This window comes from Streptomyces sp. NPDC001709, from assembly GCF_053596375.1.
Genome location: NZ_JBSFGB010000017.1, coordinates 111212 through 165352, shown reverse-complemented (window position 1 = coordinate 165352; position 54141 = coordinate 111212). Strand labels below are relative to the sequence as shown.

General features: G+C 70.9%; 56 protein-coding genes and 1 pseudogene (2 of these 57 only partly in view). 37 read left to right on the top strand and 20 right to left on the bottom strand.

The window, feature by feature from the left end:
* The 4 genes in view from opcA to tkt are tightly spaced (at most 33 nt apart) and all read right to left on the bottom strand, a layout consistent with a single transcriptional unit that may run on beyond the window.
* On the bottom strand, positions 1-514 hold the 5' portion of the coding sequence (opcA, locus tag ACWC0C_RS25050) for a glucose-6-phosphate dehydrogenase assembly protein OpcA (RefSeq protein ID WP_450865996.1). The gene continues 545 nt to the left of window position 1, outside the view; 514 of the gene's 1059 nt are visible here — the first part of the coding sequence; it begins with the start codon at positions 512-514; the stop codon falls past the left edge of the window.
* Entirely contained in the window at positions 511-2049 is a 1539-nt protein-coding gene (gene zwf, locus ACWC0C_RS25045) for a glucose-6-phosphate dehydrogenase (protein ID WP_449198517.1), read from the bottom strand. The genes opcA and zwf overlap by 4 nt, the downstream gene beginning before the upstream one ends.
* 1 nt (position 2050) lies before the next feature.
* Positions 2051-3169, bottom strand: coding sequence for a transaldolase (gene tal, locus ACWC0C_RS25040; protein WP_449198516.1), 1119 nt, complete (start codon positions 3167-3169; stop codon positions 2051-2053).
* Between the two features lie 33 nt (positions 3170-3202).
* The gene (gene tkt / locus ACWC0C_RS25035) at positions 3203-5290 is read right to left on the bottom strand and encodes a transketolase (RefSeq protein WP_449198515.1); all 2088 of its coding nucleotides are present in this window, start codon (positions 5288-5290) and stop codon (positions 3203-3205) included.
* 378 nt (positions 5291-5668) lie between these two features.
* On the opposite strand from tkt, the gene ACWC0C_RS25030 reads away from it, so the two are divergent.
* The 3 genes from ACWC0C_RS25030 to ACWC0C_RS25020 all read left to right on the top strand — a co-directional run bounded on the left by ACWC0C_RS25030 (position 5669) and on the right by ACWC0C_RS25020 (position 8276).
* Positions 5669-6625: a heme o synthase gene (locus ACWC0C_RS25030; RefSeq protein ID WP_449198522.1), complete on the top strand. Its 957-nt coding sequence runs from the start codon at positions 5669-5671 to the stop codon at positions 6623-6625.
* 69 nt (positions 6626-6694) lie between these two features.
* Positions 6695-7015 carry a hypothetical protein gene (locus tag ACWC0C_RS25025; protein WP_449198514.1) on the top strand — a complete coding sequence of 107 codons (321 nt, stop codon included), beginning with the start codon at positions 6695-6697 and terminating at the stop codon, positions 7013-7015.
* Between the two features lie 151 nt (positions 7016-7166).
* On the top strand, positions 7167-8276 hold the full coding sequence (locus tag ACWC0C_RS25020; RefSeq protein WP_450865993.1) for an amidohydrolase family protein: 1110 nt from the start codon (positions 7167-7169) through the stop codon (positions 8274-8276).
* Between the two features lie 6 nt (positions 8277-8282).
* Here ACWC0C_RS25020 and ACWC0C_RS25015 read toward each other — a convergent pair whose 3' ends face one another.
* Genes ACWC0C_RS25015 through ACWC0C_RS25005 form a run of 3 tightly spaced genes read right to left on the bottom strand, consistent with a single transcriptional unit; the run spans position 8283 to position 11036 of the window.
* Positions 8283-9293 carry a COX15/CtaA family protein gene (locus ACWC0C_RS25015; RefSeq protein ID WP_450865992.1) on the bottom strand — a complete coding sequence of 337 codons (1011 nt, stop codon included), beginning with the start codon at positions 9291-9293 and terminating at the stop codon, positions 8283-8285.
* Between the two features lie 49 nt (positions 9294-9342).
* Positions 9343-10116: an ABC transporter permease gene (locus ACWC0C_RS25010; protein ID WP_450865990.1), complete on the bottom strand. Its 774-nt coding sequence runs from the start codon at positions 10114-10116 to the stop codon at positions 9343-9345.
* Positions 10113-11036: an ABC transporter ATP-binding protein gene (locus ACWC0C_RS25005; RefSeq protein WP_450865988.1), complete on the bottom strand. Its 924-nt coding sequence runs from the start codon at positions 11034-11036 to the stop codon at positions 10113-10115. The genes ACWC0C_RS25010 and ACWC0C_RS25005 overlap by 4 nt, the downstream gene beginning before the upstream one ends.
* Before the next feature lie 512 nt (positions 11037-11548).
* Between ACWC0C_RS25005 and ACWC0C_RS25000 the strand changes: the two genes are divergently transcribed.
* The 8 genes from ACWC0C_RS25000 to ACWC0C_RS24965 all read left to right on the top strand — a co-directional run bounded on the left by ACWC0C_RS25000 (position 11549) and on the right by ACWC0C_RS24965 (position 18105).
* Positions 11549-12283 (top strand): helix-turn-helix transcriptional regulator, encoded by a 735-nt coding sequence (locus ACWC0C_RS25000; protein ID WP_449198509.1) that lies wholly within the window; start codon positions 11549-11551, stop codon positions 12281-12283.
* Positions 12280-13701 carry a Fe-S cluster assembly protein SufB gene (gene sufB, locus ACWC0C_RS24995; RefSeq protein ID WP_449198508.1) on the top strand — a complete coding sequence of 474 codons (1422 nt, stop codon included), beginning with the start codon at positions 12280-12282 and terminating at the stop codon, positions 13699-13701. The genes ACWC0C_RS25000 and sufB overlap by 4 nt, the downstream gene beginning before the upstream one ends.
* Before the next feature lie 65 nt (positions 13702-13766).
* Positions 13767-14951: a Fe-S cluster assembly protein SufD gene (gene sufD, locus ACWC0C_RS24990; RefSeq protein WP_450865985.1), complete on the top strand. Its 1185-nt coding sequence runs from the start codon at positions 13767-13769 to the stop codon at positions 14949-14951.
* Positions 14948-15265 carry a non-heme iron oxygenase ferredoxin subunit gene (locus ACWC0C_RS24985; protein ID WP_449198506.1) on the top strand — a complete coding sequence of 106 codons (318 nt, stop codon included), beginning with the start codon at positions 14948-14950 and terminating at the stop codon, positions 15263-15265. Before sufD ends, ACWC0C_RS24985 begins: the two co-directional genes overlap by 4 nt.
* A 7-nt stretch (positions 15266-15272) precedes the next feature.
* Positions 15273-16037: a Fe-S cluster assembly ATPase SufC gene (sufC, locus tag ACWC0C_RS24980; protein WP_449198505.1), complete on the top strand. Its 765-nt coding sequence runs from the start codon at positions 15273-15275 to the stop codon at positions 16035-16037.
* Positions 16034-17290, top strand: a complete 1257-nt coding sequence (locus tag ACWC0C_RS24975) for a cysteine desulfurase (protein WP_449198504.1) — start codon at positions 16034-16036, stop codon at positions 17288-17290. Before sufC ends, ACWC0C_RS24975 begins: the two co-directional genes overlap by 4 nt.
* 18 nt (positions 17291-17308) lie before the next feature.
* A complete protein-coding gene (sufU, locus tag ACWC0C_RS24970; RefSeq protein WP_450865983.1) occupies positions 17309-17776 on the top strand; it encodes a Fe-S cluster assembly sulfur transfer protein SufU in 468 nt (155 codons plus the stop codon).
* Positions 17773-18105 (top strand): metal-sulfur cluster assembly factor, encoded by a 333-nt coding sequence (locus ACWC0C_RS24965; protein ID WP_151783435.1) that lies wholly within the window; start codon positions 17773-17775, stop codon positions 18103-18105. The genes sufU and ACWC0C_RS24965 overlap by 4 nt, the downstream gene beginning before the upstream one ends.
* A 54-nt stretch (positions 18106-18159) precedes the next feature.
* On the opposite strand, the gene ACWC0C_RS24960 is transcribed toward ACWC0C_RS24965, so the two are convergent.
* The gene (locus tag ACWC0C_RS24960) at positions 18160-18966 is read right to left on the bottom strand and encodes an AbfB domain-containing protein (protein ID WP_450865982.1); all 807 of its coding nucleotides are present in this window, start codon (positions 18964-18966) and stop codon (positions 18160-18162) included.
* A 106-nt stretch (positions 18967-19072) separates the two neighbouring features.
* Here ACWC0C_RS24960 and ACWC0C_RS24955 point away from each other — a divergent pair, with 106 nt between their 5' ends.
* The 3 genes from ACWC0C_RS24955 (at position 19073) to dapD (ending at position 20983) form a co-directional block, all read left to right on the top strand.
* Positions 19073-19396: a DMT family transporter gene (locus ACWC0C_RS24955; RefSeq protein ID WP_449198501.1), complete on the top strand. Its 324-nt coding sequence runs from the start codon at positions 19073-19075 to the stop codon at positions 19394-19396.
* Positions 19396-19932, top strand: coding sequence for a TetR/AcrR family transcriptional regulator (locus ACWC0C_RS24950; RefSeq protein WP_449198500.1), 537 nt, complete (start codon positions 19396-19398; stop codon positions 19930-19932). The genes ACWC0C_RS24955 and ACWC0C_RS24950 overlap by 1 nt, the downstream gene beginning before the upstream one ends.
* A gap of 64 nt (positions 19933-19996) precedes the next feature.
* Entirely contained in the window at positions 19997-20983 is a 987-nt protein-coding gene (dapD, locus tag ACWC0C_RS24945; protein ID WP_449198499.1) for a 2,3,4,5-tetrahydropyridine-2,6-dicarboxylate N-succinyltransferase, read from the top strand.
* 72 nt (positions 20984-21055) lie between these two features.
* Here dapD and ACWC0C_RS24940 read toward each other — a convergent pair whose 3' ends face one another.
* The gene (locus tag ACWC0C_RS24940; RefSeq protein WP_449198498.1) at positions 21056-21559 is read right to left on the bottom strand and encodes a hypothetical protein; all 504 of its coding nucleotides are present in this window, start codon (positions 21557-21559) and stop codon (positions 21056-21058) included.
* Positions 21560-21698: 139 nt separating this feature from the next.
* On the opposite strand from ACWC0C_RS24940, the gene ACWC0C_RS24935 reads away from it, so the two are divergent.
* Both ACWC0C_RS24935 and ACWC0C_RS24930 read left to right on the top strand, forming a co-directional pair.
* Positions 21699-22256 carry a SigE family RNA polymerase sigma factor gene (locus tag ACWC0C_RS24935; protein WP_450865980.1) on the top strand — a complete coding sequence of 186 codons (558 nt, stop codon included), beginning with the start codon at positions 21699-21701 and terminating at the stop codon, positions 22254-22256.
* Positions 22253-23473, top strand: a complete 1221-nt coding sequence (locus ACWC0C_RS24930; RefSeq protein WP_450865978.1) for a WD40 repeat domain-containing protein — start codon at positions 22253-22255, stop codon at positions 23471-23473. The genes ACWC0C_RS24935 and ACWC0C_RS24930 overlap by 4 nt, the downstream gene beginning before the upstream one ends.
* Here ACWC0C_RS24930 and dapA read toward each other — a convergent pair whose 3' ends face one another.
* Entirely contained in the window at positions 23474-24376 is a 903-nt protein-coding gene (gene dapA / locus ACWC0C_RS24925) for a 4-hydroxy-tetrahydrodipicolinate synthase (RefSeq protein WP_450865976.1), read from the bottom strand.
* Positions 24377-24543: 167 nt separating this feature from the next.
* On the opposite strand from dapA, the gene ACWC0C_RS24920 reads away from it, so the two are divergent.
* From ACWC0C_RS24920 to ACWC0C_RS24900, 5 genes are all read left to right on the top strand, one after another.
* Positions 24544-24693 carry a hypothetical protein gene (locus ACWC0C_RS24920; protein WP_450865974.1) on the top strand — a complete coding sequence of 50 codons (150 nt, stop codon included), beginning with the start codon at positions 24544-24546 and terminating at the stop codon, positions 24691-24693.
* On the top strand, positions 24690-25385 hold the full coding sequence (locus ACWC0C_RS24915) for a hypothetical protein (protein ID WP_450865972.1): 696 nt from the start codon (positions 24690-24692) through the stop codon (positions 25383-25385). The genes ACWC0C_RS24920 and ACWC0C_RS24915 overlap by 4 nt, the downstream gene beginning before the upstream one ends.
* Before the next feature lie 104 nt (positions 25386-25489).
* Entirely contained in the window at positions 25490-25825 is a 336-nt protein-coding gene (locus ACWC0C_RS24910; RefSeq protein ID WP_450865971.1) for a DUF3618 domain-containing protein, read from the top strand.
* A gap of 101 nt (positions 25826-25926) precedes the next feature.
* On the top strand, positions 25927-26538 hold the full coding sequence (locus tag ACWC0C_RS24905) for a helix-turn-helix domain-containing protein (RefSeq protein WP_450865970.1): 612 nt from the start codon (positions 25927-25929) through the stop codon (positions 26536-26538).
* A 14-nt stretch (positions 26539-26552) separates the two neighbouring features.
* Positions 26553-27290 (top strand): SRPBCC family protein, encoded by a 738-nt coding sequence (locus tag ACWC0C_RS24900; protein ID WP_450865968.1) that lies wholly within the window; start codon positions 26553-26555, stop codon positions 27288-27290.
* Positions 27291-27299: 9 nt separating this feature from the next.
* Here ACWC0C_RS24900 and ACWC0C_RS24895 read toward each other — a convergent pair whose 3' ends face one another.
* The gene (locus ACWC0C_RS24895) at positions 27300-29126 is read right to left on the bottom strand and encodes an endonuclease/exonuclease/phosphatase family protein (RefSeq protein WP_450865966.1); all 1827 of its coding nucleotides are present in this window, start codon (positions 29124-29126) and stop codon (positions 27300-27302) included.
* Positions 29127-29393: 267 nt separating this feature from the next.
* Here ACWC0C_RS24895 and ACWC0C_RS24890 point away from each other — a divergent pair, with 267 nt between their 5' ends.
* From ACWC0C_RS24890 to ACWC0C_RS24865, 6 genes are all read left to right on the top strand, one after another.
* On the top strand, positions 29394-30821 hold the full coding sequence (locus tag ACWC0C_RS24890) for a hypothetical protein (RefSeq protein WP_450865964.1): 1428 nt from the start codon (positions 29394-29396) through the stop codon (positions 30819-30821).
* 182 nt (positions 30822-31003) lie between these two features.
* Positions 31004-32461, top strand: coding sequence for an alkaline phosphatase PhoX (locus ACWC0C_RS24885; protein WP_450865962.1), 1458 nt, complete (start codon positions 31004-31006; stop codon positions 32459-32461).
* 358 nt (positions 32462-32819) lie between these two features.
* The gene (locus ACWC0C_RS24880; protein ID WP_450865961.1) at positions 32820-34403 is read left to right on the top strand and encodes a TROVE domain-containing protein; all 1584 of its coding nucleotides are present in this window, start codon (positions 32820-32822) and stop codon (positions 34401-34403) included.
* 139 nt (positions 34404-34542) lie between these two features.
* Positions 34543-35106: a hypothetical protein gene (locus ACWC0C_RS24875; RefSeq protein ID WP_450865959.1), complete on the top strand. Its 564-nt coding sequence runs from the start codon at positions 34543-34545 to the stop codon at positions 35104-35106.
* A gap of 171 nt (positions 35107-35277) precedes the next feature.
* A complete protein-coding gene (locus ACWC0C_RS24870) occupies positions 35278-35808 on the top strand; it encodes a 2'-5' RNA ligase family protein (RefSeq protein WP_449198484.1) in 531 nt (176 codons plus the stop codon).
* A gap of 57 nt (positions 35809-35865) precedes the next feature.
* Entirely contained in the window at positions 35866-36432 is a 567-nt protein-coding gene (locus tag ACWC0C_RS24865; RefSeq protein WP_450865957.1) for a TetR/AcrR family transcriptional regulator, read from the top strand.
* A 76-nt stretch (positions 36433-36508) separates the two neighbouring features.
* On the opposite strand, the gene ACWC0C_RS24860 is transcribed toward ACWC0C_RS24865, so the two are convergent.
* From ACWC0C_RS24860 to ACWC0C_RS24830, 7 genes are all read right to left on the bottom strand, one after another.
* Positions 36509-37714, bottom strand: a complete 1206-nt coding sequence (locus tag ACWC0C_RS24860; protein ID WP_450865956.1) for a TerD family protein — start codon at positions 37712-37714, stop codon at positions 36509-36511.
* Positions 37715-37794: 80 nt separating this feature from the next.
* The gene (locus ACWC0C_RS24855; RefSeq protein WP_449198481.1) at positions 37795-38784 is read right to left on the bottom strand and encodes a zinc-dependent alcohol dehydrogenase family protein; all 990 of its coding nucleotides are present in this window, start codon (positions 38782-38784) and stop codon (positions 37795-37797) included.
* Positions 38781-39626, bottom strand: a complete 846-nt coding sequence (locus tag ACWC0C_RS24850) for a carbohydrate ABC transporter permease (RefSeq protein ID WP_449198480.1) — start codon at positions 39624-39626, stop codon at positions 38781-38783. Before ACWC0C_RS24850 ends, ACWC0C_RS24855 begins: the two co-directional genes overlap by 4 nt.
* Complete coding sequence (locus ACWC0C_RS24845; RefSeq protein WP_450865955.1) at positions 39623-40558, bottom strand: carbohydrate ABC transporter permease; 936 nt, start codon at positions 40556-40558, stop codon at positions 39623-39625. Before ACWC0C_RS24845 ends, ACWC0C_RS24850 begins: the two co-directional genes overlap by 4 nt.
* Positions 40555-41922 (bottom strand): ABC transporter substrate-binding protein, encoded by a 1368-nt coding sequence (locus tag ACWC0C_RS24840; RefSeq protein ID WP_450865953.1) that lies wholly within the window; start codon positions 41920-41922, stop codon positions 40555-40557. The genes ACWC0C_RS24845 and ACWC0C_RS24840 overlap by 4 nt, the downstream gene beginning before the upstream one ends.
* A gap of 78 nt (positions 41923-42000) precedes the next feature.
* A complete protein-coding gene (locus ACWC0C_RS24835; RefSeq protein ID WP_449198477.1) occupies positions 42001-42771 on the bottom strand; it encodes a DeoR/GlpR family DNA-binding transcription regulator in 771 nt (256 codons plus the stop codon).
* Positions 42772-43074: 303 nt separating this feature from the next.
* The gene (locus ACWC0C_RS24830; protein WP_450865951.1) at positions 43075-43884 is read right to left on the bottom strand and encodes an NAD-dependent epimerase/dehydratase family protein; all 810 of its coding nucleotides are present in this window, start codon (positions 43882-43884) and stop codon (positions 43075-43077) included.
* 214 nt (positions 43885-44098) lie between these two features.
* On the opposite strand from ACWC0C_RS24830, the gene ACWC0C_RS24825 reads away from it, so the two are divergent.
* Together ACWC0C_RS24825 and ACWC0C_RS24820 are read left to right on the top strand one after the other, a co-directional pair.
* A complete protein-coding gene (locus ACWC0C_RS24825; RefSeq protein WP_450865949.1) occupies positions 44099-45046 on the top strand; it encodes a 5-dehydro-4-deoxyglucarate dehydratase in 948 nt (315 codons plus the stop codon).
* Between the two features lie 100 nt (positions 45047-45146).
* The gene (locus ACWC0C_RS24820) at positions 45147-46310 is read left to right on the top strand and encodes a hypothetical protein (RefSeq protein ID WP_450865947.1); all 1164 of its coding nucleotides are present in this window, start codon (positions 45147-45149) and stop codon (positions 46308-46310) included.
* On the opposite strand, the gene ACWC0C_RS24815 is transcribed toward ACWC0C_RS24820, so the two are convergent.
* On the bottom strand, positions 46247-47482 hold the full coding sequence (locus tag ACWC0C_RS24815; RefSeq protein ID WP_450865946.1) for an MFS transporter: 1236 nt from the start codon (positions 47480-47482) through the stop codon (positions 46247-46249). The two genes, ACWC0C_RS24820 and ACWC0C_RS24815, sit on opposite strands and share 64 nt — an antisense overlap.
* 137 nt (positions 47483-47619) lie before the next feature.
* On the opposite strand from ACWC0C_RS24815, the gene ACWC0C_RS24810 reads away from it, so the two are divergent.
* The 8 genes and pseudogenes from ACWC0C_RS24810 to ACWC0C_RS24775 form a co-directional block, all read left to right on the top strand.
* On the top strand, positions 47620-48066 hold the full coding sequence (locus ACWC0C_RS24810) for a DUF6010 family protein (protein WP_450865944.1): 447 nt from the start codon (positions 47620-47622) through the stop codon (positions 48064-48066).
* A gap of 4 nt (positions 48067-48070) precedes the next feature.
* Positions 48071-48661 carry a TIGR03086 family metal-binding protein gene (locus tag ACWC0C_RS24805; protein WP_450865943.1) on the top strand — a complete coding sequence of 197 codons (591 nt, stop codon included), beginning with the start codon at positions 48071-48073 and terminating at the stop codon, positions 48659-48661.
* A 67-nt stretch (positions 48662-48728) separates the two neighbouring features.
* On the top strand, positions 48729-49106 hold the full coding sequence (locus ACWC0C_RS24800; protein ID WP_450865942.1) for a hypothetical protein: 378 nt from the start codon (positions 48729-48731) through the stop codon (positions 49104-49106).
* An 80-nt stretch (positions 49107-49186) separates the two neighbouring features.
* Positions 49187-49939, top strand: coding sequence for an MBL fold metallo-hydrolase (locus ACWC0C_RS24795; RefSeq protein ID WP_450865940.1), 753 nt, complete (start codon positions 49187-49189; stop codon positions 49937-49939).
* Positions 49940-50105: 166 nt separating this feature from the next.
* Positions 50106-50762, top strand: coding sequence for a GntR family transcriptional regulator (locus tag ACWC0C_RS24790; protein ID WP_450865938.1), 657 nt, complete (start codon positions 50106-50108; stop codon positions 50760-50762).
* Positions 50759-51670, top strand: a complete 912-nt coding sequence (locus ACWC0C_RS24785; protein WP_450865936.1) for a dihydrodipicolinate synthase family protein — start codon at positions 50759-50761, stop codon at positions 51668-51670. The genes ACWC0C_RS24790 and ACWC0C_RS24785 overlap by 4 nt, the downstream gene beginning before the upstream one ends.
* Positions 51658-53379: an L-arabinonate dehydratase gene (gene araD / locus ACWC0C_RS24780; RefSeq protein WP_450865935.1), complete on the top strand. Its 1722-nt coding sequence runs from the start codon at positions 51658-51660 to the stop codon at positions 53377-53379. Before ACWC0C_RS24785 ends, araD begins: the two co-directional genes overlap by 13 nt.
* A 182-nt stretch (positions 53380-53561) precedes the next feature.
* Positions 53562-53738: pseudogene (locus ACWC0C_RS24775) on the top strand (right-handed parallel beta-helix repeat-containing protein); the annotation flags it as partial.
* 9 nt (positions 53739-53747) lie between these two features.
* Here the strand turns inward: ACWC0C_RS24775 and ACWC0C_RS24770 are convergent.
* Positions 53748-54141, bottom strand: partial view of a hypothetical protein gene (locus ACWC0C_RS24770; RefSeq protein ID WP_450865933.1) — the 3' portion only. 104 nt of this gene lie beyond the right edge of the window; the window shows 394 of its 498 coding nt (coding positions 105-498); the start codon falls outside the window, past its right edge — the gene reads right to left on this strand; it ends in the stop codon at positions 53748-53750.

Sequence of the window (54141 nt, the reverse complement as noted above, 5' to 3'; positions counted from 1 at the left end):
CGCCCGGCGTGTAGGCCTCGGCGCGGGCCGACAGCTCCCGCACCGGCTGCTCGGCGGCGTAGGTGTCGGTGACCCGGCGCTGGGCGAGCGCGCCCAGCGGGTCCTTCGCCGGCTCCAGCGGGGCGTTCACCGGCCACCACACGACCACCGGGGCGTCCGGCAGCAGCAACGGCAGCACGACCGAGTCGGCGTGGTCGGCGACCTCGCCGTACAGCCGCAGCACCACCGTCTCGCCGGTGCCCGCGTCCGCGCCCACCCGTACCTCGGCGTCCAGCCGGGACGTCGTACGGTCGCGTGGGGTGCGGGAGACCCGCTTGATGACCACCAGCGTGCGCGAAGGGTGCTCGCGCGATGCCTCGTTGGCGGCCCTGAGCGCGTCGTAGGCGTTCTCCTCGTCGGTCACGATGACGAGGGTGAGGACCATGCCGACGGCGGGCGTGCCGATCGCCCGGCGGCCCTGCACGAGCGCCTTGTTGATCTCTCCGGCGGTGGTGTCGGTCAGGTCTATCTTCATGGCCGGCGCCAGCTCCGTCCGTCTCGTGCGAGCATCTCGTCCGCCTCGGCGGGGCCCCAGGTGCCCGACGGGTACTGCGCGGGCCTGCCGTGCCCGTCCCAGTACTCCTCGATCGGGTCGAGGATCTTCCAGGACAGCTCGACCTCCGCCGTGCGCGGGAAGAGGTTGGCGTCGCCGAGCAGCACGTCCAGGATGAGCCGCTCGTACGCCTCCGGGCTGGATTCCGTGAACGACTCGCCGTAGGCGAAGTCCATGGAGACGTCCCGGATCTCCATCGAGGTGCCCGGCACCTTCGAGCCGAACCGCACGGTCACGCCCTCGTCCGGCTGGACGCGGATGACGATCGCGTTCTGGCCCAGCTCCTCCGTCGCCGTGGTGTCGAAGGGGGAGTGCGGCGCCCGCTGGAAGACGACGGCGATCTCCGTCACCCGGCGGCCGAGCCGCTTGCCGGTGCGCAGGTAGAAGGGGACACCCGCCCAGCGGCGGTTGTCGATCTCCAGCTTGATCGCCGCGTAGGTGTCGGTCTTCGACTTGGCGTCGATGCCGTCCTCTTCGAGGTAGCCGATGACCTTCTCGCCGCCCTGCCAGCCCCCCGCGTACTGGCCGCGCACGGTCGAGGCGCCCAGGTCCTTCGGCAGCCGGACGGCGCCGAGCACCTTCTCCTTCTCCGCGGCCAGCGCGTCCGCGTCGAAGGAGGCGGGCTCCTCCATGGCCGTGAGGGCCATGAGCTGGAGCAGGTGGTTCTGGATGACGTCACGGGCGGCGCCGATGCCGTCGTAGTAGCCGGCCCGGCCGCCGATGCCGATGTCCTCGGCCATGGTGATCTGCACATGGTCCACGAAGGACCGGTTCCAGATCGGCTCGAACATCGTGTTGGCGAAACGCAGCGCCAGGATGTTCTGGACGGTCTCCTTGCCGAGGTAGTGGTCGATCCGGAACACCTGGTCCGGGGTGAACACCTCGTGCACGACCTTGTTCAGTTCCTCGGCCGACTTCAGGTCGTGCCCGAACGGCTTCTCGATGACCGCGCGCCGCCAGGAACCGCCCGACTGGTCGGCGAGACCATGCTTCTTCAGCTGCTGGATGACCACCGGGAAGGAGCGCGGCGGCACCGACAGATAGAAGGCGAAGTTGCCGCCGGTGCCCTGCGCCTTGTCCAGCTCCTCGATGGTGGAGCGCAGCCGCTCGAAGGCGTCGTCGTCGTCGAAGGTGCCCTGGACGAAGCGCATCCCCTGGATGAGCTGCTGCCAGACCTCCTCCCGGAACGGCGTACGGGCATGCGCCTTGACGGCGTCGTGGACCTCCTGCGCGAAGTCCTCGTTCGCCCACTCGCGGCGGGCGAAGCCGACCAGCGAGAAGCCCGGCGGCAGCAGACCCCGGTTGGCGAGGTCGTACACCGCGGGCATCAGCTTCTTGCGGGACAGGTCGCCCGTGACACCGAAGATGACCAGGCCCGACGGCCCCGCGATACGCGGGAGCCGTCGGTCGGCCGGGTCACGAAGCGGGTTCGCTCCGGAACCGGAGAGGGGGGTCAAGTCAGCCCTCCGAAGGGGCGAGGCGCTCGAGCTCCGCCTGGGTGGACTTCAGCAGGTCGTTCCAGGACGCCTCGAACTTCTCGACGCCCTCGTCCTCCAGCACCTGCACCACGTCGTCGTACGAGATGCCAAGCTTCTCCAGCGCGTCGAGGTCGGCACGCGCCTGCCCGTAGGTGCCGGCGATGGTGTCGCCGCTGATCTCGCCGTGGTCCTCGGTGGCCTCCAGCGTGGCCTCCGGCATGGTGTTGACCGTGTTCGGCGCGACCAGCTCGGTCACGTACAGCGTGTCCGGGTACGCCGGGTCCTTCACACCGGTCGACGCCCACAGCGGACGCTGCTTGTTGGCGCCGGCGTTCTCCAGCGCGTTCCAGCGGTCGGAGGAGAAGACCTCCTCGTACGCCTCGTAGGCGAGGCGCGCGTTGGCGACGGCGGCCTTGCCGCGCAGCGCCTTGGCCTCGTCGGTGCCGATGCCGTCCAGGCGCTTGTCGATCTCGGTGTCCACGCGGGACACGAAGAAGGACGCCACGGAGCGGATCAGCGACAGGTCCAGGCCGCGCTCCTTGGCCTTCTCCAGGCCGGCCAGGTAGGCGGCCATGACCTCGCGGTAGCGCTCCAGGGAGAAGATCAGAGTGACGTTGACGCTGATGCCGAGGCCGATGACCTCGGTGATCGCCGGCAGGCCCGCCTTGGTGGCCGGGATCTTGATCAGGGTGTTGGGCCGGTCGACCAGCCAGGCCAGCTGCTTGGCCTCGGCGACGGTGGCCGCCGTGTTGTGCGCGAGGCGCGGGTCGACCTCGATGGAGACCCGGCCGTCCTGGCCGCCGGTGGCGTCGAAGACCGGGCGCAGGATGTCGGCGGCGTCGCGGACGTCCGCCGTGGTGATCATGCGGATGGCCTCTTCGACGGTGACCTTGCGGGCGGCGAGGTCCGTGACCTGCTGCTCGTAGCCGTCGCCGCCGCTGATCGCCTTCTGGAAGATCGTCGGGTTGGTGGTGACGCCCACGACGTGCTGCTGGTCGATCAGCTCGGCGAGGTTGCCGGACGTGATCCGCTTGCGCGACAGGTCGTCCAGCCAGATCGCGACGCCTTCTTCGGAGAGGCGCTTGAGTGCGTCTGTCATGGAATTACATCTCCTACGTGTCGTATATGAGCGTCAGCGCTGGGCGGCGGCGAGGGATTCCCGGGCCTTGGCGGCCACATTCTCGGCAGTGAAGCCGAACTCGCGGAAGAGCACCTTGCCGTCGGCGGAAGCACCGAAGTGCTCCAGGGAAACGATGCGGCCGGCGTCCCCGACATAGCGGTACCAGGTCAGCCCGATGCCCGCCTCCACGGCCACACGGGCCTTGACGGACGGCGGGAGCACGGAGTCCCGGTACCCCTGGTCCTGCTCCTCGAACCACTCGACGCACGGCATCGACACCACGCGCGTGGGGACGCCCTCGGCCTGGAGCTGCTCACGCGCCTCGACGGCCACGTGCACCTCGGAACCGGTGGCGATCAGGATGACCTGCGCATCGCCGCCTTCGGCCTCGAACAGGACATAACCACCGCGCGCGGCGTCCTCGTTGGGCTCGTACGTCGGCACGCCCTGGCGGGTGAGCGCGAGGCCGTGCGGCTGGCCCTTGCCGAACTCCTTGGTGTAGCGCCCCAGGATCTCGCGCCAGGCGACCGCGGTCTCGTTGGCGTCGGCCGGGCGGACGATGTTCAGACCGGGGATCGCGCGCAGCGAGGCCAGGTGCTCGACCGGCTGGTGCGTCGGGCCGTCCTCGCCGAGACCGATGGAGTCGTGCGTCCACACGTAGGTCACCGGCAGGTGCATGAGGGCCGACAGGCGCACCGCGTTGCGCATGTAGTCGGAGAAGACGAGGAACGTACCGCCGTAGACACGGGTGTTGCCGTGCAGCGCGATGCCGTTCATCTCGGCGCCCATCGAGTGCTCGCGGATGCCGAAGTGGATCGTGCGGCCGTACGGCTTGGCCTCGGGCAGCGGGTTGCCCTCGGGCAGGAACGAGCTTTCCTTGTCGATGGTCGTGTTGTTCGACCCGGCGAGGTCGGCGGAGCCGCCCCACAGCTCGGGGATCACCGCGCCGAGCGCCTGCAGCACCTTGCCGGAGGCGGCACGCGTCGCGACACCCTTGCCCGGCTCGAAGACCGGGATCTTCTCCTCCCAGCCGGTGGGCAGCTCGCCCCGGCTGATCCGGTCGAACTCGGCGGCCCGCTCGGGGTTGTCGTCCCGCCACAGCTGCAGGGACTTCTCCCACTCGGCCTTCGCCTGCGCGCCGCGCTCCAGGGCCTTGCGGGTGTGGGTGATCACCTCGTCCTCGACCGCGAAGCTCTTCTCCGGGTCGAAGCCCAGGACGCGCTTGGTGGCCGCGACCTCCTCGTCGCCCAGCGCCGAGCCGTGCGCGGCCTCGGTGTTCTGGGCGTTCGGGGCCGGCCAGGCGATGATCGAGCGCATCGCGATGAAGGACGGCTTGTCCGTGACCGCCTTGGCCTTCTGGACGGCGTCGTAGATGGCGGCCGGGTCCAGGTCGCCGTTGTCCTGGGCCTCCACGCGCTGCACGTGCCAGCCGTAGGCCTCGTACCGCTTGACGGTGTCCTCGGAGACGGCCGTCTCGGTGTCGCCCTCGATCGAGATGTGGTTGTCGTCCCACAGCAGGATCAGGTTGCCGAGCTTCTGGTGGCCGGCCAGCGAGGAGGCCTCCGCGGAGATGCCCTCCTGCAGGCAGCCGTCACCGGCGATGCAGTAGACGAAGTGGTCGAAGGGGGACTCGCCCTGCGGGGCGGCCGGGTCGAACAGACCGCGCTCGTAGCGGGCGGCCATCGCCATGCCCACCGCGTTGGCGACGCCCTGGCCGAGCGGGCCGGTGGTGGTCTCGACGCCCTTGGTGTGCCCGTACTCCGGGTGGCCCGGGGTCTTCGAACCCCAGGTGCGGAAGGACTCCAGGTCCTCCAGCTCCAGGCCGAAGCCGGCCAGGTAGAGCTGCGTGTAGAGGGTCAGGGACGAGTGGCCGGCGGACAGCACGAAGCGGTCGCGCCCCACCCACTCGGGGTCGGCCGGGTCGTGCCGCATCACCTTCTGGAAGAGGGTGTAGGCGGCCGGAGCCAGGCTCATCGCCGTACCGGGATGGCCGTTGCCGACCTTCTGTACGGCGTCGGCGGCCAGGACACGGGCGGTGTCCACGGCCCGCTGGTCCAGGTCGGTCCACTCAAGATCTGTGGTGGTCGGCTTGGTGCTCACCCTGGGTCAGGGCTCCTCTCCACATGTCGGTCGCCGGTCTTCGGGGCATGCGCCCACCCGGCCGCCGGCGTGCTTCTGCCCGCCGGCCGCTGCCGAGCCTACCCCCGTAAGCACGTGCGTTTTTTCGACTCATTCCAGACTGCCGGGACTCTGTGCGATCCGCCTCCCGACTGGCCGACACGCCATTTGGCACATGAATACGGAGCTGGTCATCTGAGCGCTCAATCGAGAGGTAGGACCCCTCTTATGGGGCGTGCGCCAACACAACCCCACCCCCGCGAAGGCCGGGGTATGGGCAACGTCTAAAGTGGCGTGGTACGCGCGAGCCTTTACCGGGACTTCACACGGGGAGGCTTGCTGGGAATGTCTCTGTCAGGGGTGTGCGTGACGGCCGTCGAATCACGTCCAGCGGGCGTGCTGGGTGGTGCGAGCCAAGGCCCGGTTCACCGGCCGTTCGGGGCCCGTGTCAAGGCGTTCGTGGCTCTGACCAAGCCGCGGATCATCGAGCTGCTGCTCATCACCACCGTTCCGGTGATGTTCCTGGCGCAGCAGGGCGTGCCGGACCTGAAGCTGGTCCTGCTGACCTGCGTCGGCGGTTACCTCTCGGCGGGCGGCGCCAACGCGCTCAACATGTACATCGACCGGGACATCGACGCCCTGATGGACCGCACCTCGCAGCGGCCACTGGTGACCGGCATGGTCAGCCCGCCCGAGTGCCTGGTCTTCGGCATCACCCTGGCCGTCGTCTCGACGCTGCTCTTCGGGTTCACCGTCAACTGGCTGAGCGCCTGGCTCTCCCTCGGAGCACTCCTCTTCTATGTCGTCGTCTACACGATGATCCTCAAGCGGCGCACGTCGCAGAACATCGTGTGGGGCGGCATCGCCGGCTGCCTCCCGGTCCTCATCGGCTGGTCCTCGGTCACGAACTCGATGTCCTGGGCGCCGGTCATCCTCTTCCTCGTCATGTTCTTCTGGACGCCGGCGCACTACTGGCCGCTGTCCATGAAGGTCAAGGAGGACTACGCGCGCGTGGGCGTGCCGATGCTGCCGGTCATCGCCTCCAACAAGGTCGTCGCCCGGCAGATCGTCATCTACAGCTGGGTGATGGTCCTGGTCTCGCTGCTCCCCACCCCGCTCGGCTACACCGGCTGGTTCTACACGGCGGTCGCCCTGGCGGTCGGCGGTTACTGGCTCTGGGAGGCGCACGGGCTGCAGAACCGGGCGAAGGCCGAGGTGACCGGTGCCAAGCTGAAGGAGATGCGTCTCTTCCACTGGTCGATCACCTATGTGTCGATCCTGTTCGTCGCGGTCGCGGTGGACCCGTTCCTGCGCTGACACCCGCCGGGCGTACGTCACAGCGGGCTGCTCTCGCCAGTCGATCTACTCGTGAGTAGCATCCTGGTCATGGCAGACACGCAGCAGGTTGACGCGAGGGCCGAGCGCAAGGCGGCCAAGCTCGCCCGGGAGATCAGCGCCTTCGCCAAGGCACACGGCGGCGCCGAGGGCCAGGTGGCCTACATCGGCGAGCGCGGCGCCCGCATCGTCCTCGTCGGCGAGGACGGCGGCTGGGGCGACCTGGTGGCCCCCAGCACCGAGATCGCCGAGAAGGCCGTCGAGAAGTCCGGCATCACGGTCCACGAGTCCTTCGACGGCGAGTTCGCGGCAAAGGTGAAGACCGGTACGTACGAGTGGAAGCGGATGGCGGGCATTCAGATCGGCGGCTAGCTCGGGTGGTGCCGGCAGTTCGCCGACTGCCGGTCCATCGTGGTTGCTCGCGCAGTTTCCCCGCGCCCCTTTGGGTCGGCCGCCGCCACCTGAACCTCATTCACCCGTTAGGACGTGTAAGGCAGAACACGCGTCCTCACGGGGAGCCCGGATGATCGAAACGCCGTCCCTCGTGGACCAGTACTGTCACGGCGTACTGCGCACCGAGCTGGGCCTCGGCACCTTCGAGGCCCAACTCGCCCGCACCGAGGGCCCGCCCGCACCCGGCACCACCCTCTTCGACACCCAGACGGGATTCGCCGTACGGCGCTGGTGCCCACCCCTGCTCGGCCTGGAACCGCACTGCCCGCCTGCCCGCTATCTGGCCCGGCGCCGGGAGCTGGGCGTCCTGGAGGCGGGCCGCAGGCTGCTGCGCGGCAGCGGCATCACCACGTACCTGATCGACACCGGCCTGCCCGGCGACCTCACGGGCCCCACCGAGCTGGCCTCCGCCGGCTGTGCCCAGGCCCATGAGATCGTCCGGCTCGAGCAGCTCGCGGAGCAGGTCGCCGACACCTCCGGCACCGTCGAGTCCTTCCTCGCCAACCTCGCCGAGTCGGTGCACGGCGCCGCCGCGAACGCGGTCGCCTTCACCTCCGTCGCGGGGCTGGGACACGGACTCGCGCTGGCGCCCGAGCCGCCGGGGCCGGGAGAGGTGCGGGGTGCGGCGGGCCGCTGGCTGGCCGGGCGGCGGGTCGGCGGCCCGCTCAAGGACCCGGTGCTGCTACGGCACCTGCTGTGGATCGCGGTCGCCTCGGGCCTGCCCCTGCAACTGCACGCCGGGCTCGGCGCGCCGGGCTCCCGCATCGACCGTACCGACCCCGTGCTGCTCACCGACTTCGTGCGGGCCACGGCGGGCCTCGGCACCGATCTGATCCTGCTGCACGGCTATCCGTACCACCGCCACGCCGCCCATCTGGCCGGCGTCTTCCCGCACGTCTACGCCGACTCCGGCGCCGCTCTCGTCCGCACCGGCGCCCGCGCGGCCACCGTCCTCGCCGAGATCCTGGAGCTCGCCCCCTTCGGCAAGATCCTCTTCTCCACCGGCGCGCACGGCCTGCCCGAGCTGCACGTCGTCGGCGCCCGCCTGTTCCGCGAGGCCCTGAGCCGGGTCCTGGGCGGCTGGGTCGCCGAGGGCGCCTGGTCCCTGGAGGACGCCCAGCGGGTGGCCCGTATGGTCGCGGCGGACAACGCGCGCCGGGTGTACGGGCTGGGCGGCTGAGGGCGGCTACGCGCGCGTGCCGACCGTCACCTCGGCCGAAGGGCCGGGCAGGTCGAGGGTGCCCTCCGGGCGTTCGCGGAGCGACAGCAGAACCCGCAGGACGCCGATCCACACCAGGCACGAGCCGAACATGTGCAGGCCCACCAGCAACTCGGGCAGGTGGGTGAAGTACTGCACGTAACCGATCACACCCTGGCCGAGCAGGATCAGGAACAGATCGCGGGTGCGCGCGAGCGGCCCCTTCGGCGCGTCCACGGCCTTCAGCACGAACCACAGCGCGAACGTCAGCGTCACCACGATCCAGGCGAACACCGCGTGCAGCTTGGACACGGTCTCCCAGTCGATGGGGATCCGCTTGACCTCGCTGGAGTCACCCGCGTGCGGCCCGGCGCCGGTCACCACCGTGCCGGCCGCGATCAGCAGGAGGGACGCGGCCACCAGGAACCACACCAGCTGCTGCACGGCCTTGCCGACCAGCGGCCGGGGCGCGCTGTCGCCCTCGCGCGTGCGCTGCCACATCACCGCGGCGACCGTGGTCAGGGCCGTCGCCAGCAGGAAGTGGGCCGCGACCGTGTACGGGTTGAGGCCGACGAGCACCACGATGCCGCCGAGGATCGCGTTGCCCATCACCAGCCAGAACTGCGCCCAGCCCAGCCGGGTCAGGCTGCGCCGGTACGGCTTCTCCGAGCGGGCGGCGATGATCGCCCAGCCGACCGCGGCGCACAGCACGTACGTCAGCATCCGGTTACCGAACTCGATCGCGCTGTGGTAGCTCAGCGCGTTCGTCGGGGTCAGCGAGCCGTCGGTGCACTCGGGCCAGGTCGGGCAGCCGAGGCCCGAGCCGGTGAGGCGGACGGCGCCACCGGTGACGACGATGACCACCGACATCACGAGCGCGGCGAGGGCGGCCCGCTGGACCGTCCGGGGATGCGGGGTCCAGCGTGCGGCGATGAAGGCGAGCGGGTTGCGCAGAGCCGCTGCGGCGTCGGCGGGGTTCAGCTTTGGCACGCGCACCATCGTAGGCCCGCCGCTTGTGCACGCTTTCACGAGGGTCCGTCGTGACGCCTCACTCCCAGCGGAAGAACCTGCCCGCCGCGGCCAGTCCGACGACCGCCCACACGGCGAGGATCCCCAGGTCGCCCCACGGCATCCCGGCGCCGTGCTGGAGCACGTCCCGCAGGCCGTCCGACAGCGCGGAGATGGGCAGCAGCCCGAGCATGTGCTGCCCGGCCGGGCCGAACTTGTCCAGCGGCACGATGACACCGCCGCCGACGAGCAGCAGCAGGAAGATCAGGTTGGCGGCGGCCAGGGTCGCCTCCGCCTTCAGCGTGCCCGCCATCAGCAGGCCGAGGCCGGAGAAGGCGGCCGTACCGAGGATCAGCAGGAGCAGCACGGCGGCCGGGTTGCCGTGCGGGGACCAGCCCAGCGCGAAGGCGATCGCCGTCAGCAGGATCACCTGGAGGACCTCGGTGACCAGCACGGACGCCGTCTTGGCGGCCATCAGGCCCCAGCGGGGCAGCGGCGAGGAGGCGAGCCTCTTCAGCACGCCGTAGCGGCGCTCGAAGCCGGTCGCGATGGCCTGCCCGGTGAACGCCGTCGACATCACGGCGAGCGCCAGGATGCCGGGGGCGAGGAAGTCCACCGCCTTGCCCTTGCCGGTGTCGACGATGTCCACCGAGCTGAAGAGCGCCAGCAGCAGGGTCGGGATGACGACCGTCAGCAGCAGCTGCTCGCCGTTGCGCAGCAGCATCCTGGTCTCCAGGGCCGCCTGCGCCGCGATCATGCGGGGGAGCGGCGCCGCGCCCGGCTTCGGGGAATAGGTACCCGTGGCGGTGGTCATGAGCGCAGCTCCTTGCCGGTCAGCTCCAGGAAGACGTCCTCCAGGGTGTGCCGCTCCACCGAGATCCGGTCCGGCATCACTCCGTGCTGGGCGCACCACGAGGTCACGGTGGCCAGCAGCTGCGGGTCGACCTTGCCGACGACCCGGTAGCCGCCCGGGGTCAGCTCGGCGGCCGTGCAGTCGGCCGGGAGCGCCTTGAGCAGCGAGCCCACGTCGAGGCCGGGACGGCCGGTGAAGCGCAGGGTGTTCTCGGCGCCGCCCTTGCACAGCTCCTCGGGGGAGCCCTGGGCGATGACCCGGCCGCCGTCGATGATCGCCACGTCGTCGGCGAGCTGCTCGGCCTCTTCCATGTAGTGCGTGGTGAGGATCACCGAGACGCCGTCGGCGCGCAGGTCCTTCACCAGGTCCCAGGTGGCCCGGCGGGCCTGCGGGTCGAGCCCGGCGGTCGGCTCGTCCAGGAACACCAGTTCCGGGCGCCCCACGACGGCCATGGCGAGCGCGAGCCGCTGCTGCTGGCCGCCGGACAGCCGCCGGTAACCGGTCCGCCCGCAGCCGCCCAGCCCCAGCCGCTCGATCAGCGCGTCCACGTCCAGCGGGTGTGCGTGCAGCTTCGCCACGTGCCGGAGCATCTCGTCGGCCCGGGCGCCGGAGTACACGCCGCCGGACTGCAGCATCACACCGATACGGGGGCGCAGCTCGGCGGACTGCCGTACCGGGTCGAGGCCCAGGACGCGCACCGTGCCGGAATCCGGCTTCCGGTACCCCTCGCAGGTCTCGACCGTGGTCGTCTTTCCCGCCCCGTTGGGACCGAGTACGGCGGTCACGCCCGCCTCGGCCACCAGGTCGAGGCCGTCCACCGCGGTCTTCGTGCCGTACCGCTTCACCAGGGCGTGGACCTGGACCACGGGCTCACTTCGCATGGGTCCAGAGTCTAGGGAGACCGCTTGCCGCTCGGGCGCGGGGGTGCGGGAAGTCCTCCGCACGGGGTTTCCTCCGTGCCGGGCTACTCCTCGCGGGGCCGGTGACAGCGCCGTCCCGCGTCTCGGATGCCGATCGGCGAAACCAGCCTGTCCGCCATTTGAGGACGAGGTCCGTCAGGGCGGAAACGGGGGTCTGGGGGCGGCAGCCCCCAGAGGGTCCAGCTGGTTCCGGAGTGGTGCCGTGAACGCCGCCCCACCTTGCCCGGCCAAGCCGCCGGAGGCATCCGTCGCGGGTGACAAGAGGGCCGGTCGGAGGGGGTGTCGGCATGGTTCGGGAGTCTTTCGGACCGGGTCGTGCGGCGCCACCGAATCGGCCGCTCGGCCTGCCCCGGAATGATCGATCAAAGATCATTTCCGCAGGTCACATTAGGTATACCTAAGTGACGCAGGGCACCGCTCGATGATCCGGACGGCGCTTGTCAGGCTCCCCGGAATTACGCAACAATGGCGTTGTGAAAAACGTCGGCGAGGCTCGGGAGACCCCCCTGGGGGCCCCGCAGGAGGAACTCGCGACCGGTGAGCGCTCCACGCGCAACCGCGTCGCGCGCTCCATCCTGGACCACGGCCCGTCGACCGTCGCCGAACTCGCCGGCCGGCTGGGGCTCACCCAGGCGGCCGTGCGGCGCCATCTGGACGCGCTCGTCGCCGACGACGTCGTGGAGGCGCGCGAGCAGCGGGTGTACGGCACGCGCACGCGTGGCCGCCCCGCCAAGGTCTTCGCGCTCACCGACTGTGGCCGGGACGCCTTCGACCAGTCGTACGACAAGCTCGCCGTGGACGCGCTCCGCTGGATCGCGGAGCAGGGCGGTGGACCCGACGCGGTCGCCGCCTTCGCCCGCGCCCGGATCGCCGCCCAGGCGAGCGCGTACCGCAAGGCGATCGAGGCCGTGACGCCCGACAAGCGAGCGGAAGCCCTGGCCAAGGCCTTGAGCGTGGACGGGTACGCTGCTACGGCGCGCAGCGCACCGGTCGGCGAGCAGCTGTGCCAGCACCACTGCCCGGTCGCCCACGTCGCGGAGCAGTTCCCGCAGCTGTGCGAGGCGGAGACGGAGATCTTCGCCGAGCTGCTGGGTACCCACGTCCAGCGACTGGCGACCATCGCGCACGGCGACGGCGTCTGCACGACGTTCATCCCCAAGATTTCCACTGATGCACCTGCAAGCACGGCCGGGAGGAACCCCGCATGACTCTCCCCACGGAGACTGCTCACCCTGAGCTCGAGGGCCTGGGCAAGTACGAATACGGCTGGGCCGACTCCGACGTGGCCGGTGCCTCCGCCCGGCGCGGCCTGAACGAGGAGGTCGTCCGCGACATCTCCGACAAGAAGTCGGAGCCGGAGTGGATGACGAAGCTGCGCCTGAAGGGCCTGAAGCTCTTCGAGAAGAAGCCCATGCCGAACTGGGGCTCCGACCTCTCGGGCATCGACTTCGACAACATCAAGTACTTCGTGCGCTCCACGGAGAAGCAGGCGGAGTCCTGGGAGGACCTGCCCGAGGACATCAAGAACACCTACGACAAGCTGGGCATCCCGGAGGCCGAGAAGCAGCGCCTGGTCGCCGGTGTCGCCGCCCAGTACGAGTCCGAGGTCGTCTACCACCAGATCCGCGAGGACCTGGAGGAGCAGGGTGTCATCTTCCTCGACACGGACACCGCGCTGAAGGAGCACCCGGAGCTCTTCAAGGAGTACTTCGGGACCGTCATCCCCGCCGGCGACAACAAGTTCGCGGCGCTGAACACCGCCGTGTGGTCCGGCGGGTCGTTCATCTACGTCCCGAAGGGCGTGCACGTCGAGATCCCGCTCCAGGCCTACTTCCGCATCAACACGGAGAACATGGGCCAGTTCGAGCGGACCCTGATCATCGTCGACGAGGGTGCCTACGTGCACTACGTCGAGGGTTGTACGGCCCCGATCTACAAGTCGGACTCGCTGCACTCCGCGGTCGTCGAGATCATCGTCAAGAAGAACGCCCGCTGCCGCTACACGACCATCCAGAACTGGTCGAACAACGTCTACAACCTGGTCACCAAGCGCGCCGTGGCCTACGAGGGCGCGACCATGGAGTGGATCGACGGCAACATCGGCTCCAAGGTGACGATGAAGTACCCGGCCGTCTACCTGATGGGCGAGCACGCCAAGGGCGAGACCCTCTCCATCGCCTTCGCGGGCGAGGGCCAGCACCAGGACGCCGGTTCCAAGATGGTCCACATGGCGCCGAACACCTCGTCCAACATCGTCTCCAAGTCCGTGGCGCGCGGCGGCGGCCGTACCTCGTACCGCGGCCTGGTCGAGATCGGCGAGGGCGCCGCGGGCTCCAAGTCCAACGTGCTCTGCGACGCGCTGCTGGTCGACACGATCTCCCGCTCCGACACGTACCCCTACGTGGACGTCCGCGAGGACGACGTGTCCATGGGCCACGAGGCGACCGTCTCCAAGGTCTCCGAGGACCAGCTCTTCTACCTGATGAGCCGTGGTCTGACCGAGTTCGAGGCGATGGCGATGATCGTGCGCGGCTTCGTCGAGCCGATCGCCAAGGAGCTGCCGATGGAGTACGCGCTGGAGCTCAACCGGCTGATCGAGCTGCAGATGGAGGGCGCGGTCGGTTAGTCACCGGTCCGCCCGAAAAGCAGCACGCAGATTTCTTGACGCAGGAAGAGAGCACAACGACAGCCATGGCTGAGGCCCAGAACATCCCGGTGGGCTCCACCACCGCCGGCCAGATCGCGGTCGCCGCCGAGTCGACCGTCGTCTCGCGCATGAGCGCGCCCCCGTCCTTCGACGTGGCGGACTTCCCGGTCCCGCACGGCCGCGAGGAGGAGTGGCGGTTCACCCCGCTGGAGCGCCTGCGCGGACTCCACGACGGCACCGCCGTCGCGAACGGCGACGGCGTGAAGGTCGACGTCCAGGCCCCCGAGGGCGTCACCGTCGAGACCGTCGGCCGTGACGACGCGCGGCTCGGCAAGGCGGGCACCCCCGTGGACCGCATCGCCGCCCAGGCGTACTCCGCCTTCGAGAAGGCCTCGGTCGTGACCGTCCCGAAGGAGACCGTCCTCACCGAGCCGATCCGCATCGCGGTGCACGGCCAGGGCGGGACCGCCTTCGGCCACCAGGTGATCGAGCTGGGCAACTTCACCGAGGCCGTCGTGGTCATCGACCACACCGGTGACGCGGTGCTCGCCGCCAACGTCGACTACGTCCTCGGTGACGGCGCCAAGCTGACCGTCGTCTCCGTCCAGGACTGGGACGACAAGGCCGTCCACGTCGCCCAGCACAACGCGCTGGTCGGCCGTGACGCCTCCTTCAAGTCCGTGGTCGTCACCTTCGGCGGTGACGTGGTCCGCCTGCACCCGCGCGTGGAGTACGCCGGCCCCGGCGGCGAGGCCGAGCTGTTCGGCCTGTACTTCACCGACGCCGGGCAGCACCAGGAGCACCGTCTGCTGGTCACCCACAACACCCCGCACTGCAAGTCGAACGTCGTCTACAAGGGCGCGCTCCAGGGCGACGACGCGCACGCGGTCTGGATCGGCGACGTGCTCATCGAGGCCAAGGCCGAGGGCACGGACACCTACGAGATGAACCGCAACCTGGTCCTCACGGACGGCGCGCGCGTCGACTCGGTGCCGAACCTGGAGATCGAGACCGGCGAGATCGTCGGCGCCGGCCACGCCTCGGCCACCGGCCGCTTCGACGACGAGCAGCTCTTCTACCTGATGGCCCGCGGCATCCCGCAGCACGAGGCCCGCCGCCTGGTGGTCCGCGGCTTCTTCGCCGAGCTGGTCCAGCAGATCGGTGTCGCCGACATCGAGGAGCGCCTGCTCGCCAAGATCGAGGAGGAGCTGGAGGCTTCGGTCGCATGACCTTCGTACGCGTCTGTGGGCTGAGCGAGCTGGCGGAGGACACCCCGAAGCGGGTGGAGATCGACAGCACGCCGGTCTCGGTCGTGAAGACCGAGGGCGAGGTGTTCGCCATCTACGACATCTGCTCCCACGCGAACGTCTCCCTCTCCGAGGGCGAGGTGGAGGACTGCCAGATCGAGTGCTGGCTGCACGGCTCCGCCTTCGACCTGCGCACCGGCAAGCCGTCCGGCCTCCCCGCCACGCGCCCCGTCCCCGTATACCCCGTAAAGATCGAAGGGGACGACGTTCTCGTCTCCCTCACCCAGGAGTCCTGAGGCACCCATGGCAACGCTTGAAATCCGAGACCTGCACGTCACCGTCGAGGCCGACAACGCCACGAAGGAGATCCTCAAGGGCGTCGACCTCACCGTGAAGCAGGGCGAGACGCACGCCATCATGGGCCCCAACGGCTCCGGCAAGTCGACCCTCGCCTACTCGCTCGCGGGTCACCCGAAGTACACGATCACCGAGGGCACCGTGCTGCTCGACGGCGAGGACGTCCTGGAGATGTCCGTCGACGAGCGCGCCCGCGCCGGCCTGTTCCTGGCGATGCAGTACCCGGTCGAGGTCCCCGGCGTCTCGGTCTCCAACTTCCTGCGCACCTCCGCCACCGCCGTCCGCGGCGAGGCCCCCAAGCTGCGCACCTGGGTGAAGGAGGTCAAGGAGGCCATGGAGCGCCTCAACATGGACCCGTCCTTCGCCGAGCGCAACGTCAACGAGGGCTTCTCCGGCGGTGAGAAGAAGCGCCACGAGATCCTCCAGCTGGAGCTGCTCAAGCCGAAGGTCGCGATCCTCGACGAGACCGACTCCGGCCTCGACGTCGACGCGCTCCGCATCGTCTCCGAGGGCGTCAACCGCGTCCGCGAGACCGGCGAGGTCGGCACCCTGCTGATCACGCACTACACGCGCATCCTGCGCTACATCAAGCCCGACTTCGTCCACGTCTTCTCCGCCGGCCGGATCGTGGAGTCCGGCGGCGCCGAGCTCGCCGACAAGCTGGAGGACGAGGGCTACGAGGCATACACGAAGGGTGGCGTATCCGCGTGACACAGCTGCCGGGCCTCCTCGACACCGAGGCGATCCGTAAGGACTTCCCCGTCCTGGACCGGCTGGTCCACGACGGCAAGAAGCTCGTGTACCTGGACAACGCGGCGACCTCGCAGAAGCCGCGCCAGGTACTGGACGCCCTGAGCGAGTACTACGAGCGCTACAACGCCAACGTCCACCGCGGTGTGCATGTGCTCGCCGAGGAGGCCACGGCGCTGTACGAGGGCGCGCGCGACAAGGTCGCCGAGTTCGTCAACGCGCCCAGCCGCGACGAGGTGATCTTCACCAAGAACGCCTCCGAGTCGCTGAACCTCGTGGCGAACATGCTCGGTTGGGCCGAGGAGCCCTACCGGGTCGACCACGAGACCGAGATCGTTATCACGGAGATGGAGCACCACTCCAACATCGTCCCGTGGCAGCTGCTCGCGCAGCGCACGGGCGCGAAGTTGAAGTGGTTCGGCCTCACCGACGACGGCCGGCTCGACCTGTCCAACATCGACGAGATCATCACGGAGAAGACGAAGATCGTCTCCTTCGTGCTGGTGTCGAACATCCTGGGCACGGTCAACCCGGTCGAGGCGATAGTCCGCCGCGCGCAGGAGGTCGGCGCGCTGGTGTGCATCGACGCCTCCCAGGCCGCCCCGCACATGCCGCTGGACGTACAGGCCCTCCAGGCCGACTTCGTGGCCTTCACCGGCCACAAGATGTGCGGTCCGACGGGCATCGGCGTCCTGTGGGGCCGCCAGGAGCTGCTGGAGGACCTGCCCCCGTTCCTGGGCGGCGGCGAGATGATCGAGACCGTCTCGATGCACTCCTCCACCTACGCCCCGGCACCGCACAAGTTCGAGGCGGGCACGCCCCCGATCGCCCAGGCGGTCGGCCTGGGCGCGGCGATCGACTACCTCAACTCGATCGGCATGGACAAGATCCTCGCCCACGAGCACGCGCTGACCGAGTACGCGGTGAAGAGGCTCGCCGAGGTCCCGGACCTGAGGATCATCGGCCCGACCACGGCCGAGGACCGGGGTGCGGCGATCTCCTTCACCCTGGGTGACATCCACCCGCACGACGTGGGCCAGGTCCTCGACGAGCAGGGCATCGCGGTCCGTGTCGGCCACCACTGCGCGCGGCCCGTCTGCCTGCGCTACGGAATTCCTGCGACCACGCGAGCGTCGTTCTATCTGTACTCCACGCCGGCCGAGATCGACGCACTGGTCGAGGGGCTGGAGCACGTACGGAACTTCTTCGGCTGAGAGGCGTGAGCTGAAACCGTGAAGCTGGATTCGATGTACCAGGAAGTCATCCTGGACCACTACAAGAACCCCCACGGGCGTGGTCTGCGGGATGGCGACGCCGAGGTGCACCATGTGAACCCGACGTGCGGCGACGAGATCACCCTTCGCGTGAAGTACGACGGCACCAAGATCGCGGACGTCTCGTACGAGGGTCAGGGCTGCTCGATCAGCCAGGCGAGCGCGTCGGTCCTCAACGAGTTGCTGGTCGGCAAGGACCTGCCCGAGGCGCAGAAGATCCAGGAGACCTTCCTGGAGCTGATGCAGTCCAAGGGCCGGATCGAGCCGGACGACGCGATGGAGGACATCCTGGAGGACGCGGTCGCGTTCGCCGGTGTCTCCAAGTACCCCGCGCGGGTCAAGTGCGCCCTCCTGAGCTGGATGGCGTGGAAGGACGCGACGGCCCAGGCTCTGGGTGGCGCCGATGCCGAAAGGAAGACCGCATGAGCGACACCGTCGAGATGAAGCCGGCCTCGGAGGAGGAACTCCGCGAGGCCCTGATGGACGTGGTCGACCCCGAGCTGGGCATCGACGTCGTCAACCTCGGCCTGATCTACGGCATCCACGTCGACGAGTCCAACATCGCGACCGTCGACATGACCCTGACCTCCGCGGCCTGCCCGCTGACGGACGTCATCGAGGACCAGGCCAAGTCCGCCACGGACGGCCTCGTCAGCGAACTGCGCATCAACTGGGTCTGGATGCCCCCGTGGGGCCCCGACAAGATCACGGACGACGGCCGCGAGCAGCTCCGGGCGCTCGGGTTCAACGTCTGAGAACACGCGTGCGTGAAGCGGCGGCACCTGCCGGGTGCCGCCGCTTGTCCATGCTCAGCCCAGCCCGTCCACGAGCCGGAACGCCGAGTCCGCCCGGTACAGGTCGGTGTTCCGGTACGGGTCCAGCTTCAGCTGGAAGTTCTGGTGGCGCAGGAAGCGGCCGGGGTAGTTGACCGACTCCAGCATGGTCGCTCCGCTGAAGGTCGATGGGCGGGGGCAGAAGGTGGCGTCCTGGCGGAACAGGGCGGTGCCGTCGTCGGCTTCGGCGCGCAGCAGGAAGTTCCGGTGGCGGAGATAGCCGCCGTCGGCCGTGGCGAAGGAGTAACAGGCGCTGTCCGCAAGGCCCTTGACCAGAGTGAAGGTCGCGGCGCGGCGGGCGGCGGGGGTGGTGACGGGGTCCAGCCTCACGTAGTCGCCGCTGATGTGCCAGTACCGGTCCGGGTAGTTGAGGGAGCGGACGGAGCGCCGGGCGGCGGCGGGCATCGGTGAACTCCCGTGCCGGGACGGTGACGTGGGCGGTGCGGTCTTCGGGGACGGTGCGGTCTTCGGGTCCGTGGTGCGCGGGGCGGCGACGCGCGGTGTCGCGGACGCCATCGTGGTCCCGCTTCCGGGCGAAGCGGTCGTACGCGCCGAGGGCGAGGCGAAGGAGAGCAGGCCGGGGCCGTCGTCCGTGGGGGCTCCGGCCGCCTGCGGGGCGGCTTCGGGCCGCGAGGGCCCGGAGTTCACGGCCAGGGCGGTGACGCAGGCGGTGACCACCGCGAGCGCGAGCGCGCCGGCCAGCCAGAGTCTTCGGGTGCCGGGGGAGCGGGAGGCGTCGGCACTCCAGCCGGTCTCCCAGGGATGGGGGGTGTGATCGGGCATGGACCCGCACCCTAGTGGTCGGAGAACGCTCAGTGAGCGGTTTCTGTGAAAGTGAAACTTTCTCGTTGTGTACGCCCGTACGCAGTCGTTGTGTACGCTTGTACACATGGGATACCTGACGCTCACCGGCGCCATCGCCGCCGAGGTTGCCGCGACGACGGCGATGAAGTACAGCGAGGGGTTCAGCCGGCTGTGGCCCTCGCTCGTGACGGCCCTGGGCTACCTCGTCTCCTTCGCGCTGCTCGCCCAGACGCTGAAGACGGTCCAGATCGGCACGGCGTACGCGATCTGGTCCGGCGTGGGCACCGCGACCATCGCCGTCCTCGGCCTGCTGCTGTTCGGGGAGGGGCTGAGCGCCGCCAAGGTCGGCGGGATCCTGCTGATCATCGGGGGCGTGGTCGTGCTCAACCTGGGCGGGGCGAGCCACTGATGCCCCGCCGCTATGACCCCGACCGGCGCCGGCGCATCATCGACGCGGCGATCCGCGTGGTCGGCCGGGACGGTATCGCCGGCCTGAGCCACCGCACGGTCGCCGCCGAGGCCGACGTCCCGCTCGGCTCGACGACGTACCACTTCGCCACCTTGGAAGAGCTGATGGTGGCCGCGCTGCGGCAGTCGAACGAGAACTTCGGCCGGGTGCTCGCCGAGCGGTTGCCGAAGGACGACCCGGGCGTCGACCTCGCGGCGGAGCTGGCCCGGGCGCTCGGTGCGTGGCTGGGCGGCGACCGTACCGGCGTGGAGCTGGAGTACGAGCTGTATCTGGCGGCCCTGCGCCGCCCCGCGCTGCGCCCCGTCGCCGCAGAGTGGACCGAGGACGCGGCGGCGCTGCTGGCCCGGCGCACCGACCCGGTCACCGCCCGCGCCCTGCTCGCGCTGATGGACGGCATCTGCCTCCAGGTGCTGCTGACCGGCGGTTCGTACGACGAGGAGTACGCCCGGGCCGCGCTGGCTCGGCTGATCCCCTGAAGCGGCGCCCGGCACGTGAGACGCGGTTCGCCCTGACCACCCCGCCCACGTTAGGTTTTCTTCCATGACCGACTCTGCTTCCCGCACCACCGGCGCCGTCGCCGCCGGCCTCGCCACCCTCGCCTCCGACGGCACCGTTCTCGACACCTGGTTCCCGGCCCCCGAGCTGGTCGAGGAGCCGGGCCCGGCCGGCACCGAGCGGCTCACCGCCGAGCAGGCGGCTCAGCTGCTGGGCGGCGGCGCCACCGCGGCGATCGGCCCGGACGCCCGCCGGGGCGTCGAGGTGGTCGCGGTCCGCACGGTCATCGCCTCCCTCGACGAGAAGCCGATCGACGCCCACGACGTCTACCTGCGCCTGCACCTGCTCTCGCACCGCCTGGTCAAGCCGCACGGCCAGAGCCTGGACGGCATCTTCGGCCACCTCGCCAACGTCGCCTGGACCTCGCTCGGCCCGGTCGCCGTCGACGACATCGAGAAGGTGCGGCTGAACGCCCGCGCCGAGGGCCTGCACCTACAGGTCACCTCGATCGACAAGTTCCCGCGGATGACGGACTACGTCGCCCCCAAGGGCGTGCGCATCGCGGATGCCGACCGGGTCCGCCTGGGCGCGCACCTCGCCGCGGGCACCACGGTCATGCACGAGGGCTTCGTCAACTTCAACGCCGGCACGCTGGGCACCTCGATGGTCGAGGGCCGGATCTCCGCGGGCGTCGTGGTCGGCGACGGCTCCGACATCGGCGGCGGTGCCTCCACCATGGGCACCCTGTCCGGCGGCGGCAACGTGATCATCTCCATCGGCGAGCGCTGTCTGATCGGCGCCGAGGCGGGCGTCGGCATCGCGCTCGGCGACGAGTGCGTGATCGAGGCGGGCCTGTACATCACCGCGGGCACCCGGGTGACCATGCCCGACGGCCAGATCGTCAAGGCCCGCGACCTCAACGGCGCCTCCAACATCCTCTTCCGCCGCAACTCGGTCACCGGCGTCGTCGAGGCCCGCCCGAACAACGCGGTCTGGGGCGGCCTGAACGACATCCTGCACAGCCACAACTGACCCACCGCACCCGACCGAGCGCCCTTCACCGCACAGTGAAGGGCGCTTCGTCGTGCGGCGAGGCCGCGGCCGTCATGCGGGCGCGGCCTCGGCGAACTCCCGCAGCGCCGCGAAGTCGGACTCGCGCAGGCCGAGCCTAGGGTTCACATGGTGGAGCAGGGCGGGCCCGGGGTGACGGTCCCTGACGTACCGCGCGTCCGCCCCGCTCTGCTCGTCGTCCACCCAGGCGAACGGGCGGCCCCCGGCATGCGCCACGATCGCCTCCGTCTTCCAGTGCACCCCGTCGGGACGCTCGGCGAACAAGCCCACGCCGAAGTCGACGTACGGCAGCTCGGGCAGTCCGATGACCGGGGCGATCCACACGTTGGCCTCGGCCATCCAGCTCGTCGCCCAGCACAGCTCGTAGCCGAGCCGGAGCAGCTCCGGGCCGTGCTCCGGATTCAGCCAGACCCGCAGGGAGCGCCGGGAGTCGAGGGGCACCCGGATCGTCGTATAGCCCTCCGGGCGGCGTTCGGGCTGGGCCGCGTACGGGTTGAGGGGCCCGTCGACATCCAGGAACAGCAGGGGGCGGCTCACGGGGCCACCGTACGGCAGCGGCGGCGGCCGCCCGACGGAATTTCCGCCCGGACGACAGGCATAGCGGGCGGCGGGTGCGCGCGTCAGGAGGGGTGCGGGGCCCGGACGACGAGGGGCCCGGGGGAAAGAGAAGGTGACGATGGATGCCGAAGCGCAGGAGAGTTTCCGACAGTTCGTGGCCGGCAGGTCGTCCGCCCTGCTGAAGACCGCCGTCCTGCTGACCGGCGGCGACCGGCACGCCGCCGAGGACCTGCTGCAGAACGCGCTGGTCAAGGCGGCCGGGCGCTGGCAGCGGATCGACGAGCCCGAGGCCTACGTCCGGCGGATCCTGTACCGGCAGCAGATCAGCCGCTGGCGGCTCAAGTGGCGGCGGCGCGAGGTCACGGTGGCCGAGCCGCCGGAGACCCGCGCAGGCCACACCCCGGACGCCTCGGGCGCGGCCGAACTACGGCTCGTGCTGCGTACGGCGCTGTCCCGGCTCACCGCCCGCCAGCGCACCGTACTGGTCCTGCGCTACTTCGAGGACCTGCCCGAGGCCGACGTGGCCCGGATCCTGGGCTGCTCCGTGGGCACCGTACGGTCCACCACCCATCGCTCCCTGGCCCGGCTCCGTGAGCTGGCCCCGGAGCTGGCGGCCCTGGATCCCCGGCAGCAGCGGCCGACCTGTGACTTCTCGCCCGTGGAGGTGCGCTCGTGAACGTCGAGGAACTCGTGCGCGACGCGCTGTGGGAGCAGGCCGCGCAGCAGCCGCCGACACCGGCGGGATTCGCCGACCGGGTGCTGGGCGCCCGCCGGCGCCGCCGTACCCGGCGCCTGGTGTCCGTCGCCGTCGCCACCGCCGCGGTGGTCGCCGTCGGTGTCGGGGTGCCGCTGCTGGACTCCGGCGGCGAGAAGGACGTACGGCCGTCCGGCGTGCTGAACTCCCATGGCGTCCGGGCCCATCCCGACCAGTCGCCGCCGCGCGAGCTGATCGCGGCCGGGCGGTCGGTGCTGGCCGCGTACTACACGACCCGCTCGGTGCCGCAGACCGCCGACCTCGCGGCCGGCGAGCGCACGTACTGGCTGCTGAACCCCAGGACCGGCCGCTACCGGCAGGACGCCCGCTGGTCGTTCGTGGCCGTCGCCCCGGGCCTGAGGACCGCCGCCGTGCTGGAGCGGAGACTGCCCGCCGCCCGCATCGGCCTGCTCGACCTCGCGACGGGGGAGGTCGAGCGTTGGATCCCGGTGGCCCGGGGCGTCGCGGGGCTGGCGTTCTCGCCCGACGGCCGCAAGTTGGTCGCCACGACGTACAAGGAGAACCCCGACCTCTTCGACCGGCCCGTCGAGGCGAAGCCCGGCCGGCACATCGTGTTGCCGCGGTTTCGCGCCACGCCCCGGACGGGCTTCCAGATCCTGGACGTGGCTTCGGGCAACGGCAGATGGGTCGGTGTCACGGCCGAGCGGGACGCCATCGGCCGCAAGGACTTCGCCTTCGGCCGCACCGGCGACCTGCTGTACGCGCGGGTCGTGGGGTCCCGGGACGGCATGCAGCAGTACTACGACCTCGCGGGCCGGAAGGTCGCCGCTCCCCCGAACGAGCGCCGGCTGAGGTCGGACGTGAGCGCCCGGCTGTCCCCGGACGGGCGGCTCGCCGCCTCGGGCCCGGTGGCCGAGCCGCACGGCACGTCGTACTCCGCGATCCGCGATCCGTTGACCGGCAAGGAGATCACCCGGGTGCGCGGCGCGCAACTGCTCGCCTGGGCGGACGGCAGGCGGCTCATCGCCTGGGAGGGGGACCCGGAGACGGAGCCGTACCGGCTCCGGCTGGTGCTGGTCACCATCGGCAGCGCCGAGGTCGTCCCGCTCAGCGGCTACCGCGAGGAGCCCGTCGGCGACGAACGGCAGGGCTGGGAGCCGGTCTTCGCCGACCGCTGATCAGCCGGCCACCAGCCCCTCGTACCGTGCCAGCAGCCCGTCGGCCGTCTCCCGGCCGGCGGGGAGCAGTGGTGCGCGCACCGGGCCCGCGGGTAGGCCCAGGCGGGTGAGCAGGGCCTTGGCGGTGACCGTGCCGGGCAGGTCCGTGCCCATCATCGCCTCGATCAACGGCGTTGCCCGCAGCTGGAGTTCGGTCGCCCGGGCGGTGTCGCCCGCGTCGAAGGCGTCGAGGATCGCGGCGATCCGGCCGGGGACGGCGTTCGCGACCGTGCTCACACAGCCCGCCGCGCCGACCGCGTACAGCGCCAGCACGTGCTCGTCGCAGCCCGCGTAGTACGCCAGGTCCGTGTGGGCCAGCACCTTCTGGGTGCCGAGGAAATCGTAGGAGCAGTCCTTGACGGCCACGATCCGCGGGTGTGCGGCGAGGCGGATCATCGTCTCCGGCTCGATCCGGGTGCCGGTGCGGCCCGGGATGTCGTAGAGCATCACGGGCAGGCCGCTCGCGTCGGCGACCGCGCGGAAGTGCGCCTCCACCGCCTCCTGCGGCGGCCTGCTGTAGTACGGCGTCACGACCAGCACTCCGTCGGCGCCCGCCTTCTCGGCCGCGAGGGCCAGTTCGACGGTGTGCCGGGTGTCGGCGCTGCCCACGCCCGCGACCAGGGACACCCGGTCGCCGACCGCCTCCCGGACCGCCGCGACCAGCTGCGCCTTCTCCGTATCCGTGGTGGTGGGCGACTCGCCCGTGGTGCCGTTGAGCACCAGGCCGTCGCAGCCCTCGGCGACCAGCCACGCGGCCAGCTTCCGGGCCCCGTCCGGATCGAGGGCGCCTTCCTCGGTGAACGGCGTGATCATCGCGCAGAGACTGCGGCCGAAGGGCCGGGCGGTGGTGCGTGTGCTCGTCATACGAGTAGTCTCGGCAGCCCCTTGGTGAAGCTCTACTTAATTCTTCTACGAGGTATTTGTAAGCATTGCTGAGATAAGTGGGGGGCGGCCGAACGTCCTGTGTCCAACTCGGCCTTTCATGGGTCACTATGGCCGGAGGGTCACCGACGTCCGTCATGGGAGGCACCATGAAGCTCGGCAAGGCACTGGCCACCGGAGTCGCCGAGGAGCGGCCGCTCGTCCGCGAAGAGATCGTCCGCGAGGCCCCGCTCCCCGAGGAGACCGCCCGAGTCGAACCGGCCGAGCCGGCCCGCGAAGAGGTCCCGGCCGCCCGATGAGACTGCGGCTCCCGGCGGAACGCCCGACGGAGCCGCCGACCGGATACAAGATCGCCCACCCGGTGCTGTCCCAGGACGGCACCCGGGCCGGGTTCACCGGTGTGTCGCTCGGCGGCGCGCTGCCGTACGCCGTGCTCGACGACGCCTCCTGCGTCTACGGCCGCCGCCACCGCCCGCCCGCGCGGCTGTGCGACTGCGGCTTCCACTGCGTCCACGACCGCGGGGCCGCCGAGGCCATGCTGTGCACCGCCGAGCAGCGGACGGCTCTCCTGCTGGAGGTCACCGTGCTCGGCGCCTACATCCGCTTCGAGCGCGGCTTCCGCTACGCCCGGCAGCGGGTACGGACGGCCACCGCGGGACCGTGCGCCTGCGGCGTCACCGCCGTCGCGCTCGCCGACGCCGGCTGGGGCAGGCCCGGCTGGCGGGCCCTCGCCCCCTGCTGTGCCGGCTGCGCGGGCGGCCGTACGTCCGTCTCGCTCGCCCGTTTCGCCCGGCTGGCCGGAGAGGGGCTGCGGGTGGTCGCGCGGAGCGGCGGTGCGGGGATCCCCACCACCGAGTTGACGGACGGCACGGAGCCCGGCGTGCCCGAACTGGTCGCGGAGGCCGCGCTGTTGCAGGCGCGCCTCGACTGGTTCCAGAGCCAACTCGCCCGCCTCGGCGAACGCGGCGGCGGGGGCGCGGGCCAGGGCTGACGGTCTAACGGTCTTCGGCCCGGGTACCCGGATGTTCCGTACGGAGAGGAGGCGGTCGCCCTGATCGCAACGTCCGCCACCGCTCTCAGGGAAAGGGAATACCGATGAAGCACCGGATCCCGCACGGCTCGGGCGCCAAGGGCCCCGACGAACTGCGGCAGCAGATCGAGCACGCGCGCAGCCAACTCGGCGACACCGTCGCCCACTTGATCGGCAAGGCCGATATGAAGGGCCGGGCCCAGGCGCGGGCCGCGGACCTGAAGGACAAGACCGGCGCCATGACCGTACAGCTGCGCGAGAGCGCCGCACACGCCGGCCACACGGCGCAGGGTCGGGCCGCACAGGCCCTCGGGCGGGTGCCGCGGCCGGCTCTGGTCGCCGGTGCGGCGGGCGCCGCCCTCGCCACGGTGGGCGTGCTGCGCCGCCGGCATCACCACTGACCCCGACCGGTCAGGGGCTCCGCCGCCACACGCCGGCACACCCTCTCACCGAAAACTCGATCCGTCTGGACAAGAAAAGTTTTCGGTGCGAGGGTGGGCGCATGCTGGACGTGACCGTGATCGAGGACCCCGAGGCGGCGGCCGTGTCGCTGGACCCCATCAGGGCCCGGCTGCTCGCCGAGCTGGCCGCCGCACCCGCTTCGGCGGCGATGCTGGCCGGCAAGGTCGGACTGCCCCGGCAGAAGGTGAACTACCACCTGAAGGCGCTGGAGCGGCACGGCCTGGTCGAGCTGGCCGGCGAGCGCCGCAAGGGCAATGTCACCGAGCGGCTGATGCGCGCGACCGCCGCGTCGTACGTCATCTCGCCGGCCGCCCTGCCCGCCGTGCAGCCGGACCCGGACCGCTTCCGCGACCAGCTCTCCGCGCGCTGGCTGCTCGCGCTCGGCGCCCGCCTGGTGCGGGACGTCGGCACGCTGATCAGCGGCGCCGCGAGAGCCCGCAAGCGGCTGGCGACCTACGCCCTGGACGGCCAGGTCCGCTTCGCCTCCGCCGCCGACCGCGCGGCCTTCGTGCAGGAGCTGACGGCGGGCGTGAGCGCGCTGGTCCGCAAGTACGACGCCCCCGACGCCGAGGAAGGCCGCGACCACCGGATCGTCGTCGCCCTCCACCCCACGGTCAAGGACCAGCAGCCCGCCCCCGCACCGGACCAGTGAGAAAGAGCCCCGCCATGTCCGAGGAATTCGAGATCGTCCGCGAGTTCGAGGTCGACGTCCCGCCCGAGAAGGTCTGGGAGGCCGTCACCACCGGTACCGGTGGCTATCTGTGGCCGATGGACCCGCCCGAGCCGCGCGAAGGCGGCAGGGGCCCCTTCGGATCCACCGTCACCGCCTGGGACCCGCCCCACCGCTACACCAGCCGCAGCGAGAACGTCGGATTCCCGACCCAGTCCCTGAACCAGATCGACTACACCATCGAGCCCCGCGACGAGGGCCGCCGCGCCTGGGTGCGCTATGTCCACAGCGGCATCTTCACCGACGACTGGAACAACCAGTACGACGGCGCGAGCAAGCACAACAACTTCTATCTGCACACCCTGTGCGAGTACCTGACGCACTTCGCGCCCCGCCCGGTCACGTTCGCCCAGCTGAACGGGCCCGCGGCCTCGCAGACCAGGGAGGCGCTCGCCGCCGTCGGACACGCCCTCGGCCTGCCGGACGACGCCGCCGCGGGCACGAAGGTCGCCGCCCAGGGCCCCGGCGGACGGACCCTGGACGCCGTACTCGACTACCGCAACCCGTACTTCATCGGGCTGCGCACCGACAACGCGCTCATCCGGTTCTTCGGACGCGGCCACTGGGGCGCCCCGCTGGGCATCAGCATCCACGACTTCGCGCCGGACGCCGACGCCGAGGCGAACGAGACCGCCTGGCAGGCCTGGCTGAACGAGGTGTTCAGCCAGGCGTGACCACCCTGATCAGGGCCGGAAGCGCAGCACCTGCGGGTCGTGGTCGCTGATCTGGTCGTTGAACTCCGCGTTGACGTGCACGCTGTCGTACTCGAAGTCGCAGCCGCGCCGGATCGCCGGGCTGATCAGGATCTGGTCCAGCACCTGCTGGTTGCCCTGGTAGTCATAGGTGTAACGCTCGCTCTTCGGCAGCGACTTGATCGCCGACCACAGCTCGCCGTCACCCTCGAGGATCTTCGCGGTCTCGGAGAACTCGAAGTCGTTCATGTCGCCGAGCGTGACGACGTTCGCGTTCTTCTGGACGGCCAGGATGTCCTTGACGAACGCGTTCACCTCGGTCGCCTGCGCGTGGCGCTGGATCTCCGAGCTGCGCACCGGCGGCTGGTACTGCGAGGTCAGACCCTGGTCGCCGCCCTTGGAGTTGAGGTGGTTGGCGATCACGAAGACGGTCTTGCCGCGGAAGACGAACTCGCCCGCCAGCGGCTTGCGGCTGCTGTTCCAGGCCGCGTTCGCCGGGTCGATCCGGCCCGGCGAGACCGTCAGCTCGGCCTTGCCGTTCTCCTTGGTGACGCCGACCGCGGTGGTGGAGTCGCCGCCCGCGCGGTCCACGAAGGACACCCGCTCCGGGTTGAACAGGAACACCTGGCGGATGTTGCCGCCCGGCTGGCCGCCGTCCTGGTCGTTGACCGGGTTGATCGAGCGCCAGTCGTACTTCGGGCCGCCCGCCGAGACGATCGCGTCGATCAGCTTGTTCACGGTGACGCTCGCGTCCACCGTGCCGTCGTCCGTCACGCCGTTGTCGTCCTGGATCTCCTCCAGGGACACGATGTCGGGCGACTGCAGGTTGTTCACGATCGCGGCGGCGTGCTGGTCGAAGGTATGGTCCGACGGGTCGAGGTTCTCGACGTTGTACGTCGCCACCGCCAGCTCACGGTTCGACTGCTTGCGGGTCGTCTCGCGCTCCAGGCCGCCGCTGTGCAGCGTGCCGAGCTTGCTCGCGACCAGGGTGTAGCCGCCGAACTGGTTGAAGTCCAGCGGGCCGGTGGTGGTGCCCTCCAGGGTGTCGCCGACGTTCGCCTTCGGGAAGTCGGCGGTCGCGCCCAGCGACTGGATCTGCAGCCGGCCGGTGTTCTGCGAGTCGTAGGAGCCGTAGACCGTGCCGCCGCGGCGGCTCCGGTGCTCCCACGGCTTCACGGTGACCCACAGCTCGCTGTAGGGGTCGGTCGCGGTGACCACGCGGGCGTCCTCGACCTGGACGTTCATGCCCTCCAGGGACTCGTAGTAGTCCAGGGCGTACGTCTCCGGGTCCAGGGTCAGGCCGTTGATGGAGCCGTTCGCGGCGGTGTCGCCGGCCGGGGCGTACTCGTCCGGCACCGAGTCCTCGTCGACGACGACCGGGGCCGGGACCGCGTTCCCGGAGGAGACGGTGGTGATCGTCGGCTTGGTGATCTCCGTGACCGACTGGTTGCCGGAGGAGGTGCCGCCCGGGACGAACTCGGAGACCGTTCCGGTCACCGTCACCGAGTCGCCGACCGCGACCTTCGGCGCGGAGCTGGTGAAGACGAACACGCCCTCGCTGGTGCGCGGGTCGTCGTCCGGGTTCGGATCCTGGATCCAGAAGCCTTTGGAGGAGCCGTACGTGCGCGTGGCCGTGACGATGCCGGGCACGTCGGTGACCTTCTGCCCCGCGAACGGCGATATTCGGGTCGTGCCCTGGATGTCGTGGATGCGCACCGAGTCGGCGTGCGCGGGCGAGGTGATGACGACGGCCGATACGGCGGAACAGACGGCGGCGACGGTGAGCGCGGCGAGGCGCGCGGAAGACCTGCTCGGCAAGGGAATCCCTCCGGGGACGTACGTGAGCGCCGGGACGAGGGTGGAACGGGAGCGTGTGGGGCTCGTAGCCCTCCGTGACACGCATAGAGCCGAGTGAACAGTTGTCCCCCCAACTTCTACGCGCGTCAATCTCCAGCCTGAGCCCGGGAGTTGTCAAGGTTTCGGCCATGCACGGCGGCTGACGGGGAGATGAACCGGGCGGCATGGGTGGAAATCCGTCTAGGCTGAGCGGCTGAGCCCGTTTCACGCTCCGAGGAGAACCAGCCGATGTCAGACAGCTCCCCCCTGCCGCCCGTACGGCTGCACCCCGAAGCGGAGCTGGCGCGCGCCGCGCTGTCCACGCCGTTGCTCTCCCGCGCCGCCCGCCTCGCCCGCTGGGCCGGACCCGACACCCGCGTGGACGCCGGCGGCGGACTGGTCGAGGAGCAGCTTCCGGCCGCCGCCGAGCTGCTCGGACTGAGCGGTGACGACGCCGCCGCGTACGCCGGCGAGGCCTGGCGGGTCGCCGTGGACGCCGGGCTGGTCGAGATCGTGGACGAGGAGGCCGGTACCGTCCGGGCGGGCGCGGAGCTGAAACTGCTCACCGGGGGAACCCCGGCCGATGTGCTCGCCGTGTGGCTCGCGGCGCTGGAGACCGTCGTCGCCGACGCGAGCGTGCCCGATCTGGACGACCTGGTCGACGCCCTGGACGAGGGCGGCGAGATCGATTTCTCGTCACTCGACTGGGACCCCGAGGGCGAGGCGGAGTTCCTCGACGGCGTCCTCGGCAATCTGTATCTGCTGACGGTGAGTGAGGACGGCTCCGGCGACGGACCGGTCCCGCTGCCCGCCCTCGCCGCGTCCGTGATCGTCCCCGACGACATGGGCGAGCCCACCAACGACGTCCTGGAGCAGGTCTCCGACGCGATGATGCGACTGGACGACCAGTTCCGGGTGCTGGAGCCGGTCGGCCTCGTGGAGTACCAGCCGGTGGACGAGGCGTTGATGGCCGAGTCCGAAGAGGACCCCGCGGCGCAGCTGGACGACACCGATGTCTCGCGGTACGGCATGGTCCGGCTGACCCCGCTCGGTGTGTACGGGCTGCGGGCGCGGCTGCTGGAGGCCGGGTTCGAGGCCCCGGCCGTCGGCGAACTCGCCGACAAGGGCGCGGACGCGCTGCTCGACGGCACGGCCGGGTTCGGGCAGGCCGCGGCGCGGGCCGAGACCGAGCAGTGGCTCGCCCGGCGTGAACCGCTCGACGCGGCAAGGGAGTTGCTGGCGGCGGCGCGGGGCGCCGACCCGGGCGCTCCGCTGCGCAGGCTGCGCTGCCAGCAGGCCCTGTCCCTGATCGGTGCGGAGGCCGAGCCCGCGCTGCGGGAGGTGCTGGACGATCCGGAACTGGGCGGACTGGCCCGCGTGTGGCTCAGCGAACGGGGCGCCGACGCGGTGCCGGCGCCGTCCGAGGAGCTGGTGTTCTGGCTGACCATCGACACGGTGGCCGCGCAGCTCGCGGCCGAGGGCAACTCCGAGGAGCTGCAGGCGCTGGTGGAGGGGCTGGCCGCGCAGCACAGCGGGTTCTTCGCCACGGCCTGGCGGGTGGAGCACCCGGCCACCGCCGATGTGCTGGAGGCGATGGGGCGCTTGCACCCGGACAAGAAGGTGGCCAAGGAGGCGCGGAAGGCCGCGTTCAAGGCGCGGTCCCAGCACGGCGGTTGAGGAACCGGCACCGTGGTGGAGGATTTCTTGAGCCGGCCATGGGGCAGTGCGTACGGATTCTTGAACAAGGGCTGCTGAAGTAGCCCGACGTTCAGCTCCTGTTCAAGGTGTGGCGAGAGCGTGTGTGCCGAACCGAGGTCCGCCACCCTCCACGGCACTCCCACCGTCACAGGAGACTCACCATGTCGCTCAGTCGCAGGGACTTCGCCAGAAGATCCGCGATCACCGGTGCCGGGGTCGCCCTGGCGGGCAGTGTCGGCGCGCTCGCCAGCGCGCCGAACGCCCTCGCCGCGGCGGACATCGTCGGTGACGAGACGGAGGCGGCGCACGGCGACCACCACGGCGTCGGCTACGGACCGCTCGCCGCCGACCCGAACGGCATCCTCGCCCTGCCCGCGGGCTTCACGTACGAGATCATCACCTACAGCGGCAGGACCAGGCTGGACTCCGGCGAGTTCACGCCGTCCAACCACGACGGCACCGCGGCCTTCGAGGGCCCGCGCGGCAGCACGCTGCTGGTCAACAACCACGAGCTGGCGGGCGCCCGCGATCAGTGGCCGCACCCGGTGCCGCTGACCGAGGGCCTCGTCTACGACCCGGCGGCGGCCGGCGGCTGCACCGTCGTCGAGGTCCGCCGCGGCGGCGAGGTCGCCGAGTGGGTCGGCATCGCCGGCACCGCCACCAACTGCGCGGGCGGCAGCACCCCGTGGGGCACCTGGCTGACCTGCGAGGAGACCGAGGACAAGGCCGGCAGGCACGGCTTCACCAAGGACCACGGCTATGTCTTCGAGGTCGACCCGCAGGACCGCCGGGCAGGCCGCGACCCCAAGCCGATCAAGGCCCTCGGCCGGTACGCCCACGAGGCCGTCGTCGTCGACCCCAAGCGCGGTCACCTCTACCTCACCGAGGACGCGGCCGGACCCAACGGCCTGCTGTACCGCTGGAGCCCGCCGGAGGACTTCTGCCACGGCCGCGGCCGGCTGCGCACCCTCGCCGACGACGCGGGCCGGCTCCAGGCCTTCAAGTGCTTCGACTCCGGCGGCAGGTTCGTGGACGACCTGTCCCGCGCCACGAAGATCGGCACCGTCTACGGCGTCGACTGGGAGGACGTCCCCGACCGCGACGCGCAGACCGTGTCGGTGCGCAAGCAGTTCACCGACGGCCAGGTCACCCGCGCCCGCAAGCTGGAGGGCATGTGGTGGGGCGACGGCGGCGCCTACATCGTCTCCTCCTACGCCCGTGCGGAGAGCCCGCTCCAGCACGACGGCCAGGTCTGGTTCTACGACCCGAAGCGCCGCACCCTCACCCTGAAGGTGCTGCTCGGTGTGAACCCGGACCCGGCCGATTCGTCGGCGGACGGCAGCTTCGACGGCCCGGACAACATCACCGTCTCCCCGTACGGCGGCCTGGTCATCGCCGAGGACGGCGAGGGCGTCCAGCACCTGTTCGGCGCCACCGAGAGCGGCCGCACCTACCCGATCGCCCGCAACGAACTCAACATCGGTACCGAAGACGCCCCGGAATACAGCGAGTTCACCGGCGTCACCTTCTCGCCCGACGGCAGGACCCTCTACGCCAACATCCAGACGCCCGGCATCATGCTCGCGATCACGGGGCCCTGGAAGCGGCAGAAGCGGTAACGGCAGAGGCGGCCGTTAATTCGCTCGCACGGCCGACGCTGCGCCTCCTACAGTGAGATCACAACGTCACGCACCTCCCGGTGCGATGGCAGCGGCTACTTCCCTTTCCTGGAATGAAACAACAGCCGCAGCCGACTTGATCTCGGGAGGCGCAGCTCATGGTGGGTGTCCGGTGCGCAGGCAGCGGTTACTTCATGGGATCGGAAGGTTGCGGGTTCGACTCCCGTCATCGACTTCGGGTCGGTGTAGCTCAATCGGAAGAGCGTCCGGGTAAAGTCCGCCGCCGACCCCTGTCCTCGGACACCCTCCATTTGCCGCGCCTCCCTCCGAAACAGCCACGAATTCGGGGGAATTCACCATGGCGCGATTCAACACGCGTGCCGCGAAGGCGCAGCCGACCTCGCCCGTCACCACGACCGGCCGGACCCTGCAGACGTACGAGGGCGGTCAGGGCCGCGAGCGTGACGCACGCTCCGAGCTCTTCCTGCTCGCCGTCTCCAACTTCGTCACGCAGCACACCTTTTACGAGTCCGGCACCGACCGCGACGACCGGTTCGCCCGGCTGGTGCGCGAGCTCGCCGTCAGCGACCCGGACTGGACGGCCGGACTGCTCGGCTGGCTGCGTGGTGAGGGGCACATGCGGACGGCGTCCCTCGTGGGCGCCGCCGAGTACGTGCAGGCGCGTCTGGCGGTGGGCGCGACCGTCGGCCCGTCGAACCGGCAGGTCGTGGACTCCGTGCTCCAGCGCCCCGACGAGCCGGGCGAACTGCTCGCGTACTGGACGTCCGCCTACGGCCGCGCGGTCCCCAAGCCCGTCAAGCGCGGGGTCGCCGACGCCGTACGACGGCTCTACCACGCCAAGTCGCTACTGAAGTACGACACCGCGTCCAAGGGCTACCGCTTCGGCGACGTCCTGAACCTCGTGCACGCGGCACCGGACCCGGACAAGCCGTGGCAGGGCGAGCTGTTCCGGTACGCCCTCGACCGTCGGCACCACCCGGACACCGCCGTGCCGCCCGCGTCCCTGCCCGTGCTCACCGCGCACCGCGAGCTGATGGCGCTGCCGGTGCAGGAGCGGCGGGCGGTCGTCACCGCGCCGGGAGGCGCCGAGCGGCTCGCGGCGGCCGGCCTCACCTGGGAGGCGCTGGCCGGCTGGCTCCAGGGCCCGATGGACAAGGCGGCCTGGGAGTCCGTGATCCCGTCCATGGGCGCGATGGCGCTGGTCCGCAATCTGCGCAACTTCGACGAGGCCGGGGTGTCCGACGAGGTCGCGGCCCGGGTCGCGGCGAAGATCAGCGACCCGCGGCAGGTGGCGCGCTCGCGGCAGTTCCCGTTCCGCTACCTCGCCGCCTACCGGCACGCCCCGTCGCTGCGCTGGTCCTATCCGCTGGAGCAGGCGCTCGGCCACTCGCTGGCCAACGTGCCCGCGCTGCCGGGCCGGACGCTCGTCCTGGTCGACCGGTCGGGCTCGATGTTCTGGGCGCAGTCGGGCGACCGCTCGGAGCTCACGCGGGCCGACGCGGCGGCGATCTTCGGCACCGCGCTCGCGCTGCGGGCGGCCGACGCCGACCTCGTCCAGTTCGGTTCGACCAGTGGCAAGGTGACGTTCCGCAAGGGGGAGTCGGTGCTGAAGATCCTGGAGCGCTTCGGTGACCTGGGCGGCACCGACACCACCGACGCGGTGCGCCGGCACTACAAGAAGCACGACCGGGTGCTGATCGTCACCGACGAGCAGTACGCCCCGAACCGGCACGGCGACCCGACCGCCCGGATCCCGGCCCGCGTGCCCGTCTACACCTGGAACCTGGAGGGCTACCGGGCGGGCCACGGCCCGTCGGGAAGCGGGAATCGGCACGTATTCGCCGGCCTTTCGGACGCTGCCTTCCGCATGGTTTCCCTGATGGAGAGTGGCCGCGACAGCCGTTGGCCATGGCTTGCTTGAGTTGCCGGCGCGGCGAGATCGGTTCTAGCTGCGGCCGACACGGCGCGCCTGGCTTAGATCGCAAATTACTACGACCCGTGCGCTTATTCTCACGCTGAGTAGTCAAATTCTTCACGCTCAGTTGAGAAAGGGTCAAACCATGCGCAAGTTCCAGCGCGCCGCACTCGTGGCCGCCGTGGTCGCCGGGCTGTCCGCCTTCGGCGCCGGCACCGGCTTCGCCGACGACACCGACGGTCCGCACGAGGCCACCGCGGTGGCCTCCGCGAAGGCCATCGCCGTCGCCACGGCGCCCCCGCACGGCGAGTCGCACTCCGACGCGCACAGGTCTCCGCATCCGGGCGGTGATCAGGACCACAAGAAGCCCGGGAAGGACGAGGACCACAAGAAGCCGGGGAAGGACGAGGACCACAAGAGGCCCGGGAAGGACGAGGACCACAAGAAGCCGGGTGGGAAGCACGACCACAAGCACCACGAGGCGAAGCCGGGTCACAAGCATCACAAGCATCACAAGCACCATGGCAAGCCGGGTCACAAGCATCACGGGAAGCCGGGCCACAAGCACCACGGCAAGCCCGATCACAAGCACCATGGCCACAAGCACCACCACGGCCACAAGCACCACGGTCACAAGCACCACCTGTTCAAGCACGAGCACACGCGCTTCTCCGACGCTTGGGTTTCCGTGACCACGTCGGTCGAGTGAGAGCGCGGATCATGCGCCGGGGGCGTCCGGAGGCCGTGCGCCACTCGCCGTAGCCCAGGGACGGCGGTCGTCGGCGGGCGGGGCCATGATGGCGGTGTGCCCTGCCCCCCGACGCCCGGTCCGGCCGAAGCCTTCGGCCGCCTCGAGTCGGCCCCTACGTACCGGACGGCCATGGTCTGGCTTCCCCCGGCCGAACTCTGGCCCGCCATCCAGCGCATCCGTGCCGAGCACGACCCGCAGATCCGCCGCTGGCCCCCGCATGTGAACCTGGTCTACGGCTTCGTACCGGAGGAGGACTTCCCGGCGGCGCTCCCGCTGCTGGCCGCCGCGGCCGCCCGGTGTGAGCCCTTCGACATCCGGCTCAGTGGGGTCCATGTCTTCCGTCACCGGTTCTACGCCACCGTATGGCTGGACCCCGCTGCGGCCGGCCTCGAGCCCTGGACGGAGCTACGGCGCGCGCTGGCCGAGCCCTTCCCGTACTGCACGGACCGCTTCCCGCGCTTCACCCCGCATCTCTCGCTCGGGCGCACCCGCGTCCCGCGCATCCTCGCGGCCCAATGCGCCGCCCGGCTCGGTGTGCTGCATGCGCGGGTGGCCGACATCGACGTGCTCTCCCGCCGCGGCGACGGTCCCATGCGGACGCGGGCCACGATCGACCTGGGCACCGGTGCCATTCGGCCCGCACCGACGGGCCGGGACTGACCCCGACCGATGCTCGCTAAGCTGCGGAGAGGATCCCGGTGTGCGAGGAGTATCTGGATGCCGCAGGTCAGACCCATGCGCGCGGACGCTCGGCGCAATTACGAGCGGTTGCTGAAGGTGGCGGCCGAGGCCTTCGCCGAGCATGGGGAGAACGCGTCGCTGGACGACATCGCCAAGCGGGCGGGTGTCGGCGCGGGCACGCTCTATCGGCACTTCCCTACGCGGCAGGCGCTGCTGGAGGCCGCGTACGTGGACCGGTTCGAGGCGCTGGGGACGCGGGCGGAGGAACTGGCGGGGGAGCTGCCGGCGGGGGAGGCGCTCATGGCGTGGCTGAACGAGCTGTGCGTGGCCACGATCCAGGTGCGGGGGCTGAAGTCCCTGCTGGGGTCGGCGGTCACGGACGGCGCGTCGGTCGCGAGGACGGCGTGCGGGGCCTCGGTGCAGGGGGCGGCGACGCGGCTGGTGCGGGCGGCTCAGGCGGAGGGGGCGCTGCGGGCCGATGTGGAGCCGATCGAGGTGCTGCGGCTTGCGCATGGGGCGGCCACGGCATCGGAACTGGCGGACGGTCAGGGGCGCGAGATCCGGCGGTATTTGACGCTGCTGGTGGAAGGGCTACGGGCGTAGCCGGGCCGGGGCGCAGCCGGGATGCCACCCGCAGTGCGACGGCGATCTCCCGGCCCGCGCCCCGCAGCCCGACCCGCTACAGAGCCCTCGCGCCCGGCTCCACCATGTTCCGTACGGTCCGTGCCTTGACGAAGTCGCCCAGTGCCGTCATGTCCCACTCGCCCGAGAACTGGCGGATGAGCTTGGCCATCATCACGCCCGTCTGGGGCTCGGCGTGGGTGAGGTCGAAGCGGACCAGTTCCTCGCCCGTGGCGGCGTCCACCAGGCGGCAATACGCCTTGGCGACCTCCGTGAAGTTCTGGCCGGAGAAGGAGTTCACCGTGAAGACCAGGCCGGTGACCTCCTGGGGGAGGCGGCCGAGGTCCACGGTGATCACCTCGTCGTCGCCTCCGCCCTCGCCCGTCAGGTTGTCCCCGGAGTGCTTGATCGCGCCGTTGAGGATCGTGAGCTTGCCGAAGTAGCAGCTGTCGAGGTGGTTGCGCTGCGGGCCGTACGCGATGACCGAGGCGTCCAGGTCGATGTCCTTGCCCCGGAACGCCGGTTCCCAGCCGAGCCCCATCTGCACCTGGGAGAGCAGCGGCCGGCCGCCCTTGACCAGGGACACGGTCTGGTTCTTCTGCAGGCTGACCCGGCCCTTGTCCAGATTGACCTTCCCGGCGCCCGGCACCGGGGCGGGCGGCGCCGGGGGAGCGGACACCGGCGGGGCGGGCGGGGCGACCGGGGTCTGCGGGGTGGGCGCCGGCGGCGCCACCGGCCGCGGTGGAGTCACCGGCTGCGGCGCCGCCGCCGGCTCCTCCACCGTCACGCCGAAGTCCGTCGCGATGCCGGCCAGGCCGTTGGCGTACCCCTGGCCGACCGCGCGGGCCTTCCAGGCGCCGCCCCGGCGGTAGAGCTCCACGACGACCAGTGCCGTCTCCGTGCCGAGCTGCGGCGGGGTGAACGTGGCCAGCACCGCGCCGCCGTCCGGGTCGCGGATCGTGGCCGTCGGCTCGATGCCCTGGAAGGTCTGGCCGGCCGCGTCCGGGCTGGCCGTGACCACGATCTTCTCGATGTCCGGCGGGACGGCGGCGGTGTCGACCGTGATCGCGTCGGGGGCCGTGCCCCCGCCGGACGTGTAGGCCACGCCGGGGGCCGCCGGCTGGTTGTAGAAGATGAAGTCGTCGTCCGAGCGCACCTTGCCGTCGGCGGTGAGCAGCAGGCCCGACACGTCGAGCCGCACCGGAGCGGCGACGTCCACCGTCACGCGCGGGGCGGAGAGAGGGATGTTCGAGCCAGGGGTCATAGCTGTCATGCCGGGTGAACGAACGACACCGCTTTACCGTTCCCTTACCCAACCCCCATTCGGCTCGGGGTTCAGGCCGCTTACGGCACGACCACGATCTTCCGCCCCACACCCGCCGCGAACTGCTCCAATGCCTGCGGGTACCGCTCCAGCGGGATCCGGTCGCTGATGAACACCTCGGGGTCCAGGACTCCGTTCGCGAACAGCTCCGCCGCCCGCTCGAAGCTGTGCAGGACGGCCATCGAGCCGGTGATCGTGATCTCCTGGTTGTAGATGCGGTACGGATCGATCGTCACCCGTGTCGCGTAGTCGGCCACCCCGAACTGCAGGAACGTTCCCGCCTTGGCCACCCGCTCCAGGCCGTCCTGGATCGCCTTCGCGTTGCCGGTCGCGTCCACGACCACGTCCCAGCCCCGCGGGCGGTCCAGCTCGTCCGCGCTGCCCGCCGCGCCCGAGACGCCGAGCCCCCGGGCGGTCTCCAGGCGGGCCGGGTTGATGTCGACCATGTCCACGCTCGCCGCGCCCGTCCGCTTGGCCAGCTCCAGCATCATCAGGCCCATGGTCCCGGAGCCGTAGATCAGCACGTGGGCGCCCAGCCGGGACCGCAGGACGTCGTAGCCGCGCACCGCGCAGGACAGGGGCTCCACCAGGGCCGCGTCCTCGGTGCGCACGTGCTCCGGCAGCTTCACGCAGTTGGCCACGGGGGCGACGGCGTACTGGGCCGCCCCGCCCGCCGTCGTCACGCCGATCGCGCCCCACCGCTCGCACATGTTGTTGTGGCCGTCGCGGCAGTAACGGCACTCGTAGCAGTACAGCGAGGGGTCCACGGCCACCCGGTCGCCGACCGCGACCTCGGTGACCTGGCTGCCGACCCCGACCACCTCGCCCGCGAACTCGTGTCCGGGCACGATCGGCAGCTTGGGCGCGAACTCCCCCTGAAGGATGTGCAGGTCGGTGCCGCACAGACCGCAGGCGGCGACTTCCACGACGACCTCGCGGGGTCCCGGCGTCGGGTCCGGCACCTCGCTGACGACGGCGCGGCCCACGGACTCGATGACGGCGGCCTTCATTTCACGGCTCCCAACGACAGGCCCTGGACCAGCTTGTCCTGGGCGGCGAACCCCGCGGCGAGCACCGGCAGGGAGACGACGAGCGACGCGGCGCACACCTTGGCCAGGAACAGGCCCTGGCTGGTGATGAAGCCGGTCAGGAACACGGGGGCGGTCTCGGCGACCACGCCCGTGAGGACTCGGGCGAAGAGAAGTTCGTTCCAGCTGAAGATGAAGCAGATCAAGCCCGTGGCGGCGATGCCGGGCAGGGCGATCGGGGCCACCACGCGCGCGAGGATCGTCGGCAGCCGGGCGCCGTCGATCTGCGCCGCCTCGATCACCGCCACCGGGACCTCGGCGAGGAACGACTGCATCATCCACACCGCGATCGGCAGGTTCATGGAGGTGTAGAGGATGACCAGGAACCAGATGTTGTCCAGCATCCCGGTGTTCTTCGCGAACAGGTAGATCGGCAGCAGACCGGCCACCACCGGCAGCATCTTCGTGGACAGGAAGAAGAACAGGACGTCCGTCCACTTCTTCACCCGCCGGATCGACAGCGCGTACGCCGCAGGCAGCGCCAGGAGCAGTACGCAGACCGTCGAGAACACCGACGCGACCGCCGAGTTGATCAGCGGCGGCCAGGGGCTCGCCCCGCCGCCGCTGCCGAAGAACTCGCGGTAGCCGTCGAGGGTCAGCGAGGCGGCGAAGGACGGCGGGTTGGTCGCCGCGTCCGCCTCGGAGTGGAAGGACGTCAGCGCCATCCAGGCGATGGGCAGGAAGAAGACGATGCCGACCAGCCAGGCCAGGACTCCGATGCTCAGGCCCCGGTGCTTCTTGAGGGTGACGGCGATGTTGCTCATGCGCGGGACACCTCCTCGCGGAAGAGGGACGACACCACGCGCAGGGCGAAGGTCGCGATGACGATCGAGCCGATGACGACCAGGACGCCGGCGGCCGAGGCGAGGCCGTTCTCGTGGGCCTGGTAGAAGCTCTGGTACACGGTGTAGGGCAGGTTGGCGGTGCCCAGGCCGCCGGACGTGATCGTGAAGACCGCGTCGAAGTTCTGGACGATGTAGATCGAGCCCAGCAGGGCACCGAGTTCGAGATAGCGGCGCAGGTGGGGGAGCGTCAGATAGCGGAAGACCTGCCATTCGTTCGCGCCGTCCACCCGCGCGGCCTCCATCTGCTCGGGGTCACGGCTCTGCAGCCCGGCGAGCAGGATCAGCATCATGAACGGCGTCCACTGCCACACCAGGGCGGCCTCGACCGCCATGAGCGGGGTGTTGGAGATCCAGTCGGGCTGTGGCCCGCCGACGTAGTGCAACAGGCCGTTGAGCAGGCCGTATTCGGGGTTGAACAGGACGTGCTTCCAGAGCAGGGCCGCGGCCACCGGCACCACCAGGAAGGGGGCGATGAGCAGGGTGCGCACGACGCCCCGGCCGGGGAACTTGTGGTCCAGCAGCAGCGCGAGGGCCAGGCCCAGGACCAGGCTGACCAGGACCACCGTCACCGTGAGCAGCACGGTCGTCCACACCGAGTGGCGCAGGTTCGCGTCGGTCAGGACCTGGCGGTAGTTGTCGAAGCCGGCGAAGTGGCGGGCCTTCGGGTAGAGCGAGTTCCAGTGGAAGAAGGAGATCACCAGCGTCGCCACGAAGGGCAGCTGGGTCACGATGATCATGAAGATCAGGGCGGGCAGGAGGGGGGCCCGGGTGGCCCAGGCGCGCAGGCGGGCGGAGGGCTGCCGCGCGGCGCGTGCCGGTGTCGCTGCGTAGGGTGCTGTCGTCGCGGTCATCGTCCCTCGTACTCCTTGGAGATCCGCTCGGCGAGCGCTTGGGATTTCTTCAGGGCCGAGTCGACGGACTGACGCCCGGCGATGGCCGAACTGATCTCCTGGGAGACCTTGGTGCCGAGATCGGTGAACTCGGGGATGTCGACGAACTGGATGCCGGGCGCGGGACGCGGCTGCACGCCGGGGTCGCCCGGCCGGGCGGTCTCGATGGCTTCCTTCGTCATGTCCTGGAAGGCGGCGGCCGTCTTGCGGTAGTCGGCGTTCGTGTATGTCGAGGCCCGCTTGCCCGCCGGGACGTTCGACCAGCCGCTGGTCCTGCCGACCAGCTGCTCGTACTCCTTGCTGGACGCCCAGGACACGAACTTCCAGGCCTGGTCGGGATTGCGGGAGGCCTTCTGGATGCCCCAGGCCCAGGTGTAGAGCCAGCCGGAGGCCGGGGTCTTCTCGACGGGGGCGGGGGCGTAGCCGAGCTTGCCCTTGACCGGGGAGCCCTTCGCCTCCAGCAGGCCGGCCGCGGATGTGGCGTCGTACCACATGGCGACCTTGCCCTGGGTCATGTCGTTGAGGCATTCGGCGAAGCCGGACTGGGCGGCGCCGGACTCCCCGTGCTTGCGGACCAGGTCGACGTAGAACTTGGTCGCCTTCTCGAACTCGGGGGAGTCGAGGTGCGCCTTCCACCGCTTGTCGAACCAGGTGCCGCCGAAGGTGTTCACCACCGTGGTCAGCGGGGCGATCATCTCGCCCCAGCCGGGCAGGCCGCGCAGGCAGATGCCCTTCATGCCGGACTGGGCGCCGTCCGCCTGTGCGGCGAGGCCGGCGACCTGCTGCCAGGTGGGGTGGGCCGGCATGGTGAGGCCCTTCGCCGCGAACACGTCCTTGCGGTACATCAGGAAGGACGACTCGCCGTAGAAGGGCTGGCCGTAGAGCTTGCCGTCGGCGGCGGTCAGGGACTGGCGCATGGGTGCCAGGACGTCCTGCTCGTCGTACGCGGGGTCCTTGGCGACATACGAGTTCATCTCGTGCAGCCAGCCGTTGCGGGCGTAGATCGGTATCTCGTAGTTGGAGAGCGTGGCGACGTCGTACTGGCCGGCCTGGTTGGCGAAGTCCTGGCTGATCTTGTCGCGGACGTCGTTCTCGGGCAGGACCGTGAAGTTGACCCTGATGCCGGTCTCCTTGGTGAAGCGCGGGGCGAGCTTCTGGAGTTCGGTCATCTGGGGGTTGTTGACCATCAGCACGTTGATGGAATTGCCGCCGGAACCGGTCCCGCCCGCACCGACCCAGCAGCCGGAGAGCAGCGGGGCGAGCAGCGTCCCTGCGGCGGCCATGGCGAGCTTGGCTCGCGGCCTCCGTCGGCTCTGGGTTCGCATGGATCGCTCCTGGACGTATATGAACATAATGGACATTTTGGTGCTGGGGGTGCCCGACGAGGCGGGCGAGCAGGCGACTCAGACCCGGATGACCTGCGGGCCCAGCAGTGAGTAGCGGTGGGCCTCGGCGGCCGGTAGCTGGGAGCTCGTCACGATCGCCTCCAGCGCGCCGACCTCGGCGAACCGGCAGAAGCTGACCGCTCCGAACTTGGTGTGCACGCCCGCGAAGACCGCGCGGCGCGCCGCCCGGATCGCCTGTGCCTTGACCTCGCTGACCGCGGGGTCGGGCGTGGTCAGGCCGTACTCGCGGGAGATGCCGTTCGCCCCGATGAAGGCGAGGTCGAGGACGAAACCGGCGAGCATCTTCGTCGTCCAGTGGTCGACGGTGGCCAGCGTGCCCGCCCGGACCCGCCCGCCGAGGAGCAGGACCGACATGTTCCCCGCCTCGGCGAGGGCGCCCGCGACCGGCAGGGACGCGGTGACCACGGTCAGCGGCCGGTCGGCCGGCAGTGCCTCGGCGATGAGCTGCGGGGTGAAGCCCTCGTCCACGAAGACCGTCTCCGCGTCCCCGAGCAGCTCGGCCGCGGCGGCCGCGATCCGGCGCTTCTCGGGCACGTGGCTGGTGGCCCGGAAGGCGAGTGTCGTCTCGAAGCCGGCGCTCTCCACCGGATAGGCGCCGCCGTGCGTACGACGGACCAGACCGTGGTCCTCCAGGGCCCGCAGGTCGCGCCGGATGGTCTCCTTGGCCACGCCCAGCTGTGCGGCCAGCGCGGTGACGTCGACCGAGCCGGTCGCCCGCGCGGCCAGCACGATCTCGCGCTGGCGCTCTTCCGCCGTCCTCGTACTCATGTCGTCACCCGCCTTCCCGCTGCGTTCCACGGCTGCCCGTTCGGGCTCTTGGGGGAAGTTCTACCGGGGGTGTGCGGTGCTTACCAGGCCTATTGTGAGCCCGATCCTGCCCGCCTGTGCCCGTTTGCGGGTCAAGGTGCCCGGCGCGGACCTGGGGGGTCGTGCGGAGCGGGGTGAGAGCGGGCGACGTGGATGCCCGCATGCGGGGGCGGGCGGGCCCGTTCGGTGCCCGCCCGCGCGCTTGGGGGATCGTTTTCCGTCTTCCGGGGCCTTCGAAACGACTGGGAAACGACCGGGAAGGGCTCAGTACGGCCAGATCGGCGGGTCGTTCACGAAGTGCCCGCCGAGGTGGCCGTGCGCCGGGTTGCCGGGGTCCAGTTCGCCCTGTTCGGCGATCAGCTTCTGCGCGTACGGCTCGGAGTCGTCCTGCGGCTCGTAGCCGAGCGCCCGTGCGGTGCCCAGGTCCCACCACAGCCTGGTGTTGGCGGAGGAGCCGTAGACGACCGTGTGGCCGACGTCCCGCGCGGTCAGGGCCGCGTGGAAGAGGCGGGCGCCGTCGGCCGGGCTCATCCACACCGAGAGCATCCGCACACTGGTCGGCTCCGGGAAGCAGGAGCCGATGCGCACGGACACGGTCTCCAGGCCGTGCTTGTCCCAGTAGAGCTGGGCGAGGTCCTCGCCGAAGGACTTGGACAGGCCGTAGAAGGTGTCCGGGCGGCGCGGGGTGTCGATCGGGATCGGCGGCTCGCCCGCGCGCGGGGCCGGGGTGAAGCCGACGGCGTGGTTGGAGGAGGCGAAGACGACCCGGGGCACGCCTTCCTGGCGGACGGCCTCGTAGAGGTTGTAGGTGCCCTCGATGTTCGCCCTCAGGATCTTCTCGAAGGGGGCCTCCAGGGAGATGCCCGCGAGGTGGAGAACCGCGTCCACACCCCGCACCGCCTCGCGCAGGGCCTCCCGGTCACCGAGGTCGGCGGTGATCGCGTCCGGCTCGCCCTCGACGGGGCGCATGTCGAACAGGCGCAGCGTGTAGCCGTACTCCGGCAGCAGGGACCGCATCAGGGTGCCGAGCCCGCCGGCGGCGCCGGTGAGCAGAACGGTGCGGGGAGCGGGCATCCTCGGTTCTCCTTGTGGCCAGAATTCACATATATGGAAACGTTAGAGAGTTTCGCCGTGCACCGTCAAGTGTCCCGTGATGTCGGTGAATTCGCTTCGGATGGTGCGGGTCTGCCTGCTTGACCTGCCGTAAGAAGCCCCCGTAGCGTGGTCGAGTTCAGAAATGTAGACGTGGATCAGAAACATGCACCGGCGTTTCTCAAGGGAGAGCCCGTTGACGCCAGCTCCTCTCACCGAACGGCTCCGCGACCCGAGTGGGCCGCTCTTCTTCCCCGTCACGGCCTACGGCCCCGACGGCTCACTCGATCTCGACGTCTACCGCACCCATGTCCGCCGGGGCGTCGCGGCCGGTGCCGCCGCCGTGTTCGCCTGCTGCGGCACGGGGGAGTTCCACGCGCTGCTGCCGGAGGAGTTCGATCGTTGTGTCCGGGCGGCCGTGGAGGCGGCGCAGGGGCGTGTCCCGGTGGTCGCCGGCACCGGCTACGGCACCGCGCTCGCCGTGCGCTACGCGCGTCTGGCCGAGGCGGCGGGCGCCGACGGCCTGCTCGCCCTGCCGCCGTACCTCGTCCTCGCCGCCCAGGAGGGCCTCCTGCGGCACTACCGGGAGGTCGCGTCGGCCACCGGCCTGCCGGTGATCGTCTACCAGCGCGACAACGCCGTCTTCACCCCGCGGACAGTGGTGGAACTCGCCCGCACCGACGGGATCACCGGCCTCAAGGACGGCCTCGGGGACCTCGACCTGATGCAGCGGATCATCAGCGCCGTACGCACCGAGGTCCCCGGCGAGTTCCTGTACTTCAACGGCCTGCCCACCGCCGAGCAGACCCAGCTCGCCTACCACGCCCTCGGCATCACCCTGTACTCCTCGGCCGTCTTCTGCTTCGCCCCCGACCTCGCCCTGGCCTACCACCGGGCCCTGACCTGCGGCGACACCGCGACCGTACGGCGCCTGCTGGACGGCTTCTACCGCCCGTTCGTGGAGCTGCGCGCCCAGGGCCGCGGCTACGCCGTCTCGCTCGTCAAGGCGGGCGTACGGCTGAGCGGCCTGGACGTCGGCGAGGTCCGCCCCCCGCTGCAGGAACCGACAGAGGACCACATCAAACAGCTCACCCGCCTGATCGAACGGGGACACGCGCTGCTGGAGCTGGAGGGGGACACGTGAGGGGGCGTGGATGCGGCTTACAGGGGGAAGTCGAGGGAGCGTCCGTGCGGCTCGGTGGTGGGTGCGTGAGCAAGCGTCGGTGTGGTTCGAAGGAGGGCGTGTGAAGGCGTCGGCGTTCGTCTACCCCTGGGATGTCAACGGAGATCCCGAGGCCGCGGCGCGTATCGCCGGGCTCGGCGTGGAGCAGGTGACGCTCGCCTCCGCCTATCACTCCACCCGCGCCCTGACTCCCCGCCACCCCCGCCACCGCATCGTCACCGCCGAGTACGCGGCCGTCCTCTACCCGACGGGCGAGCGCTGGGCGGGCCGCGGCCTGCGGCCGTACCCCGCCGGCCGCTGGGCCCCGGGCAACGCCCACGGCGAGGCCGCGCGTGCTCTCGCAGCGGCCGGTCTGGAGGTGCACACCTGGGTCGTCCTCGCCCACAACTCCCGCCTGGGCGCCGAACATCCGGACACCTCGGTCGTCAACGCCTACGGCGACCACTATCCCTGGGCGCCCTGCATCGCCCAGCCCGCCACGCGCGCGTACCTGGTCGACCTGGCCGCCGAGGCCGCCGTACGCCCCGGCGCGCAGGGCACCGAGCTGGAGTCCCTGGGCTGGTACGGGATCCAGCACCTGCACGCCCACGACAAGACCTCCGGGGTCGGCCTCGGGGAGGCCGGGCAGTACCTGATGTCCCTGTGCTTCTGCCCGTCCTGCCGCACCGGATACGGCGAACAGGGTCTGGACCCCGACGAGTTGGCGGCCTCCGTGCGGTCCGCCCTGGAGCCGCTGTGGCGGGGCGCGGCGGACGACGGGGGCTGGCCCACGGTCGTGAAACTGCTCGGCGAGGACGCGGCGGTCCGTACGCGCGCGTGGCGCGAGGGCACCGCCGCCACCCTCCAGGAGGAGGCCGTCACCGCCGTCCGCGCAGCGGCCCCCGCCGGCTTCCAGGTGCTGCTGCACGCCGACCCGGTGCCGTACCACTGCGGCGCCAACGCGGGCGTCGACCCCGCTCACGTCCTCTCCGTCGCCGACGGCGTGGTGGTCCCGTGCACGGGCGGTACGACCCTGCTGGCGCCGTTCGCCGAGCACGCGCGCGAGGCGACCGTGCTGGCCGCCAACCTCACGGTCGTCTCCGGCATGGGCGGCAGCCCCGGCACCCTCGCGGCGGACGCGGCACGCGCGCGTGCGCAGGGCGCGACCGAACTGCGGCTCTATCACGCCGGGTTGGCGTCGGACTCGGACCTCGCCGCAGTGCGCGAGGCACTGGCGGCACGCTGACACAGGGCGGCCGCCGTCCCGAACAGCCCGAGGCCGTACAGCGGCAACAGCAGCCCGGGTGAGGCGAGTTCGACCAGTGCGGCGCCGGCGGCCAGGCCGACGACGTTGGGCGCGAACACCAGCGTGTTGACGGTGGCCGTCGCCCGGCCGAGCAGCGGACCGGGCGTCTCCCGCTGGACCGCGGTGAACGCGGCGACGAGCACACAGGGCAGGCCGAGACCGATCGCCGCGGCCGACGCGAGGGCCACCGCGTCCGACGGCACCGCACGCGCGGCCACCGCGACCGCCGTCAGCGCGATCCCCGCCGCCCCGAACCGGCGCCCGCCGAGCCGCCGCAGCGCCGCCCCCGAGACGAGCCCGGCGGTCACCGAACCGGCGCCCTGGACGGCGTAGAGCACGCCCGTGTACGCGGGGGAGTGGCCCAGGCGGTCCACGACGGCGTACACCGTCGTGCTGCTCAGCGAGGCGAGCAGCATCGTCGTGCCCCCGGCCCGCACCAGCGGGCGCAGCCCGGGGTGACCCCGCAGGTGCCGCACACCCTCGGCGGTCTCCTTCCGCCAGCCGCCGCCGGACGACCGCACGGGCCGCTCCTCGCGCACCCGAAGCAGGGCGTACAGCCCGGCGGCGACCACGAACGTGCCCGCGTCCAGGCAGGCGACGACCGGACCGCCGAAGGCCGTGTACAGGCCCGCCCCGGTCAGCGGCGCGACGAGCTTCATGCCCTCCGTGACGGTCATCCGCAGCCCGTTGAAGTCACCGAGGAGGTCCCCGGGGACGGCGGCGGCGACCAGGGCCGACTCGGCGGCCTCGCCGACGACGCCGACCGTGCCGTACAGGAACAGGACGGTGAACAGCAGCCACAGCCCGTCGGCCGAGTGGATGGTGAAGAGCGTCAGGAGAGCGGCGGCGAGCCCCAGGTTCAGGGCGATGAGCAGAGGTTTTCGGCGCACGCGGTCGGCGATCGTGCCCAGCGCGGGGCCGGCGAGGGTGGGGGCCCACGCGGCGAGCATGCACAGGGCCGGCAGGCCGTCGGACCCGGTCAGCTCCTTCACCCACACGCCCGCCGCCAGCGACAGCGAGGAGGTGCCGAAGGTCGACACCACCAGGCCCGTGAGATACAGCCCCGCGTTACGGTCCCGCAGCACGCGCACCAGGGTCCAGGAAGTCGTCATGCCCGCTCATCGTGGGTCTAAGGCGGGCGGGCGGGGATCGGCAAGGTGCCCTATCAGCGTGTCGGCGGCGACAATCCGTCGGAACCTGTCACTCATGCCCCTGGGGCGCGTACCGGCCCGAACCTACTGTCGGCGCCATGCGCTACCTCGCCCCGATTCTCATCGGTTTCGTCTACGTCCTGCTGATGTCCCTCGTCCCGGAGCCGCACCGGCGCCGCTTCAACGCGGTCATGGTCGCCGGTGCGGGCGCCGCCTACCTCAGCGGTGGCGGCCTCGGCGGCTGGGAGTTCGCGTTCACCGCCGTGGCCACCTACGTCGCCTACAAGGGTCTGGACTCCTGGGCCTGGATCGGCGTCGGCTGGCTGCTGCACACGGCCTGGGACGTCGTGCACCACCTCAAGGGCCACCCGATCATCCCGTTCGCCCACGACTCCTCGTTCGGCTGCGCCCTGTGCGACCCGGTGATCGCCGTGTGGTGCCTGCGCGGCGGGCGTTCGCCGTGGGAGTGGCTGCGCGGCGCCGATGAGTTTTCGCGAGACAGTCGGTCAGTCCTTCGTACGAGGCGTGCAACCGTGAAGGAGTAACGGCATGACCATGATCGACCTCGGCCCGCAGACCCTGATCGTGGCGCGGCTCGCCGAGTCCGTGACCGACGAGCAGCTGACCGTATCCACACCGTGCCCGGACCTGGCGGTGCGGAACCTGCTGGGCCACATCCACATGCTCTCCGTGGCCTTCCGCGACGCCGCCCGCAAGGACCTCGGTACGACGACCGACACCAGCCCGACCGCCGCCGTACCGGACGTCGGCCCCGGCTGGCGTGCGGAGTTGCCCAAGGCCCTGGACGAACTGGCGGACGCCTGGCGCGACCCGGCCGCCTGGACCGGCATGACCCGCGCGGGCGGGGTGGACCTGCCGGGCGAGGTCGCCGGTGCCATCGTCGCCGACGAGCTGGTCATCCACGGCTGGGACCTGGCCCGCGCCATCGGCCGGCCCTACGCTCCCGACCCCGCGGCGCTGGACTCGGCCCACGGCTTCCTGCTCGCCGCCGCCGAGGACTCGAACCGCGGCGGCGGCCTCTTCGGGCCGGTCGTCCCGGTGGCGGAGGACGCGCCGCTGCTGGAGCGGGCGGTGGGGCTGAGCGGGCGGGACCCGGGATGGCGCCCGGTGACTGAGTAGCCGGACACCTACGACCTGAGTACGTGCACCGGTGTGGCCTGCCCCTCCGCACCGGTTCACTACCCGCATGACGACACAGCACATCGCACCGCTTCCGGGACCGGCCGACCAGGGTGAGCGCGACCCCCGGGCCTGGGTGGCGCCGGCGATCGCGACGGTTCTCATGGGCGTGCTCGGTCCGGCCGCCGTCCTGTTCGCCGGGTTCTCCGTGATGGCGACGGACAGCTGCGGCCCCGACGACTGCTCGGCCGCGTTGACCACGTCCCTGTCCTGGATCTTCGGCCTGCTCTTCTTCGGTGGCCCGCTGTGCTTCGTCGCCCTGCTCACGGCCTGGGTGCTGCCCTGGAAGCGCCGCTGGTCCGTGACGCGCGCCTGGACGGCGGTCCTCGCACTGGTGCCGCCCCTGGGGGTGCTGCTCCTGGTGTTCACGCTGCCCGCCCCGTAAGGGGGACGGTCACCGAAGGCCCCGGTTCCGCTTGTACGAGTGGACGACGGCGACGCCACCGGGGGCCGTACTCTCCCCCCATGCCTCTCACCCTCACCGTCCTCGGCACCGCCTCCCCGCACCCCGGCCCCGGCCGGCCCTGCTCGGGATACCTGCTGTCCGGCGGGGGAGCCGAGGTGTGGGTGGACGCGGGACCCGGCACGTTCGCCGCATTGCAGCAGCACACGGATCCCGCGCGGCTCACCGCGATCTGGATCTCCCATCTGCACGCCGACCACAGCGCCGATCTGCTGTCCGCCGCCTACGCCTTCGCCTTCGGCGGGATGACCCCGGCCGTACCGATCCCGGTGTACGCCCCGCAGGACTGCGCCCACCGGCTGGCCGGCTTCTTCGGGCGGGTGGACGTCGACTTCCTCAAGGGCGTCTTCGACTTCCGGGCCCTGTACGACGGCCATGACGTCCGGCACTGGAACCTCCGCCTCACCGCCCGTGCCGTCGCCCACGACACCGAGGCGTACGGTCTGCGCGCCGAGTGCCAGGGGAGTGTCCTCGCCTACTCCGGGGACAGCGGCCCCTGCGCCGCACTCGGTGAACTCGCCACCCGTGCCGACCTGTTCCTGTGCGAGGCCGACATCGACGCGCATCGCGATGGCGAACAGGTGCATCTGACACCGGAGGACGCCGGGCGCATCGCCCTGGACGCCCGCGTACGCCAACTCCTCGTCACCCATGTCGGCCCCACGCTCACCCGTGAGACGGCCACCGCACGCGCCGCCGCGGTCTGCGGCCGGCCCACCCGCATGGCCGTCGAGGGTGACACCCACACCTTCTGACACCCACACCTTCTGACACCCACACCTTCCGACACCCACACCTTTCGACACCTCCGACTTCCTTTTGTCAGAGGCATTGACGAAACACCGGCCCCCTCCTACCTTCATCGCGTCACACTTCGTACGTCATATATGAGACGCGATACGTGAGATCCGAGAGAGCCGCATGACCTCCGCGCCCACCCCGATCCCGTCCCGCACGCAGTACGTGCTGGACGCGATCAAACACCGCATCCTCACCGGGCAGCTGACGCCCGGACAGGCCCTGGTCGAGACGGAGCTGGCCGCGCAGTTCGGGGTGTCCAAGACCCCGGTGCGCGAGGCGCTGAAGACGCTCGCCGGGACCGGTCTCGTCGTGATGAGCCAGTACAAGGGCGTCACGGTGCGCATGGTGGACGCGGACATGGCGCGCGAGGTCTACGACGTACGGCTGCTGCTGGAACCGGAGGCGCTGCGCAGGGCCGTCCGGCGAGGTGCGTCCCTCGACGCCGCGCGCGACGCGCTGACCCGGGCCGACGCCGCCACCGACGCCGCCGAACGCTCCCTCGCCAACCGGGAGTTCCACCGCGCCCTCTACCTGCCGTGCGGCAACCCGCTGCTCGGCCGGATGCTGGACGAGGTCCGCGACCAGGCCGCCCTGGTCTCCGCCGTCGCCTGGGCCGCCGACCCCTCCTGGGAGCGGGAGGCCACCGAGCACCGGGAGATCCTGCGGCTCGCGCTCGACGGCGACGCCGACGGCGCGGCGAGCGCCCTGCACGCCCACATCGCGTCGTTCGTGGCACGGGCTTTCCCCGAGCCCCATCCAGAGGAAGGGCATCTATGAGCAGCGTGACGTTCGAGTCCCAACGGGCGGCCCTGGCCGACGTGGTGGCCATCCCGGTGACGCCCTTCACCGCGGACGGCGCCGTCGACCAGAACGCCCACCGGGCCCTGCTGCGTCGCCTGCTCGACGGCGGGATCCGCACCCTCACCCCGAACGGCAACACCGGCGAGTTCTACGCCCTCACCCCCGAAGAGCGCCGCTTGGTCACCGAGTCGACCGTCGAGGAGGCCGGCGACCGCGCCGCGATCCTCGTCGGCGTCGGCCACGACCTGCTCGCCGCGATCGCCTCCGCCCGGCACGCCCGCGACCTCGGCGCCGGGATGGTCATGGTCCACCAGCCCGTCCACCCGTACGTCTCGGCGGCCGGCTGGGTCGACTACCACCGCGCCATCGCCGAGTCCGCGCCCGAGCTGGGCGTGGTGCCGTACATTCGCAACGCACAGCTGCCCGGCGCCCGGCTCGCCGAACTGGCCGACCACTGCCCGAATGTCATCGGGGTCAAGTACGCGGTCCCGGACGCCGCGCGCTTCGCGGGCTTCGCCCGTGACGCCGGCCTCGAACGTTTCGTCTGGGTCGCGGGCCTCGCCGAGCCGTACGCCCCCTCCTACTTCTCCGCGGGCGCCACCGGCTTCACCTCCGGGCTCGTGAACGTCGCCCCGGCCGTTTCGCTGAACATGATTGAAGCGCTTCGATCCGGCGACTACCCGGCCGCCATGAAGGTCTGGGAGCAGATCCGCCGCTTCGAGGAACTCCGAGCTGCCCACGGCTCCGCGAACAACGTCACCGTCGTCAAGGAAGCCCTTTCCGCCCTCGGCCTGTGCCGCCGCGAGGTCCGCCCGCCCAGCAGACCGCTGCCCGAGGACGAGCGCGCCGAGGTCGCCGCCATCGCCGCCGGATGGTCCATATGAGGAAGCTGAGGAGCCATCAGTGGTACGGGACCGACGGGCTGCGGTCGTTCAGCCATCGGGCCCGGACCCGGCAGCTCGGGTACCTGCCCGAGGAGCATCTGGGCAAGCCCGTGATCGCCGTGCTCAACACGTGGTCCGACATCAACCCGTGCCATGTGCACCTGCGGGATCGCGCACAGGCCGTGAAGCGGGGGGTGTGGCAGGCCGGCGGCTTTCCGCTGGAGTTCCCGGTCTCGACGCTGAGCGAGACCTTCCAGAAGCCGACGCCGATGCTCTACCGGAATCTGCTCGCGATGGAGACCGAGGAACTGCTGCGGTCCTATCCGGTCGACGGGGCGGTGCTGATGGGCGGGTGCGACAAGTCCACGCCCGCGCTGCTGATGGGCGCGGCCAGCGTCGATCTGCCCGCTGTCTTCGTGCCTGCCGGGCCCATGCTGCCGGGGCACTGGCGGTCAGAGGTGCTCGGATCCGGTACGGACATGTGGAAGTACTGGGACGACAAGCGGGCAGGTCTCATCGGCGACTGCGAGATGGGCGAGCTGGAGAGCGGGCTCGCGCGCTCGCCGGGGCACTGCATGACCATGGGTACGGCGTCCACGCTGACCGCCGCCGCCGAGGTCCTCGGCGTGACGGTGCCGGGTGCGTCGAGCATCCCCGCCGTCGACTCCGGGCACGACCGGATGGCCGCCAAGGCCGGGATGACGGCCGTGGAGCTGGTGCGCGGCGACCGGAGGCTGTCGCGGATCCTGACCCGGGAGGCCTTCGAGGACGCCGTCACCACGGTCCTCGGCCTCGGTGGCTCCACCAACGCCGTGATCCATCTGATCGCCATGGCGGGCCGAGCCGGGGTGAAGCTCACCCTGGACGACTTCGACCGCATCGCCCGGACCGTGCCGGTCCTCGCCAACGTCCGCCCCGGCGGCCGGCGTTACCTGATGGAGGACTTCCACTTCGCGGGCGGCCTGCCCGGCTTCCTGTCCCGGATCACCGACCTGCTCCATCTGGACCGGCCGACGGTGTCGTACGACACCCTGCGCGAGCAGCTGGCAGGCGCCCAGGTGCACGACGACGACGTCATCCGCCCGCGCGACAACCCGGTCGCGAGCGAGGGCGGGGTCGCCGTCCTGCGCGGCAACCTCTGCCCGGACGGCGCCGTCATCAAGCACATCGCCGCCGAGCCCCGCCTGCTCGGGCACACCGGCCCGGCCGTCGTCTTCGACGACTACAAGACCATGCAGCGCACCATCAACGACCCCGCGCTCGGCATCACCGCCGACAGCGTGCTGGTGCTCCGGGGCGCCGGACCCAAGGGCGGCCCGGGCATGCCCGAGTACGGCATGCTCCCCATCCCCGACCACCTGCTCGAGCAGGGAGTACGGGACATGGTCCGGATCTCCGACGCCCGGATGAGCGGCACGAGTTACGGCGCCTGCGTGCTGCACGTGGCCCCGGAGTCGTACGTCGGCGGGCCGCTGGCGCTGGTGCGCACCGGCGATCTCATCACCCTGGACGTCGCCGCCCGCAGCCTCCATCTCCACGTGGACGCCGGGGAGCTGGAGCGCAGGCGCCTCGCGTGGACGCCGCCGCCCGCCCGGTACGAGCGCGGCTACGGCGTCCTCCACAACGGGCACATCACCCAGGCCGACACCGGCTGCGACTTCGAGTTCCTGGCCCGACCGGGCACGGTGCCGGACCCGTACGCCGGCTGAACCCCGCATCCCCTTTGGTGAAGCGCTTCACCCATGTGCATGGAGCAAGCGCTTCCTGCACCCGCTGTATGCGCGGGGGCCGGGCGCCTGCGCTGAACCACCGGCCGGGGCGTGCGCCGCCCGCCCCGGCCGTCCCTCTCCCCGAGCCGCACCGCGAAGGAGCACAGCCATGCCCTCGCCCCAACAAGGGGTCCTCGGTCGTCTCGGCGGGCGACAACTGGGACTCCGGCATCTCCATGCCGTCCTTGGTCTCCATGGACGCGACGACGACGTACAACGCCCGCAGGTCGGACGGCCCCCTGCCGTCGACGACGTTCCTCACGACGGGAAGCACGAGGATCGGGGCGACGATGAACTGACCCCCCTCGTCACCCCCTGCCGCCCCACTCCGCCCGGAGATCCTGACAGCGGACGGTGATCGAGGCGTCGGTGAGCGCGATCTCGTGCACACACCCACCGCCACTCCCGGCACCGTCCCTGTCGCCCTTCTCGTCGCGGTCCTCGTCCGGGAGGATCTCGTCGAGCAGCACGGTGTCGACGAGCAGCCAGTCGAACGCACGGTGGCGATCGATGGAGAAGTGCCGCACGCCCGAGTAGCTGATGCGCAGCCCCACGTCGTGCTTCCACCGGTTCGGCGCGAACTCCAGCACCAGCCCCCCGCTCTTGTCGGCGGCAAGCTGCATCCCGGCCAGCTCCAGGTCCTTCACACAGCGGGTGGCGGCCGCGATGTCGTAGTGCCCGGGATCGGAGGCGAACGCCCAG

Excerpts from the sequence above, each read along its gene's own strand:
- ACWC0C_RS24955 (WP_449198501.1), top strand. The coding sequence starts at position 19,073 with ATGGGATACCTGACGCTCACCGGCGCCATCGCCGCCGAGGTTGCCGCG.
- ACWC0C_RS24890 (WP_450865964.1), top strand. The coding sequence starts at position 29,394 with ATGTCAGACAGCTCCCCCCTGCCGCCCGTACGGCTGCACCCCGAAGCG.
- ACWC0C_RS24795 (WP_450865940.1), top strand. The coding sequence starts at position 49,187 with ATGCCTCTCACCCTCACCGTCCTCGGCACCGCCTCCCCGCACCCCGGC.
- ACWC0C_RS24810 (WP_450865944.1), top strand. The coding sequence starts at position 47,620 with ATGCGCTACCTCGCCCCGATTCTCATCGGTTTCGTCTACGTCCTGCTG.
- ACWC0C_RS24805 (WP_450865943.1), top strand. The coding sequence starts at position 48,071 with ATGACCATGATCGACCTCGGCCCGCAGACCCTGATCGTGGCGCGGCTC.
- ACWC0C_RS24860 (WP_450865956.1), bottom strand. The coding sequence starts at position 37,714 with ATGACCCCTGGCTCGAACATCCCTCTCTCCGCCCCGCGCGTGACGGTG.
- ACWC0C_RS24865 (WP_450865957.1), top strand. The coding sequence starts at position 35,866 with ATGCCGCAGGTCAGACCCATGCGCGCGGACGCTCGGCGCAATTACGAG.
- dapA (WP_450865976.1), bottom strand. The coding sequence starts at position 24,376 with ATGACGAGCACACGCACCACCGCCCGGCCCTTCGGCCGCAGTCTCTGC.
- ACWC0C_RS25020 (WP_450865993.1), top strand. The coding sequence starts at position 7,167 with ATGATCGAAACGCCGTCCCTCGTGGACCAGTACTGTCACGGCGTACTG.
- ACWC0C_RS24785 (WP_450865936.1), top strand. The coding sequence starts at position 50,759 with ATGAGCAGCGTGACGTTCGAGTCCCAACGGGCGGCCCTGGCCGACGTG.
- ACWC0C_RS24960 (WP_450865982.1), bottom strand. The coding sequence starts at position 18,966 with ATGCCCGATCACACCCCCCATCCCTGGGAGACCGGCTGGAGTGCCGAC.
- ACWC0C_RS25010 (WP_450865990.1), bottom strand. The coding sequence starts at position 10,116 with ATGACCACCGCCACGGGTACCTATTCCCCGAAGCCGGGCGCGGCGCCG.
- ACWC0C_RS24815 (WP_450865946.1), bottom strand. The coding sequence starts at position 47,482 with ATGACGACTTCCTGGACCCTGGTGCGCGTGCTGCGGGACCGTAACGCG.
- ACWC0C_RS24845 (WP_450865955.1), bottom strand. The coding sequence starts at position 40,558 with ATGACCGCGACGACAGCACCCTACGCAGCGACACCGGCACGCGCCGCG.
- ACWC0C_RS24790 (WP_450865938.1), top strand. The coding sequence starts at position 50,106 with ATGACCTCCGCGCCCACCCCGATCCCGTCCCGCACGCAGTACGTGCTG.
- ACWC0C_RS24835 (WP_449198477.1), bottom strand. The coding sequence starts at position 42,771 with ATGAGTACGAGGACGGCGGAAGAGCGCCAGCGCGAGATCGTGCTGGCC.
- tal (WP_449198516.1), bottom strand. The coding sequence starts at position 3,169 with ATGACAGACGCACTCAAGCGCCTCTCCGAAGAAGGCGTCGCGATCTGG.
- ACWC0C_RS24885 (WP_450865962.1), top strand. The coding sequence starts at position 31,004 with ATGTCGCTCAGTCGCAGGGACTTCGCCAGAAGATCCGCGATCACCGGT.
- ACWC0C_RS24950 (WP_449198500.1), top strand. The coding sequence starts at position 19,396 with ATGCCCCGCCGCTATGACCCCGACCGGCGCCGGCGCATCATCGACGCG.
- ACWC0C_RS24910 (WP_450865971.1), top strand. The coding sequence starts at position 25,490 with ATGAAGCACCGGATCCCGCACGGCTCGGGCGCCAAGGGCCCCGACGAA.
- ACWC0C_RS25005 (WP_450865988.1), bottom strand. The coding sequence starts at position 11,036 with ATGCGAAGTGAGCCCGTGGTCCAGGTCCACGCCCTGGTGAAGCGGTAC.
- ACWC0C_RS24905 (WP_450865970.1), top strand. The coding sequence starts at position 25,927 with ATGCTGGACGTGACCGTGATCGAGGACCCCGAGGCGGCGGCCGTGTCG.
- ACWC0C_RS24965 (WP_151783435.1), top strand. The coding sequence starts at position 17,773 with ATGAGCGACACCGTCGAGATGAAGCCGGCCTCGGAGGAGGAACTCCGC.
- dapD (WP_449198499.1), top strand. The coding sequence starts at position 19,997 with ATGACCGACTCTGCTTCCCGCACCACCGGCGCCGTCGCCGCCGGCCTC.
- ACWC0C_RS24870 (WP_449198484.1), top strand. The coding sequence starts at position 35,278 with ATGGTCTGGCTTCCCCCGGCCGAACTCTGGCCCGCCATCCAGCGCATC.
- ACWC0C_RS24880 (WP_450865961.1), top strand. The coding sequence starts at position 32,820 with ATGGCGCGATTCAACACGCGTGCCGCGAAGGCGCAGCCGACCTCGCCC.
- ACWC0C_RS24920 (WP_450865974.1), top strand. The coding sequence starts at position 24,544 with ATGAAGCTCGGCAAGGCACTGGCCACCGGAGTCGCCGAGGAGCGGCCG.
- sufB (WP_449198508.1), top strand. The coding sequence starts at position 12,280 with ATGACTCTCCCCACGGAGACTGCTCACCCTGAGCTCGAGGGCCTGGGC.
- ACWC0C_RS24855 (WP_449198481.1), bottom strand. The coding sequence starts at position 38,784 with ATGAAGGCCGCCGTCATCGAGTCCGTGGGCCGCGCCGTCGTCAGCGAG.
- ACWC0C_RS24915 (WP_450865972.1), top strand. The coding sequence starts at position 24,690 with ATGAGACTGCGGCTCCCGGCGGAACGCCCGACGGAGCCGCCGACCGGA.
- ACWC0C_RS24850 (WP_449198480.1), bottom strand. The coding sequence starts at position 39,626 with ATGAGCAACATCGCCGTCACCCTCAAGAAGCACCGGGGCCTGAGCATC.
- ACWC0C_RS25025 (WP_449198514.1), top strand. The coding sequence starts at position 6,695 with ATGGCAGACACGCAGCAGGTTGACGCGAGGGCCGAGCGCAAGGCGGCC.
- ACWC0C_RS24900 (WP_450865968.1), top strand. The coding sequence starts at position 26,553 with ATGTCCGAGGAATTCGAGATCGTCCGCGAGTTCGAGGTCGACGTCCCG.
- araD (WP_450865935.1), top strand. The coding sequence starts at position 51,658 with ATGGTCCATATGAGGAAGCTGAGGAGCCATCAGTGGTACGGGACCGAC.
- sufC (WP_449198505.1), top strand. The coding sequence starts at position 15,273 with ATGGCAACGCTTGAAATCCGAGACCTGCACGTCACCGTCGAGGCCGAC.
- ACWC0C_RS24935 (WP_450865980.1), top strand. The coding sequence starts at position 21,699 with ATGGATGCCGAAGCGCAGGAGAGTTTCCGACAGTTCGTGGCCGGCAGG.
- ACWC0C_RS24800 (WP_450865942.1), top strand. The coding sequence starts at position 48,729 with ATGACGACACAGCACATCGCACCGCTTCCGGGACCGGCCGACCAGGGT.
- ACWC0C_RS24830 (WP_450865951.1), bottom strand. The coding sequence starts at position 43,884 with ATGCCCGCTCCCCGCACCGTTCTGCTCACCGGCGCCGCCGGCGGGCTC.
- ACWC0C_RS24875 (WP_450865959.1), top strand. The coding sequence starts at position 34,543 with ATGCGCAAGTTCCAGCGCGCCGCACTCGTGGCCGCCGTGGTCGCCGGG.
- ACWC0C_RS25015 (WP_450865992.1), bottom strand. The coding sequence starts at position 9,293 with ATGGTGCGCGTGCCAAAGCTGAACCCCGCCGACGCCGCAGCGGCTCTG.
- ACWC0C_RS24840 (WP_450865953.1), bottom strand. The coding sequence starts at position 41,922 with ATGCGAACCCAGAGCCGACGGAGGCCGCGAGCCAAGCTCGCCATGGCC.
- sufD (WP_450865985.1), top strand. The coding sequence starts at position 13,767 with ATGGCTGAGGCCCAGAACATCCCGGTGGGCTCCACCACCGCCGGCCAG.
- ACWC0C_RS24985 (WP_449198506.1), top strand. The coding sequence starts at position 14,948 with ATGACCTTCGTACGCGTCTGTGGGCTGAGCGAGCTGGCGGAGGACACC.